Below are 57,671 nucleotides of genomic sequence, written 5' to 3' on the forward strand. Positions count from 1 at the left end.
GTTGATATTCCTGTACCACCTATACATCGTTTGAACGATGGGGGACGCAGAAGGATAGGGTAAGCGCGCTGTTGGATATGCGCGTCCAAGCAGTTAGGCCGGAAACGAGGCAAATCCCGTTTCCATTAAGGCGGAGCTGTGATGGCGAGGGAAATATAGTACCGAAGTTCCTGATTCCACGCTGCCAAGAAAAGCCTCTAGTGAGATGTAAGGTGCCCGTACCGCAAACCGACACAGGTAGGCGAGGAGAGAATCCTAAGGTGTGCGAGAGAACTCTCGTTAAGGAACTCGGCAAAATGACCCCGTAACTTCGGGAGAAGGGGTGCTTTTTAGGGTGAATAGCCCAGAAAAGCCGCAGTGAATAGGCCCAGGCGACTGTTTAGCAAAAACACAGGTCTCTGCGAAGCCGCAAGGCGAAGTATAGGGGCTGACACCTGCCCGGTGCTGGAAGGTTAAGGGGAGAGGTTAGCGCAAGCGAAGCTTTGAACCGAAGCCCCAGTAAACGGCGGCCGTAACTATAACGGTCCTAAGGTAGCGAAATTCCTTGTCGGGTAAGTTCCGACCCGCACGAAAGGTGTAACGATCTGGGCACTGTCTCAACGAGAGACTCGGTGAAATTATAGTACCTGTGAAGATGCAGGTTACCCGCGACAGGACGGAAAGACCCCGTGGAGCTTTACTGCAGCCTGATATTGAATTTTGGTACAGCTTGTACAGGATAGGTAGGAGCCTGGGAAGCCGGAGCGCTAGCTTCGGTGGAGGCGTTGGTGGGATACTACCCTGGCTGTATTGAAATTCTAACCCGCGCCCCTTATCGGGGTGGGAGACAGTGTCAGGTGGGCAGTTTGACTGGGGCGGTCGCCTCCTAAAGAGTAACGGAGGCGCCCAAAGGTTCCCTCAGAATGGTTGGAAATCATTCGTAGAGTGTAAAGGCACAAGGGAGCTTGACTGCGAGACCTACAAGTCGAGCAGGGACGAAAGTCGGGCTTAGTGATCCGGTGGTTCCGCATGGAAGGGCCATCGCTCAACGGATAAAAGCTACCCCGGGGATAACAGGCTTATCTCCCCCAAGAGTCCACATCGACGGGGAGGTTTGGCACCTCGATGTCGGCTCATCGCATCCTGGGGCTGTAGTCGGTCCCAAGGGTTGGGCTGTTCGCCCATTAAAGCGGTACGCGAGCTGGGTTCAGAACGTCGTGAGACAGTTCGGTCCCTATCCGTCGCGGGCGCAGGAAATTTGAGAGGAGCTGTCCTTAGTACGAGAGGACCGGGATGGACGCACCGCTGGTGTACCAGTTGTCTTGCCAAAGGCATAGCTGGGTAGCTACGTGCGGACGGGATAAGTGCTGAAAGCATCTAAGCATGAAGCCCCCCTCAAGATGAGATTTCCCATGGCGCAAGCTAGTAAGATCCCTGAAAGATGATCAGGTTGATAGGTCAGAGGTGGAAGCGTGGCGACATGTGGAGCTGACTGATACTAATAGATCGAGGACTTAACCAACGCTTTAAAAAAAATGAAATACCTTCTTATTATCTAGTTTTGAAGGAACAACGTTCCTTACATGTTTGGTGGCGATAGCGAAGAGGTCACACCCGTTCCCATTCCGAACACGGCAGTTAAGCTCTTCAGCGCCGATGGTAGTTGGGGGTTTCCCCCTGTGAGAGTAGGACGCCGCCAAGCCATTTCAAAGATCAGCCATCCGGCTGGTCTTTTTTTGTATAGATAAACTTTCAGCTATCAGGGAGAAGTGAGGTGGTTTAACATCTAGTTCAACCTGTAGAGTAATTTAAACGGCCTGAAACGAGAAATGGTTAAACCCGCAGACTATTAATTTCGACCTATCGTAAACACTTGAATTGAAATAATTCATGAGAGCAAGTTACGAATATGTACCGATCATGGAGCAATGGTTAATTTCATGAATCAGGCTATAGTAATTCAGAGGGAGAGAAGGGTAGGATAAATAAAGGGGATGCATAATTTATAAGCGGAGGACTTTAACGGAAGACAGAGATATCATAATCTGAGGCAATAGTGGATTTCTATTATGATGAAATCGGTTTTATTGAGATGTATTCTTGTCTTTATTTGTTCCTTTCATTATACTAGGAAGAATTTATTGTTGATGAAGAACTTACTTAATATTGATAATAATGCAAGTTGATTGCTAAGGAAGAAAACAGACAAAATAGAATTATGGAAGGGGTCGGTATTGTGAGTAAAAAGGGTAAGGAAAGGTTTGAAGTCATCGAGGGCGAGTCGATCGATGCATGTTTAGATCGGATTAAAGCGGCAGGATACTTTCCTGTAAGGCGAACGGAGGAGCCAATCTTTGCCGAGAGAATTGAAAATGGCAAAGTCCAATATGTGCCAGTTGATCGGAAAATTGTATTCGAAGCAAAATTAATTGAGTAAAACACGAACGATTAATTAATATGATGTGAAAATATTCGATTTTAACTTGACATTAAAATGACCGGAAGGTAATATGAAGTTACATTAATACATCTCATATAATCATGGGGATATGGCCCAAAAGTTTCTACCTGATGACCGTAAATCATCGGACTATGAGAAAAGCATCTGACTATTTCGGAAACTAGCCAAGTCTTTTTGCACTTTTTCAAAAAGGCTTTCTTTTCCGGACAGGTTGCTTTCTCGATGAGGAAGCAACCTGTCCGTTTTTTTATTTACATGTTATAGATAATGATAAGCGTCCGTCTACATACTCGGGACGCCATAATATGAGTGTTGGAGGGAAAGATGATATGAAACCGCAAGTTGGGGTTATTATGGGAAGTGTCTCGGATTGGGAAACGATGAAATACGCTTGTGAATCATTGGAACAGCTTGAGATTCCCTATGAAAAAAGAGTCGTTTCCGCCCACCGGACGCCGGATTTACTATTTGAATATGCAGAGAGTGCAAAAGAGAGAGATATTAAAGTGATTATTGCCGGTGCAGGCGGGGCTGCACATCTTCCAGGTATGACCGCCGCTAAAACGATTGTCCCTGTGATAGGCGTTCCAATACAGTCGAAGGCATTAAATGGGATGGATTCGTTATTATCGATTGTTCAAATGCCTGGTGGCGTACCGGTTGCAACGGTCGCGATCGGAAAAGCGGGCGCAGTCAATGCCGGTTTGTTTGCGGCTCAAATATTAGCAGCTTTTGATTCTGACATTGCTGATAGGTTAGAGGCTTTACGAAACGAAACCAGAGAAAAGGTGTTACAGAGCAGTGAACAACTTAAATAATACAGTCATTTTACCGGGACAGACCATTGGAATAATTGGCGGTGGGCAATTGGGCAGGATGATGGCCCTATCGGCTAAGGCATCGGGCTTTAAAATTGCGGTCCTTGAGCCGACTGCAGAAGGTCCATGTGCTCAAGTGGCGGATATAGAAATCACTGGTGCTTATGATGATATCGAAGCATTGAAAAGATTAGCTGAGGTCAGTGATGTCATAACTTACGAGTTTGAAAATATCAGTTCAGCAGCCTTGGATTGGTTAAAGCAACATGCATATCTTCCACAGGGCTCAGAATTATTAAAGCTGACACAGGATAGATTGACGGAAAAAAAATCCATATCTGATGCAGGTGCTTCCGTTGCTCCATATCAGGAAATACAGGAAATTTCAGAAATTTACCTTCATATAGAGAAAATAGGGTACCCTAGTGTGTTAAAAACGACGCGGGGCGGTTATGATGGAAAAGGGCAGTTGGTCATTAAGGAAGAAGCCGATATCAAAAAGGCTGAATCCCTGCTCAAAACAGGTAAATGTGTGCTGGAAGCCTGGATTCCTTTCGTAAAGGAAATCTCCATTATCGTGACGCGCAAGGCAAATGGCGAGGTAAGTCATTTTCCGATTGCGGAAAACATTCATATTGAAAACATTCTTCATAAAAGTATTGTTCCCGCCCGTATTAGTCAACAAGCTGAACGGAAAGCTATTAATGAAGCTTTGCAGCTTGCAGAGAAACTTGATTTGGTGGGGACATTGGCAGTCGAGATGTTTTTAACCGCTCAGGATGAGATCATCATTAATGAATTAGCTCCAAGACCTCATAACTCAGGCCATTATACAATGGAAGCATGTGAGACTTCACAGTTCGAGCAGCATATTAGGGCTGTCTGCAATTGGCCGCTCGGAAATACGGAGTTATTGAAGCCTGTGGTAATGATAAACATCCTTGGTGAGCATATCGGGCCCTTAATGGATGAAATTCCGACGCTTTCAGATTGGAAGGTCCACCTATACGGTAAGAAAGAAGCCAAGCTTAAGCGGAAAATGGGTCATGTGAATATTTTACGTCCAACGATCGAGGAAGCTCTTTTGGAAAGTGATCGAAGCAAAATATGGAATCAACAGGTTGAAACGGAGGAAGTAAAATGATTGAACGTTATACCCGCCCAGAGATGGGAAACATTTGGACAGAAAAGAACCGCTTTAATGCGTGGTTGGAAGTTGAAATCTTAGCTTGTGAAGCATGGTCTGAGCTAGGTGCCATTCCAAAAGAAGATGTGAAGCTTCTTCGTGAAAAGGCCACATTCGATGTGGACCGTATCAATGAAATCGAAAAAGATACACGCCATGATGTTGTTGCTTTTACACGTGCGGTTTCTGAAACGTTGGGTGAAGAACGGAAATGGGTCCATTACGGACTGACTTCCACTGATGTGGTGGATACAGCTCTTTCATATGTGATTAAGCAAGCGAATGAGATCCTTGCCAAGGATTTAAATAACTTCGTGGAGATCCTGAAAAATAAAGCGAAGGAACATAAATACACGGTTCAAATGGGACGTACACATGGAGTTCATGCTGAGCCGACCACTTTTGGGTTGAAATTGGCTCTTTGGTATCAAGAAATGAAACGTAATGTCGAACGTTTTGAAGAAGCAAGAAAGAACATAGAGGTTGGGAAAATCTCTGGAGCTGTCGGAACTTACGCAAACATCGACCCGTTCGTTGAAAAATTTGTTTGTGAAAAGCTTGGTCTTGAAGCAGCGCCAATTTCAACACAAACATTGCAGCGCGATCGCCACGCACATTATATGAGCACATTGGCTTTAATAGCGACATCAATTGAAAAGTTCGCAGTGGAAATTCGCGGCTTGCAAAAAAGTGAAACACGCGAAGTGGAAGAATTCTTTGCAAAAGGACAAAAAGGTTCTTCAGCAATGCCCCATAAACGGAATCCAATCGGTTCTGAAAATATGACGGGCATGGCACGTGTAATCCGCGGTTACATGATGACAGCATATGAGAATGTGCCATTATGGCATGAACGTGACATTTCACATTCTTCTGCTGAGCGCATCATCTTGCCGGATGCAACGATCGCATTAAACTACATGCTGAACCGTTTCAGCAACATAGTGAAGAACTTGACCGTATATCCAGAAAATATGAAACGCAATATGGACCGTACGCTTGGATTGATTTTCTCACAACGTGTACTGCTTTCCCTTATCGATAAAGGACTTGTCCGCGAAGAAGCTTATGATACGGTTCAGCCGAAAGCGATGGAGGCATGGGAGCTTCAAGTTCCATTCCGAAGCTTGATCGAAAAGGATGATAAAATCACAAGCTTGCTTACGAAAGAAGAACTTGATGATTGTTTCGATCCTACACATCACCTGAAAAATGTTGATGTAATCTTTGATCGTTTAGGTTTATAAAAAGTGAAGGCGGCAAACATGGCACCTCCAAACGGTGATATGTTTGCCAAGCCTGACCAATGGCAGGAAAATTCATAATATTCACAATGTGGGGGTCTGGACAGATGGAAAAACGAGAATTGTTGTATGAAGGAAAAGCGAAACAGATTTTTGCAACGGACAACAGTGAAATAGTATGGGTGGAATACAAGGATTCGGCAACAGCGTTCAATGGTGAGAAGAAGTCGGAGATTGCCGGAAAAGGTAAGTTGAATAATCAAATTACTAGCTTACTATTTTCAAAGCTTGCCCAAGAAAATATCCCGTCCCATTTTATTGAAATGCTTTCCGACCGGGAGCAGCTAGTAAAGAGGGTATCCATCATTCCGCTTGAAGTCGTTGTCAGAAATACGGCTGCCGGCAGTTTTTCTAAAAGGACTGGCATTGAAGAAGGCAAGCCGCTAAAGAAAACGCTGATTGAGTTTTACTATAAAGATGACGAACTCGGCGATCCTCTGTTAACGGAAGACCATATTGAAGAATTGGAACTTGCAAGCAAGGAAGATGTAGCGATTTTAAAAGAAAAAGCACAAGAAATCAGTATTGTCTTAACTTCCTTCTTTAAAGAGTTGGACATTAAATTGATTGATTTTAAATTAGAGTTCGGTAAAACCCCGAATGGAGACATTTTGCTGGCAGACGAAATTTCACCTGATACTTGCCGATTATGGGATATTAATACGAACGAAAAGTTAGACAAAGATGTATTCCGCCGTGATTTAGGAAGTTTAACAGATGCTTACGAAAAAATACTAGCAAAGTTGGAGGGCACTCAACATGTATAAGGTTAAGGTATATATCACACTACGCGAAAGTGTACTAGATCCACAGGGAGCAGCAGTGCAACAATCACTTCATAGTTTGACTTATAACGAAGTTAGCGATGTTCGAGTGGGGAAATACATTGAACTTACAATTAAAGATACGGATCGTGATTTAGATCAACTTGTGAAGGAAATGTGTGAAAAACTATTGGCCAATACGGTAATTGAAGCTTACCGTTATGATGTTGAGGAGGTTATCACCCAATGAAATTTGCTGTCATAGTTTTCCCTGGTTCCAATTGTGATGTCGATATGTACCATGCGATAAAGGATGCACTGGGGGAAGAAGTGGAGTATGTTTGGCACTCTACAGACAATCTAGATCAGTATGATGGGATTCTCCTTCCAGGAGGTTTCTCTTATGGAGACTATTTACGCTCTGGAGCTATTGCACGATTTTCGAATGTAATGGCCGAAGTCGTAAAAGCGGCACAAGCAGGAAAGCCTGTCTTGGGTGTCTGCAATGGTTTTCAGATTTTACTTGAAGTAGGACTTTTACCTGGAGCGATGCGCCGTAATGAAGGCTTGAAATTCATTTGCCGCAATGTAGGACTGAAGGTTGAAAATAATCAATCGATGTTCACGACAGGATATGAATTAAATGAAACGATTACGATCCCGGTTGCCCATGGTGAAGGGAATTACTACTGCGATAATGAGACATTGGCTGAATTAAAACGAAATAACCGCATCTTGTTCACGTATGATGGTGAAAATCCAAACGGAAGCTTGGAACAGATAGCGGGGATTACAAATGAACAAGGAAATGTCCTCGGAATGATGCCTCATCCCGAACGTGCTGTTGATTCGCTGCTTGGCAGTAAAGACGGCTTAAAGATTTTTCAATCCATCGTAAAAAACTGGAGGGAATCACATGTTATTACAGCTTGAACCAAGTCCGGAAAAAATTAAATCGGATCGTTTGTACGCAACTATGGGACTATCCGATGATGAATTTGCAATGGTGGAGAAAATCTTAGGCAGACTGCCGAATTATACGGAAACTGGATTGTTTTCGGTAATGTGGTCAGAGCATTGTTCCTACAAAAATTCGAAACCCATCTTAAGGAAGTTCCCGATTACAGGGGAGAAAGTGCTGCAAGGTCCTGGTGAAGGAGCAGGTATCGTTGATATCGGTGACGATCAGGCTGTCGTTTTTAAAATTGAAAGTCATAACCACCCTTCGGCAATAGAACCTTATCAAGGTGCTGCTACTGGTGTCGGCGGAATTATCCGTGATGTCTTCTCCATGGGTGCCCGTCCAATTGCGATGCTGAACTCGCTTCGCTTTGGTGAGTTAGATAATGATCGCGTGAAATATTTATTTAAAGAAGTGGTTGCCGGGATTGCGGGATACGGGAATTGTATCGGAATTCCAACTGTCGGCGGAGAAATTCAATTTGATCCATCGTATGAAGGGAATCCTCTAGTCAATGCCATGTGTGTAGGTTTGATCGATCATAAGGACATTAAAAAGGGCCAAGCGCATGGAGTGGGCAACACGGTGATGTATGTGGGTGCCAAAACTGGACGTGATGGAATCCATGGAGCAACTTTTGCATCTGAAGAGCTTTCAGAGTCTTCAGAAGAAAAACGGCCTGCCGTACAAGTAGGCGATCCATTCATGGAGAAACTGCTTTTGGAAGCATGCCTTGAATTGATTCAAAATGATGCCCTTGTCGGTATTCAGGATATGGGAGCAGCGGGTCTTACAAGCTCATCTGCCGAGATGGCGAGTAAAGCTGGATCAGGAATAAAAATGAATCTTGATTTGGTACCGCAGCGTGAGACGGGAATGACAGCATATGAAATGATGCTTTCTGAATCACAAGAGCGGATGCTGATCGTTGTAACTAAAGGACGCGAACAGGAAATAGTTGACTTGTTTACAAAGTATGACCTAGAAGCTGTTGCTGTTGGAGAAGTAACGGATGACAAAAATCTAACACTTTCCCATCAAGGTGAAATCGTTGCTGAGGTTCCGGTTGATGCATTGGCTGAAGAAGCTCCAATCTATCACAAGCCATCTGCAGAACCGCAATATTTCCGTGACTTCCAAAGCATGAAGGCTGAAGTTCCAGCAATTGGAGATTACAAAGAAACATTGGTTTCACTATTGAAACAACCGACAATTTCGAGTAAGGAATGGGTCTACGACCAATATGATTACATGGTCCGCACGAATACAGTCGTCTCACCTGGATCGGATGCGGCCGTAGTGCGTGTACGGGGTACGAATAAGGCCCTTGCCATGACGACGGATTGCAACTCCCGCTTTATTTATTTAGATCCTGAAACAGGTGGCAAAATCGCAGTGGCTGAAGCTGCCCGTAACATCATTTGCTCGGGTGCAGAGCCTTTGGCGATTACGGATTGCTTGAATTTTGGAAATCCAGAAAAACCTGAGATATTTTGGCAATTGGAAAAAGCGGCAGACGGTATGAGTGAGGCTTGCAGAAGCTTAAGTACTCCTGTAATTGGCGGAAATGTCTCCCTTTACAATGAAACGAATGGTGAAGCGATTTATCCGACACCTGTAGTTGGGATGGTTGGTCTTGTTAGTGATCTTCAGCACATCACTACACAAACATTTAAAAATGAATCCGATTTAATTTATGTGGTCGGCGAAGCGAAGGTTGAATTTGGAGGCAGTGAATTACAGAAAATGCTTGAGGGTAAAATCTTTGGGCGCGCTCCAGAACTTGATTTGGCCATTGAACAAAAACGTCAGCAGCAAATTCTAACTGCAATCCAAAAAGGACTTGTTGCATCAGCCCATGACCTTTCGGAAGGTGGTTTGGCAGTGGCTTTAGCTGAATCTTTATTCGGGGCTAGCAAACTTGGGGCAAAAGTGAATATATCCGGCGAACCGGTATCCGAATTATTCAGTGAAACGCAATCACGATTCTTACTGTCCATCAAACCTGAAAACCAAGCGGCATTTGAAGAACTTGTTGAAGATGCGATATGCATAGGTTCAGTAACGGCTGATAATAAATTAGTCGTGGAGACATGCAGTGATAGCAAAGTATTGGAAGCGGACGTTGAAGATTTACAAACAGCTTGGAAGGGAGCCATACCATGCTTGCTGAAATAAGAAGCCTAAACGAAGAGTGTGGTGTTGTAGGAGTCTGGGGACATCCCGATGCTGCACAGCTTGCTTACTACGGTTTGCATAGCTTGCAACATCGTGGTCAAGAGGGAGCAGGCATCGTCGTGACGGATGGTGAGCAGATGTCCATCTCTAAGGGCGAAGGACTTGTCACAGAGATATTCACTGCTGAAAAAATGCAGGCACTTTCCGGTACCGGAAAAGCGGCAATCGGCCATGTCCGTTATACTACGGCAGGCGGCGGCGGGTATCAAAATGTTCAGCCTTTCCTGTTCAATTCGCATACAGGAGGGCTGGCACTTGCCCATAATGGGAATATCGTCAATGCCCATCAGTTAAAAGCACAGCTTGAAGGACAGGGAAGCATTTTTCAAACGACATCCGATACGGAAGTTCTGGCACATCTGATTAAACGCTCCGGCTACTCGGATGTAAGAGATTCCGTGAAGAACAGCTTAAGCATGCTGAAGGGGGCCTATGCCTTTGTCATCATGACCGAAAACCAAATGATCATGGCAAGAGATCCGCATGGCTTCCGTCCACTTTCCTTGGGTAAAATAGGCGATGCATATTTCGCTGCATCAGAAACATGTGCACTCGATATTGTAGGTGCAGAATTCATCCGCGATATTGAGCCGGGTGAACTTGTTGTCATTAATGATGAGGGAATCACATCCGAGTACTTTTCGCTTTCCAGTCAACAGGCAATGTGCACGATGGAGTACGTGTATTTTTCCCGTCCGGATAGCAATATTGATGGGATCAATGTCCATACGGCACGAAAAAACCTTGGCAAGCAAATGGCACTGGAAACCAAAATTGAAGCAGATGTAGTTACAGGTGTACCTGATTCCAGCATTTCGGCAGCGATTGGCTATGCTGAAGCTGCAGGCATTCCCTATGAAATGGGTTTAATAAAAAATCGGTATGTTGGACGGACGTTCATTCAGCCATCACAAAGTCTGCGTGAACAAGGCGTGAAGATGAAACTATCACCTGTAAGAGGGGTAGTGGAAGGTAAGCGGGTCATAATGGTTGATGATTCAATCGTCCGTGGAACAACGAGCAGAAGGATTGTCCGCATGTTAAAAGATGCCGGGGCGAAAGAAGTGCATGTAGTAATCAGCTCACCACCGATCAAGAATCCATGTTTTTATGGCATAGACACGTCTAAAAAGGAAGAACTGATTGCGAGCTCTAAATCGGTGGAGGAAATAAGGGAAATCATCGGTGCCGATTCCTTAACTTTTTTAAGTGTCGAAGGTATGGTCGAAGCAATTGGAAGACCGTTTCCTGGAGAAACGCGCGGTTCATGCCTAGCTTGTTTCACCGGAAATTATCCGACTGAAATTTTTGAATACGAACGAGAAAAAACAAAATGTTAATCAAGTCGGCAATGATGATTGATTTTCGGAGGAGGATTTCAAATGGCTAATGCATATAAACAGGCTGGTGTGGATATTGAGGCTGGTTATGAAGCGGTAAATCGAATGAAAAAACATGTAAAGCGCACATTTCGTCCAGAAGTAATGAATGGTCTGGGCGGTTTCGGCGGCATGTTTGATTTATCTTCCTTGAACCTTAAAGAACCTGTGCTCATTTCAGGTACGGATGGAGTGGGTACAAAACTTTTGTTGGCGTTCATGATGGATAAACACGATACAATTGGAGTGGATTGTGTAGCTATGTGCGTCAATGATGTTGTCGTTCAAGGTGCTGCACCTTTATACTTTTTAGATTATATTGCCTGCGGTAAAGCAGATCCCGAACGAATTGAAATGATCGTCAAAGGAATTGCAGATGGCTGTGAGCAGGCGGGCTGTGCTTTAATCGGCGGAGAAACGGCTGAAATGCCTGGCATGTACGAGACGGAAGAATACGATGTTGCAGGTTTCACTGTTGGTGCCGTTGAAAAATCACGTCTAATTACTGGTGAAGCAATCTCGGCGGGTGACGTCGTTATTGGACTCGCTTCAAGCGGCATCCACAGTAATGGATATTCCCTTGTTCGTAAAATTCTTCTTGAAGACTCAGGTATGGGGCTTCATGACTTCGTACCGGAACTGGATTGCAAGTTGGGAGAGGAATTATTAAAACCGACAAAAATCTATGTGAAGTCCGTCTTATCGACGTTGGAAAAATTTGAGGTCAATGGTCTTGCCCATATCACTGGTGGGGGATTCATCGAGAATATTCCGCGTATTCTTCCTGAAGGATGCGGTGTTGAAATCGAGCTCGGAAGCTGGGAAATTCCAACTATATTTTCAATCCTTGAAGAAAAAGGGAACCTTGTAAAAGAGGAAATGTTCAATATCTTCAATATGGGAATCGGAATGACGGCCGTCGTGAAAAAAGAAGTGGCATCCGATGTGCTGGCCCACCTAAAGTCTTGCGGTGAAGAAGCCTCAGTTATTGGAACGATCGTGGATGGAAATGGAGTGTCGTTCAAATAATGAAACGCCTTGCTGTCTTTGCATCAGGTAACGGTAGTAATTTTCAATCAATAGCTGAAGCAATAAAAAGTGGAAAGTTGGAGGCGGAAATCTGTCTTGTCGTTTGCGATCGTGAAGACGCCTATGTGCTTGAGAGAGCAAAGCTTGAGAATATTGACACTTTCTCCTTTTCAGCAAAGAATTACTCCAACAAGACTGAATATGAAATGGAAATCCTTGAAAAACTTCGTCAGTATGAGATAGAATTCATCATTCTGGCTGGTTATATGCGTTTGATCGGTCCAACTTTATTACAAAAGTATTCACAGAGAATTGTGAACATCCACCCTTCACTTCTGCCTAGTTTTCCAGGCAAGGATGCAATTGGCCAGGCTTTTGATGCAAGAGTGAAGGAAACGGGGGTAACGGTTCATTATGTCGATGATGGAATGGACACAGGACCGGTCATTGCCCAAAAGGCAGTGCCAATTCTTGAGGGGGATACGAAAGATATCCTTCAAAAAAGGATTCAGGAGATGGAGCATGACTTGTATCCGTCAGTTTTGCGGGAGCTATGCCACAAGAAACTTACTTAATGGAGGGACCAACATAACATGAAGAAACGTGCATTAATTAGTGTATCGGATAAAACAGGTATCGTAGAATTTGCTCAAGGTTTAATTGAAGCAGGTTTTGAAGTCATTTCTACAGGCGGTACCAAAAAAACGCTGCAGGATAATGGTATTGAGGTAATTGGAATCAGTGACGTCACCGGTTTCCCGGAAATATTGGATGGACGTGTTAAAACACTTCACCCGAATGTCCATGGAGCAGTGTTGGCAAAACATGATGACAAAAATCACGCAGCACAGCTTGCAGAGCATAATATTGAACCCATTCAACTAGTCTGTGTGAACCTATATCCATTCCAAGCGACTATTTCCAAACCGGAAGTCACTGTGGAAGATGCTATTGAAAACATCGATATCGGTGGACCGACAATGCTTCGTTCTTCTGCTAAAAACCACGAATATGTGACTGTTATCGTTGATTCCAATGATTATCCTAACGTATTGGCTGAGCTGAAACAAAATGGCGGAGTATCAAAAACCACGAATCGCCGCCTGGCTGCAAAAGTTTTCCGCCATACAGCAGCATATGATGCCGTTATTTCAGAGTATATGACAGAGCTTGCCGATGAAGAAAATCCTGAATCATTGACTGTTACCTTTGAATTGAAACAGTTGCTTCGTTATGGGGAAAATCCACATCAAAAAGCCGCATTCTATAAAAAACCGCTTGGTTCTGTTTTCTCAATTGCAGAAGCGAATCAACTACATGGAAAAGAACTTTCATACAACAACATTAATGATGCTGATGCAGCACTTCAAATCGTTAAAGAATTCAATGAGCCGGCTGCAGTTGCAGTCAAACATATGAATCCTTGCGGCGTCGGTGTCGGTGCGACCATTTTGGAAGCATTTGAAAAAGCTTATGAGGCAGATGCCACTTCCATTTTCGGTGGGATCATCGCATTGAACCGTGAAGTTGACAAGGCGACTGCTGAAAAACTTCATGAAATTTTCCTTGAAATCATCATTGCCCCTGGGTTTACACACGAGGCAGTGGAAGTATTGACAAGCAAGAAAAACCTTCGTTTATTAACGATCGATTTCGATGCGGTTAAAAAGCCTGAGCGTAAATTGACATCCATTGAAGGCGGATTACTTATTCAAGATCGGGATGCACATAGCTTAAAGGATGCAGAGATAAAAGTGGCAACGAAACGTGAGCCTACCCCTGAAGAGTGGAAAGCCATGGAACTTGGCTGGAAAATCGTGAAACATGTCAAGTCGAATGCAATAGTGGTTTGTAACGATCAAATGACATTAGGTGTTGGTGCAGGTCAAATGAACCGTGTGGGAGCTGCAAAAATTGCCCTGGAACAAGCTGGGGAAAGAGCGACAGGAAGTGCATTGGCATCAGATGCTTTCTTCCCAATGGATGATACTGTAGAAGCGGCAGCGAAAGCGGGCGTCACGGCAATCATTCAGCCTGGTGGATCTGTTAAAGATGAGGATTCAATCAAGAAAGCTGATGAATATGGGATTACGATGGTGTTTACAGGAATTCGTCACTTTAAACATTAATCAAAAATGAGGTGCGATAATGAATGTACTAGTAATTGGCCGGGGCGGCAGGGAGCATGCCATAGCCCGCAAACTATTTGAAAGTAAACGGGTTGGGACAGTTTTTGCAGCACCGGGAAATCCAGGGATGACTGATGTAGCGACTCTTGTTCCGATTGATGAACACAATCACGGGGATTTGGTTGCCTTTGCCAAGCAGAATGCAGTTTCATTAACTGTGATCGGGCCCGAAACCCCATTGTTGAATGGACTTGCCGATGATTTTACGGAGGCAGGATTACAAGTATTTGGCCCTAATGGCCGTGCTGCAGTCATCGAGGGAAGTAAATCCTTTGCTAAAGATTTAATGAAGAACTACAGCATTCCGACAGCAGAATATGAAACATTTTCCGATTACGATTCAGCAAAGGCATATATCGAAAAAGTGGGTGCCCCCATCGTCATAAAAGCGGACGGTTTGGCTGCAGGAAAAGGTGTCGTAGTTGCCATGACGAAGGAAGAGGCGTTAGACGCCATCCATGATATGCTAGTCGGAGCAAAGTTCGGGGAAGCATCTGCTAAAGTCGTTATTGAAGAATTCCTTGATGGCGAGGAATTTTCATTGATGGCATTCGTTAATGGGGAAAAAGTGTATCCGATGGTCATTGCTCAAGATCATAAGCGGGTTTTTGATGGTGATCAGGGTCCGAACACAGGTGGAATGGGTGCATATTCACCTGTGCCGCAAATTTCCGATGAAATGATTCAGACCGCAGTCGAAACAATTCTTAAGCCCACGGTAAATGCGATGATTTCGGAGAATCGGAGTTTTACAGGAATATTATATGCCGGGTTGATTGCTACCGATAAAGGCACAAAAGTCATTGAGTTCAATGCCCGTTTTGGCGATCCGGAAACGCAAGTTGTTTTACCGCGCTTAAAAACAGATTTCGTAGATACGCTTGAAGCGGTTCTTTCTGGAGAGGATTTAGAACTTGAGTGGCATGAAGAAGCTGTTCTTGGGGTGGTCGTCGCAGCTGATGGATATCCAGGGGAATATAAAAAGGGTTCTATTATTAATGGCTTGGAAAAGATTGATCAGTATGCCCATGTTTATCATGCTGGAACGGCCCTCGATAGTGAGGGGAAATTCATTGCGAATGGCGGACGTGTACTTCTGGTTGCTGCAAAAGGGAAAGATTTGGCCTCTGCCCAAGCTGAAGTATATAAAGAGTTGGGACATATTGAGAAAGACGGCTTATTCTGGCGAATGGATATTGGCTACCGTGCAATAAAATACAATTTCTCATCATAATATAAAGAAGCTGACTCTAAGCGGAGTCAGCTTCTTCTTTAGAAAAAACTTAATAGTGATCAGATTGATTAGATTCATGTCCCTGTTTTGGTTCATTTGTCGTTAAGTTTTGTCTGTTTTCCATCGCATCGACGACAGGGCAATAGCGGAGTATGCCTTCGCCTATTTTCATGGCAGAAAGCATGACCACGAATATATAAGATTGGTTTTTCCATGGTTTTTTCACCATTTTAGCCATAGCCCATGTTAGCAATGTAATACCACAGGTAATTCGCATTAATGCATTTATTATACTGATATTTTGTTTAAACTTCACTTTAAGTCCATCCCTTCACAAAAATTTAACAATAATCTGGTTAACATTACTGTTCTAATGAGGCAAGTATGTTACTATGAAATAAAATTGGATTGAAAATGGTTTTTTCATACATCTGTTTCTATAAAATTATGGGGGAATGTTTATGCTTGAACAGCGCTATAGATGGAAAAATAAACATCTAAGAGAACATATAGATGTGCTGGATGGCAATAGGGCACCACACATTCTGCTTAAAAATACGACTTATTTAAATCAGGCTTTACGAAAATGGGTAAAAGCGAATATATGGATATATGATGACCGCATCGTATATGTTGGCGATAAGCTTCCTGATAATATAGACCGCTGTGAAATGGTAGACTGTACAAACCAGTACTTAGTCCCGGGTTATATTGAGCCGCATTCACATCCTTCTCAATTATATAATCCCCTATCTTTTTCACGTTATGCATCTCATTTCGGCACAACGACATTGATCAATGATAACTTGCCGTTTTTATTGCAGTTGGATAAAAAGAAAGCGTTTTCTCTTTTGAAAGAATTACGTAACATTCCTGTAACAATGTATTGGTGGAGCCGTTTTGACGGACAAACGGAATTGATCGATGAAGACATGGTTTTTTCTCATGGGGCCGTTAAATCATGGCTGGAGCATGATGCCGTATTACAGGGCGGGGAACTGACTGGATGGCCGAAGCTTCTGGATGGGGATGACATGATGTTGCACTGGATTCAGGAAGCCAAGCGAATGAGGAAGAAAATAGAAGGACACTTTCCAGGTGCTTCAGAGAAGACTTTAGCAAAAATGACCTTGTTCGGCGCCGATTGTGATCATGAGGCAATGACAGGAGATGAAGTCATGTCGCGTTTGCTGCAGGGCTATTATGTATCGTTAAGACATTCTTCGATCCGGCCGGATTTACCGAAGATGATACAGGAAATCCATGAGCTGGGCATCGATCAATATGACAAATTCTTTTATACGACAGATGGATCGCCGCCATCCTTTTATGAAGGTGGGTTCATAGACTGCTTGATTAAAATAGCAATAGAAAATGGCGTTCCGGTCATCGATGCATACAATATGGCAACTATCAACATCGCACGATATTATAACATTGAATACCTTCATGGTAATATTGCCACAGGAAGGGTAGCGAATATCAACTTCCTGACCGATGTAAAGGAACCCGCACCGGTTTCGGTAATGGCAAAAGGGAAATGGGTTAAAAGGGATGGTGAGATCATTCCGGATGAACAGGAAATCCAATGGAGTGATTTCGATTTTAAACCACTTGATCTTGATTGGGATCTTAGTTTAAAGGAAGATTTTGAGTTTTCCATGCCGTTTGGGATTGAATTGGTCAATAATGTAATTACGAAACCCTACTCCCTTGCCAATGATGTTGGGTATGAAGAACTGAACTTTGAGGATGATGAATGCTTTTTCATGCTTATCGATCGGGAAGGGAAATGGCGCATCAATACGATATTAAAAGGGTTTGCGGACAAATTGTGTGGTTTTGCTGGCTCTTATACAAATACAGGTGATATCATACTAATCGGTAAAAGGAAAAAGGATATGCATTTGGCATTTAACCGGCTGAAGGAAATCGGCGGTGGAATCATTTTAACGGAACAAGGCAAGGTGATCCATGAACTTCCTCTGAAATTAAAGGGAGTCATGTCCACCAAGGAGGTTCCTGAACTGATAGAAGAAGAAAATGAATTGAAACATTTGCTGCGGGAGAGAGGTTATCGCTTCGCCGATCCTGTGTACACCCTTTCATTCTTTTCGACAACCCATCTGCCATATATAAGGCTAACCCAGCGAGGAGTATATGACGTAATGAATAAAACTATACTCTTTCCCACTATAATGCGTTAAAATATAAGAGAAGAAATGGCTAATAAATCAGAGGAGTGGAAAGATGAATTTTAAGAGAGTTCTTTTCATGGTTATTGCTATTTTACTGCTGGCAGGCTGTTCTACGAAAGAAGATCCTGCATCGGATGACAGTAAGCCGAAAGACCAAGCTGTCATCAAAAATACAGATGTGAAAAATGAACCTTCCAATGAGTTTCCACTTACAGGTATAGTCACCGATACAGGCAGTGATCGAAGGGCTGCAGCAGTGATGATTAATAATCATCCGGAAGCACGCCCACAATCGGGCCTCTCAGAAGCCGATATGGTCTACGAAATGCTTGCAGAAGGTGACATAACCAGATTTTTAGCTATCTTCCAAAGTGAAATGCCAAGCCAAATCGGTCCAATTCGGAGTGCAAGGGACTATTATATCGAATTGGCTAAAGGCCTTGATTGCATCTATGTCTGTCATGGGAATAGCCCCGAGGCAAAAACCATGCTGGACAAAGGGTATATTGATAACTTGAACGGATTATATTATGATGGTACTTTGTTTCAACGTTCGGCAGATAGAAAAGCACCGCATAATTCCTACACCACCTTTGAGGATATCCAAAAAGGTGCGAAGGAAAAGGGATATGAGTTGAATGGTGCACCGGAGCCTTATGCCTTCCTTTCAAAGGAAGAGGCGGCTGGCCTTCAAGGGGAACCGGCATTGAAAACCGAGGTTTCCTACGGATCAGACGAGTATGATGTTCAGTATGAATACGAAGCCACGGAAGAGAAATATAAACGTTATTCGAATGGAGAGCAAACAGTCGAACATAAATCGAGTAAACCTATTTTACTGGATAATATATTGATCATTGAGGCTGCTCATCAAGTGATCGACGATAAAGGGCGTCGAAAAATCGACTTGAAAAGTGGCGGAAAAGGTTATTTACTTCAAAAAGGAAAAGCGAATGAAGTAGAATGGGTTAATAAGGATGGTCGGATTATACCAGTGAAAAACGATAAAGAGGTAGGGTTGATTCCAGGGAAAACTTGGGTCAATATTATTCCGGATGAACCTGGTTTAGTAGGAGACGTCTCATTTTGATACCCATGAAATTGAGGGGGAGTAACATGCAAATTGATAAGTTGAGAGGAAAAGAAACGGATCAGCTGTTTAAGTCGATCCTTTCCTTGCGTGATTTGGACGAATGCTATCGATTTTTTGATGATTTATGCACGGTTAATGAAATTTCATCACTGGCACAGCGTCTTGAAGTAGCCCGCATGCTTGAAGAAGGGAAAACCTATCATAAAATTGAAACGGAAACGGGTGCAAGTACGGCTACGATTTCCAGGGTCAAACGCTGCTTGAATTACGGAAATGACGCTTATTCCATGGCTCTTAACCGTATTAAGGATAACGTCGAGGAAACAACTGAATCTTAATTCTTTCGATTATAATAAAAAGCCGGGAAATTCATTTCCCGGCTTTTTACTTTGAGTCCAGCACTTTCTTTGCCGGCTGTCTTTCAGCCATATCCATGTTATATTGGATTTTAGATTCAGAGGTTCCATTTGGTAATAACATTTTATCGATACTTCTCTTTTTTAATGAAAAATCTTAATGCTATAATGGTGTAATGGGAAGTGTGAATGGAGGATTATAATGTACGATTTTCGCGAGTGGAAACATGTTTTCAAACTCGATCCAAATAAAGAAATAAGTGATGAAGCCCTTGAAAAAGTTTGTGAATCCGGTACCGATGCAATAATGGTCGGGGGAACGGATGGAATCACGCTTGAGAATGTGCTTCATTTAATGGCACGTGTCAGAAGATATACCGTCCCATGTGTGATGGAAATTTCTTCTGTAGAAACGGTGACGCCAGGTTTTGATTTATATTTCATTCCGAGTGTCCTGAATAGCACCAACCCTGATTGGATGATGAAATTGCATCAGCAAGCAGTCAAGGAATACGGATACCTTTTGAATTGGGATGAAATTTTCGTTGAAGGGTACTGTATCCTGAATCCTGAGTGCAAGGCGGCCGAATTGACGAAAGCCAATACCGATTTGGATATGGATGATGTGGGTGCATACGCGATGATGGCGGAAAAAATGTTCAACCTGCCGATTTTTTATTTGGAATACAGTGGTGATTACGGCGATGTCCAGATGGTGGAAGCGGCCAAAGAGAGTTTGGAGGATACGATACTATTCTATGGCGGTGGGATAAAATCGGTTGAACAAGCCAAAGAGATGTCTAAGATTGCGGATGTCATCGTTGTCGGCAATGTGATTTATGAAGATTTAAAAGTGGCACTTGCAACAGTTTCGGCAGTTAAATGAAAACATGTAATAAATATAGTATACTAAAACAGAAACGAATGTTCGTATAGGTGGTGTGATAATGCAATATTTAGCGGAAAAATTACTAATAGGTTTGAATGAACAGCAACAAAAAGCAGTGAAATCAACTGATGGCCCACTTTTAATCATGGCTGGGGCAGGAAGTGGAAAGACGCGTGTGCTGACTCACCGAATAGCTTACTTGATGGTCGAGAAGGAAATAGCGCCTTGGAACATCCTTGCAATCACGTTCACCAACAAGGCGGCACGTGAGATGAAGGAGAGGATACGTGCCATACTAGGCGGTGCATCCGAAGATATCTGGATTTCGACTTTCCACTCGATGTGTGTCCGAATTTTACGAAGAGATATTGACCGTATCGGATTTAATAGGAACTTCTCGATATTGGATACAACGGATCAGCAATCGGTCATAAAACAAATCATGAAAGATCGTAATATGGATACAAAGAAATATGATTACCGTGCCATTTTGGGTAGCATCAGTTCAGCGAAAAATGAATTGGTCGGGCCGGAAGAGTACCTGAAGACGGCATCTGATTACTTCACTAAAGTAACTGCCGATGTATATATGGAATATCAAAAACGGCTGCGTAAAAATTCAGCGCTCGATTTCGATGATTTGATCATGATGACGATTCAATTGTTCCAGCTCGTACCTGAGGTGCTTGAATATTATCAGCGTAAATTTCAATACATTCATGTTGACGAGTACCAAGATACGAACAGGGCTCAATACATGCTTGTTAAACTATTGGCTTCACGCTTCCGTAATCTCTGTGTTGTCGGGGATTCCGATCAATCGATCTATCGTTGGCGCGGTGCGGATATTGCGAATATCCTTTCATTTGAAAAAGATTACCCGAATGCCAACATGATTTTCCTTGAACAGAATTACCGCTCGACGAAAAAGATTCTTGAAGCGGCGAATAAGGTCATCGATAACAATCAAAACCGGAAGCCGAAAAATCTTTGGACCGAGAATGCTGATGGCAATAAGATATTCTATTACCGTGCGGACAATGAACAAGGGGAAGCGCAATTTGTAGCCGGTAAGATAAATGAGTTAGTGCAGGCCGGAAGCAGGAAATATTCAGATATAGCAATACTTTACAGGACAAATGCACAATCACGTGTCATGGAGGAAGTTCTGCTTAAATCCAATATAAATTATGCAATAGTCGGGGGCACCAAGTTCTATGACCGTAAAGAGATTAAGGATTTACTTGCCTATCTTCGCCTTATTGCGAATCCTGATGATGACATCAGTCTCCGCCGTGTAATCAATGTACCAAAACGCGGAATTGGTGCAACTTCAATGGACAAAGTGGCAGATTATGCAGATCAATATGATGTTTCCATCTATAAAGCACTCGAATCCGTTGAAATGGTAGGGATAAGCGGGAAGGCTACCAAAGCGGCAAGGGAATTCCATACGCTGATCACTAACTATACAAATCAGCAGGAATATTTATCCGTGACGGAACTTGTGGAGGAAGTCATTAAGAAAACCGGTTACCGTGAGATGCTGCAGGCAGAAAAAACGATTGAATCACAAAGCCGGCTTGAAAATATAGATGAGTTTTTATCTGTTACGAAAGCATTCGAAGATAACAGCGAGGACAAATCATTGGTGGGCTTTTTGACTGACCTGGCGTTGGTTGCCGATATAGACCAACTTGATGAGAATTCCGAAGAAGCTACAAATACGGTAACGTTGATGACACTGCATTCAGCGAAGGGACTTGAATATCCGGTGGTCTTTCTATTGGGCCTTGAAGAAGGGGTTTTCCCTCACAGCCGCTCGCTTATGGATGAAGAGGAGATGGAAGAAGAACGCCGTCTGGCTTATGTGGGAATTACAAGGGCTGAAAATGAGCTATTCATAAGCAATGCCCAAATGCGGACATTGTATGGACGGACTAGCATGAATCCTGTTTCACGTTTCATTAATGAAATACCAGAGGAACTACTTGAAGATTTAAAACCGAAACCGGCTCCTAGAGCAAGGCAAACACCTTTCAGTTCTTCAAGAACCGGATCTCCTTCAACAGCTTCAACAAGAAAAGTGCCTGCCTTTGGAAGAGCTGTTTCTGCACCATCCGCAACGGGCGGAGAAGAAATCGGCTGGGCTGTCGGCGACCGTGCATCCCATAAAAAATGGGGTATAGGAACCGTGGTGAGCGTAAAAGGGGAAGGCGAAGGCAAGGAACTGGATATAGCCTTCCCAAGTCCAATTGGCATCAAACGCCTATTGGCGAAATTTGCACCAGTTGAAAAAGCATAAGCTATTAATATGCTTCTACTGGTAAAGAATAGGGATATCTGACTTTAGACACCGCTCTTCTAAAAGAAGTGCGGTGGAGTCTTCTTTAGAAAGGATTGAACGTATGGACTTACAAGCTGCAGAGAAGAAAGTTCTAGAACTGCAAACGTTATTGAACCAATACAGCTATGAATATTATGTACTGGACCAGCCATCAGTACCTGATGCTGAATATGATCGGCTACTCCGTGAACTGATTGAGTATGAGGAGAAATTTCCGGAACTGCAAACGGCGGACTCACCGACACAACGGGTCGGTGGCGCCATTTTGGATATGTTTGAAAAAGTAGAGCATACCACACCGATGCTTAGTTTAGGCAATGCCTTCAATGAAGGTGACTTACGGGATTTTGACAGAAAGGTCAGACAATCCGTAGGTGACGATTTTTCCTATGTATGTGAATTGAAAATTGATGGACTTGCCGTCACTCTTCAATATGAGAATGGATTTTTCGTAAGAGGGGCAACTCGTGGAGATGGAACGATCGGTGAAGATATTACCGCTAATTTGAAAACGATCAAGTCGATTCCATTGAAGTTGCGGGAGCCGGTTGCCATAGAAGTGCGCGGTGAGGCCTTCATGCCAAAAAAATCATTCGAATCATTGAACAAGGCAAAAAATGAACGTGGTGAGGAACCATTTGCAAACCCACGAAATGCGGCTGCCGGTTCGTTAAGGCAGCTTGACCCAAAACTCGCTGCAAAACGGAACTTGGATATTTTCCTTTATGCGATTGCCAATTTTGGGGAAACAGGAGTCCGTTCCCACAGTGAGGGTCTGGATTTATTGGATCGCCTCGGGTTTAAGACGAATCGGGAAAGAAAAACATGCTCCAATATAGAGGAAGTAATAGCTTATATAGTAGAATGGACGGAGCAACGTCCAAACTTAGCCTATGATATTGATGGAATTGTCGTTAAGGTGGATTCCCTTGAACAGCAGGATGAATTAGGTTTTACTGCAAAAAGTCCGCGATGGGCCATTGCGTATAAATTCCCAGCTGAAGAAGTCATTACAACCCTAAGGGATATCGAGCTGAATGTGGGCCGTACGGGTGTATTGACTCCGACCGCCGTTTTGGATCCCGTTCGGGTAGCAGGTACGACTGTGCAGCGAGCTTCACTTCATAACGAAGACTTAATCCGTGAAAAGGACATCAGAATCGGAGATCAAGTGGTTGTGAAAAAAGCGGGTGATATCATTCCAGAGGTGGTCAATGTACTGGCAGAGCGCCGTACAGGGGAAGAAGTCGAGTTTAAGATGCCGGCTGAGTGCCCGGAATGCAGCAGTGAACTTGTCCGGCTTGAGGGAGAGGTTGCTTTACGCTGCATCAACCCGAAGTGTCCTGCACAAATAAGGGAAGGCTTGATTCACTTTGTTTCCCGTACAGCAATGAATATAGACAGTCTTGGTGAAAAAGTGATTAGCTTGTTGTTTAAAGAACAACTCATACAAGATGTGGCTGATATTTATAAGCTTACATACGATCAACTGATTGCTTTGGAAAGGATGGGGGATAAATCCGTCAATAAGCTCCTTCAAGCAATCGAGGCTTCGAAAACCAATTCGTTGGAAAAATTACTATTCGGACTGGGCATTCGCCATGTTGGTTCAAAAGCGGCCAAGACACTAGCACGTGAGTTCGGGACGATGGAAGCCTTGAGCAAGGCGAGCCGTGAAGACCTAACGGCCATTAATGAAATAGGTGATAAGATGGCCGATTCCATCGTAGCCTATTTTGAATTGGAAGAAGTCCATGCGTTACTCAATGAATTGGAAGCAGCCGGTGTGAACCTTACATTTAAAGGCCCAAGAGCTGTTGCCATTGAAGAAATCGATTCCTTTTTTGCCGGTAAAACAGTCGTTTTAACGGGGAAATTGTATCAGTTAACGCGTAACGAAGCAAAAGAGAAATTAGAGGCGCTAGGAGCCAACGTTGCTGGAAGTGTCAGCAAGAAAACCGATTTGGTCATAGCTGGCGAAGATGCCGGTTCCAAACTGGAAAAAGCGGAAAGCCTAGGCGTCATGGTATGGGATGAAGAGAGACTGATTGAGGAACTAAATAATTAAGAGGTGTAGCTATGAGGAAACACTCTATTTTGGGGATGATTCTTATACTGCTTCTTGCTGGATGTGCGCCTAGTTTTGAGGATAAGCAAGAGGTAGTTCAAGACTCCAAAGACAAAAAAGAAACGGCAATTATTCCGAAGTATAAAATTTCGGAAGAATACTATCAAACAATCCTACCGTTTGAACCATCAAAAGCACGCGGTTTGGTCGTATCCAATCTAAATACCCGATATGACATTGAAGAATTCGAAAATGGATTGATGCGGTTGGCCCAAACCCAATTCGACCCGGAAGATTACCTGTTTCAAGAAGGGCAAATGCTGGATAGTTCCACGATATCTTCCTGGCTGAACAGAAAATATACCGATAGTCAGTTGAAAGAAAAGAAGATGAAGGCCTCAGAGAACCTTGGCCTGAATCCGGTTGATCCAGGTAAAGGAGACATTGATAAGCGGAATGAAGAAAACCCGATTTATCTTGCTCATATTTTAGAACATAATTACTTGGTCAAAACAAAGGATAATTCAGTGAGCCTTGGCGGGGTTGTCATAGGTCTTGCTTTGAATTCAGTGCATTACTATCAAAAAGAGGCATTCGGTGCCACCTATGAAAATAAAATAGATAGTAAAAAGCTGAAGCAAGAAGGGGAGAAAATTGCTGCAGAAGTCTTAAAAAGGCTGCGTAAAATGGACAAGCTGAAAAATGTTCCGATTACGATTGCCTTATTCGAGCAAAATGAAAAATCCTCGGTAGTTCCTGGGAATTTCATTTCCTATACAAATATTGATAAAGGCTCTGACAATATTGGAAAATGGACGAACTTGAATGAAGAGTATTTCCTATTTCCTTCTGCTAGTGCTGAAAAAAAATACCGTGATGACGTCAATACCTTCACGAACTTTAAAGAAGATGTCGAAGAGTACTTCCCTAACTTTAACGGAGTCATCGGCAGGGCGTTCTATATGGATGATCAATTGCAAAGTTTGAACATCGATATCCCGATTCAATTTTATGGGAACTCGGAAGCGATCGGCTTTACCCAATATGTTGCCGGGCTTGTAATGGAACGGTTCCCGAACTACATTGCCATACAGGTATCCATTACCTCTGTAAATGGACCTGAAGCGCTCATAGTCCGTGAAGCAAATCAAGACGAACCAACCGTGCATATATACGAATGAAAAAAGATGAAGCTTAACAGCTTCATCTTTTTTGCAACCCGCTTAAAATTCGGATCTGTTTTTTGTGAATTTCAAAATAACCTCTAACCAGGAATGAAAATATATATAGGAAGTAAACCCTTCCATCTCAGGGAACAAATGCACTTTAGAGGGAACATTTGTCGAATTTTACAGGCCTAATTGTCATTTCCCCGGAAATTCCGGCAACTTTCCCATATTTCCCGGAAAATATCTCTTTTTCCTTATGAAATAATTGATTTTCGACATTGTATCTCTTGTTGCTTTACTGTGCAATAGTTTGATATGATTTAAACGATGATTATATGGAGAAAAGCGGCGAAATTCAGTCGATTTGGATATTTTTTCGGAGGTGAAGAGAATGTCACGTATTTCTATGGAACAAGTTAAACACGTTGCCCATTTGGCTCGTTTGGCCATTACGGAAGAAGAAGCACAACAGTTTCAGCATCAGCTTGACCAAATGATTTCATTCGCGGAGCAGTTGAATGAGCTTGATACGGATCAAGTAAACCCGACTTCTCACGTTTTGGATATGAAGAATGTTATGCGCGAAGATGTCGCAAAACCGGGATTGCCAGTAGAAGAAGTAGTTAAAAATGCACCGGATAGCAAAGAAGGATATATCCGTGTACCATCTATAATTGAATAAGGAGGGACAATGATGTCGTTGTTCGAACAAAAAGTTTCTGAGCTTCATGAACGCTTACATAAGAAAGAGATAAGTGTCACTGATCTTGTTAACGAATCGTATAAGCGGATCGGACAGGTAGAGGACAAGGTGAAGGCATTTTTGACACTAGATGAAGAAAACGCCCGCAGTCAAGCAAAACGATTGGATGATCAATTGGTAAAAGGCGAGAACGAAGGCCCTTTATTTGGTATGCCAATCGGAGTGAAGGATAATATTGTCACTAAAAATTTGCGTACGACTTGTGCGAGCAAAATTTTGGAGAACTTTGATCCAATCTATGATGCAACCGTCGTTCAAAAACTACAAAAGGCAGAAACGGTTACGATCGGAAAATTGAATATGGATGAGTTTGCGATGGGTTCCTCTAATGAGAACTCCGCATTTCAAGCTACACGCAACCCATGGAACACGGAATATGTCCCAGGAGGTTCTTCGGGTGGTTCAGCTGCATCTGTCGCTTCCGGTGAAGTCCTATTCTCTTTAGGTTCCGATACGGGTGGTTCGATCCGCCAACCAGCTGCATATTGTGGAGTTGTCGGCTTAAAACCTACATATGGACGGGTTTCCCGATTCGGACTTGTAGCTTTTGCGTCTTCATTGGACCAAATTGGACCTGTCACAAGAACGGTTGAAGATAACGCTTATTTGCTTGAAGCGATTTCAGGTGTAGATCCAATGGATTCGACCTCTGCTAATGTTGACGTGCCGAGTTTTGTGAATTCATTAACAGGCGATGTTAGAGGATTGAAAATAGCCGTACCTAAAGAATATCTTGGTGAAGGCGTTGGCGAAGAAGCACGTAATTCCGTAATTGAAGCGTTAAAAGTATTAGAGGGGCTTGGAGCTGAGTGGGAAGAGGTATCCTTGCCGCATTCCAAATATGCCTTAGCTGCCTATTATTTGCTTTCTTCATCTGAAGCTTCGGCTAACCTTTCACGTTTTGACGGAGTGCGTTTCGGGCATCGTACCGATAATGCAGAAACTCTTATAGAAATGTATAAGCAAACCCGTGCAGAAGGATTCGGTGACGAAGTGAAGCGCCGTATCATGCTTGGAACGTTCTCCTTAAGTTCCGGTTATTATGATGCTTATTATAAAAAGGCTCAAAAAGTACGTACGTTAATCAAAAAAGACTTTGAAGATGTCTTTGAAAAATACGATGTCATCGTTGGGCCGACTACACCTACGCCTGCATTTAAAATTGGTGAGAAGGTCGACGATCCATTAACGATGTATGCCAATGATATCTTGACGATTCCAGTCAATCTTGCTGGTGTACCGGGTATATCCGTGCCGTGTGGATTCGCAGCGAATGGCCTTCCGCTTGGACTGCAAATGATTGGAAAGCATTTTGATGAAAGCACGATTTACCGAGCGGCTCACGCATTTGAGCAAGCAACAGATTTTCATAAACAATTTCCTAAGCTGTAAGGGGTGAAAAAAATGGACTTTGAAACGGTGATTGGTCTAGAAGTACACGTAGAATTAAAAACGGATTCTAAAATTTTCTCGGCGAGCCCAAACCATTTTGGTGCGGCTCCAAATAGTAACACGACTGTAATCGACCTAGGCTACCCAGGTGTATTGCCTGTCGTCAATAAAAAGGCTGTTGATTTTGCAATGAAGGCTGCAATTGCCTTGAATTGCGAAGTGGCGGAAATTACGAAATTCGACCGGAAAAACTATTTTTACCCGGACAATCCTAAAGCATACCAAATTTCACAGTTCGATCAGCCGATCGGTGAGCATGGCTGGATTGAGATCGAAGTGGGCGGCAAGAAAAAGAAAATTGGCATTACCCGGATTCATATGGAAGAGGATGCTGGAAAGCTGACACATAAAGGGAACTATTCACTTTGTGATTATAACCGCCAAGGTACGCCACTTGTTGAAATCGTATCTGAACCGGATATCACTTCCCCGGAAGAAGCTTATGCTTATCTGGAAAAGTTGAAATCGATCATTCAATACACAGGAGTTTCCGATTGTAAAATGGAAGAAGGCTCACTTCGCTGTGATGCAAACATTTCCTTGAAACCTATCGGGCAAAAGGAATTCGGTACGAAAACCGAATTGAAAAACTTGAACTCATTCAACTTTGTCCGCAAAGGATTGGAGCATGAAGAAATCCGCCAAGCGGAAATCTTGAATGAAGGCGGCATAATCGAACAGGAAACACGCCGGTTCGATGAAGCTACAGGCAGAACGGTACTAATGCGAATTAAGGAAGGCTCCGATGATTATCGTTACTTCCCGGAACCGGACTTATTGACAATCCATATCGATGAAGAATGGAAAGCACGTATTGCTGCCGAGATTCCGGAACTTCCGGATGCCCGAAAAAAACGCTATGTCGAAGAATTCGGCTTACCTGAATATGATGCAGCCGTTTTGACGGTAACGAAAGAAAGTGCCGATTTCTTTGAAGCGACAGTTGCTTCAGGCGCGGATGCGAAACTAGCATCAAACTGGATCATGGGTGAGGTTTCTGCTTTCTTGAATGCAGAAGGAAAAGAGCTGCATGATGTCAAATTGACTGCCGAATCGTTGGCTGGAATGATCAAGCTGATTGAAGATGGCACGATTTCTTCTAAAATCGCGAAAAAAGTTTTCAAAGAATTGATTGAAAACGGCGGGGATGCTGAAACGATCGTCAAGGAGAAGGGACTAGTCCAAATTTCCGATGAAGGCGCATTGCTTACAGCCGTTGAAGAAGCTTTGAATAATAACCCGCAATCAATTGAAGATTTTAAGGCCGGTAAACAAAAAGCAATCGGCTTCCTTGTCGGACAGATCATGAAAGCGACAAAAGGACAGGCCAATCCACAGCTTGTTAATAAAATTTTGGTGGAAGAAATCAATAAACGTTAATATTGACCGTATCACTTTTAAAGTGGTACGGTTTTCTCTTGATTAAGAAAAGAGTTACCGTGAAAAGGCGGAAAAATATTTTTGATTTTTTTTTGAGTTATCTGTAGGGGTAACTCCTTTTTGTGCGTCTATTACATGAATGATTAAAGGAAAGGAGGAAGAGAAGTGACGGATGAGTTAGTTGAAAAGGTAAGGGCTGGGAATGAGCATGCATTCCGAATGTTGATTGAAACATATAAACAGACGATTTATAGGACTGTCTATTCCGTCTTGCGGAATCAAAAGGATGCAGAAGATGTTACCCAGGAAGTCTTTATCAAAATCTACACCTCTCTTCCTCAATATAAGAACCAAGGCTTCAAAACCTGGATTACCCGAATTGCGGTCAATCATGCTATCGATCTAAAGAGAAAGAGGGAACGTCAAAAGGAAGATTTGCAGGAAGAACATTCATCGGAAGCTAATTTGGGCTTAACGGATGATGCCGAGGCCGTATTCTTTCGGAATGAAAGGCGAAAGCAAGTATTACGGAAGCTGAATGACATTCCAGAGGGATATCGGGATGTTGTATATAGCTATTACATAAAGGAAAAGACATTCAAGCAAATTGCAGAGGAACAGCAGATTCAAGTGAAATCTGTGGAGGTAAAGCTATATCGGGCAAGAAATTGGATGAGAAAACATTGGAAAGAGGAGGATTTTTCATGAATCATGTTCCTGAAGCAGAATGGGTTGCATATTTGGCAGATGAAATACCAGAGGCTCTAAAAATTGAATATGAAAATCATCTATACTCCTGTGACAAGTGTTTGTCCGCCTATATGGAAGCGATGGAAATAGAAGAAATCAGTCAGGGCATTGAAGGATTTGATATTGATATTGCAGGTCCTGTCATGGACTCGATTAGCCGATTGAAAGTTGGCTCTGTTGAAGGGGAAAAGCAACACCGAAAAGAGAAATCACTTCGGACGATAACAAGACATTACCTGATTGCTGCCGGGTTTACGATCTTATTGATGGCAGGCGGAGTATTTCAATCATTGACAGAATACATGGATTCTGTGGAATCAAGCAGTGAAAAGGAAACGCAGTCCTTAACCGAGGGACTTATTGATAAAACATTTAATTGGATGGAAACTATCGAAAAGAAAAATAAGGAGGGGTTTAGAAATGAATAAAAGTCCGGTTTTAGCTTTTTTATTATCTTTTCTGCCAGGTTTCGGACATTTTTACCTAGGAAAGAAATATAAAGGGTTATTTTATTTTCTTGCCACGGCTGGATTGGGGCTTGGTGGTCTTCTTCTTTCGTTGATCAGTCAATCGGATGCGTTTCTGGCTTTTTCCATTATTGGAATGGTGTTTTATTTCATCAGTATATTTGATCTGGTGGTCACCTCACTGAGGAACCCTAAAAGTGAAGAGGATGTAGGGGGAATGGCAGATCAGCCGGAAACGGAAAGATTTTATGTAATCATCCTATCATTCGTTCCTGGATTAGGGCATTTTCAGCTGGGCCTCATGAATCGTGGACTTATTTTTCTCATAGGCTTTTTAGGCCTTGGCATCATGGTGATATTTATCAGTGTGATGACACAAATGGAAGGTCTGTTAATTTTCATGGCACTATTGCCTGTTATCTGGATTTACAGCTTTTTTGATTCTGTTCAACAGCTGAATAAAAAGCAAAGGGGTGAGGAGCTTATCGATCGGACCGTTTTGGAAGATTTCGAGGAGAGGCGGGAATCCGGGAAGAAGAGTAAATCGGTCGCGACTTTATTCGCTATTTTCCCTGGTGCAGGTCACTTATATTTGGGGCTGCAAAAACGTGGGATACAATTGATGGCCGGCTTTTTATTCGCCATTTATATACTGGATTTACTCCGGTTAGGCTTCTTCTTTTTCCTTATTCCGATTATCTGGTTTTATAGTTTTTTTGATGGATTGCAAAAAGCCTCAAAAATGGAAGAGGGTCCAGTAGAAGATACGCCCATCATTTCTGGAATGGTCAATCATCAAAAATGGGTAGGATTGGGGTTGGTGGGACTTGGAATCTACTTCTTGGCCAGTAATATAATCGTCCCGGCCATTGCCCCTCATTTAGATGAATGGATTGGAAGCAACTTGGAATACTGGTTTAGAGATTATTTTCAAAAAGGGCTTGTATGTATCCTTCTTATAGGCGGGGGAATCAAATTGCTGTCGGGAAGTAAAAAAGGGAGAGCCAAGGAGGAGACAAAATGAGAACATGGAGAGTCGGAACGATTTCAATGGGGATCTCCCTGGTTGGTTTGGGTTTGGTTTTACTGGTTTCTCAAATTGCGGATATGAATTTGACGACGATTCTGCTATCATGGTGGCCGTTGCTGTTCATTATCTTGGGTGGAGAGATTCTACTCTATATTTATTTTTCGAGAAAAGAAAGTTCTTTTGTAAAGTATGATATTCTTAGCATTCTTTTCGTGGGATTGCTTGGAACGACGGGAATAGTTTTAATTCTGCTAACATCAAGCGGATTGATGGATCAAGTCAGGGCTGCCGTGAATAGTGAAGAGAAAACGGTCAATTTGCCTGGTTTCAATCAAAACGCAGGGAAAGGCATACAGAGAGTTGTCCTGGACTCTGGTACATACCCATTGACTATTGAAAGTGGAAATGACGGAAAAGTTTCCGTTTTTGGAACATATGGTGAGCGGGTAATGAAAGATGCTGATACGTTGTTGAAGAAGGCGGAAGATTATTTACTCGTTGAGAGAAGTGGTGATACGCTTTATATTAGCTTCAAGGATTTGCCGAGTCAAAATGGACTTTTGGACAGTGGTGCAAAGAATCTTAAGGCAACTCTTATAATCCCTGCTGAGTTGGCAGTGGAGATAGACGGACAAAGTACCGATCTTGTCTTGAAGCCTAGAAAACTCTTGAATGACTGGAGTGTGAAGGATAGCGGAAATCTAAGTGTATTCCTTCAGGATAATAGTGATATCAAGATAGATGCTAGAGGGGTCGAGGAATTTGAGGGTCCAAAGAATGGCTGGAAGATGACTGAAGTGAAAGAAGAAACAAGTGAAGAAGGCATTGTAAAGAAGAATGGGTTATTCAATATGGGTAAAGGGAAACATACTTTAACGGTTACCGATACATTTAATGTGAATGTTCAATATCCATGAAATCATTTACTAGAATAAAATTGTAAAAAGCATTATAATTTCCCTGATACGATTTCTGGTAAAATGCAAAAGATACGGACCGAAATACGGTCCTCTTTTTTTCGAATATTGCTTTTCATGTAACGAAGGATTAAGATGTAAATTATGGAATCAATATGTATAAGGATGATGGGAAATGAAAAGAGCAAGGTTGATTTACAACCCGACTTCGGGCCGGGAAGCCATTAAGAGAAGCCTGCCAGGTGTGCTAGCAAAACTTGAAGAAGCTGGTTATGAAGCTTCTGCACATGCGACGACCGGCGCTGGGGATGCGACGAAAGCGGCTAAGATAGCGATTGAACGCGGCTATGATATAGTTATTGCAGCAGGGGGCGACGGTACGATTTATGAGGTTGTTAATGGACTGGCCACTGCAGAGAAACGTCCGAAACTAGGAATCATTCCGACGGGAACGACTAATGATTTCGCGCGGGCGCTGCATTTACCGAAGACGATCGAAGGGGCGGCGGAAATTATTGCCGGTGGGCATACGATGCCAGTCGATATTGGAAAAATGAATGATAAGTATTTCATCAATATTGCTGGCGGAGGCAGATTGACCGAATTGACCTACGACGTGCCGATCAAGCTGAAAACCATGCTTGGTCAGCTAGCCTACTATATTAAAGGAATTGAAATGCTTCCTTCAATTAAGCCGACGGAAGTTTCTATTGAATATGATGGAAAGATTTTTGAAGGAGAGATCATGCTTTTCTTGGTGGCTAACACAAATTCGGTAGGCGGCTTCGAGAAACTGGCTCCTGACGCCTCTTTGAATGATGGGATGTTCACGTTGCTTATTTTGAAAAAGGCAAACCTCGCAGATATTGTCCGTGTCGCTACATTGGCAATGCGCGGTGAGCATATCCATGATAAGAATGTCATTTATGAAAAAGCCAACCGAATTAAAGTACATGCCAAAAAGGACATGATGCTTAATTTGGATGGGGAATTTGGCGGGATGGCCCCAGCTGAATTCGTAAATCAGTACCGCCATTTTGATGTATTCATCCCGCAAGGAATACTGCCGGACGATCCGGCAAATAAATAGGGTGAAAGGGCCGCTGAATCTGGTGGCCTTTTCAGTTTAATAAAGCAAGGAGAATTGCAAACATGTATATCAGGAAAGCGACACCGGAAGATGCGGACAAGGCAGCCGTATTGACCCGGTTAGCGATTAAGGAAATTGCAGAAGTTTTGACAGGCGAAACGGAAGAAGAAAGAATACTTTCCGTTCTTGCTGATTTGTTCAGGAAAAGCGGGAATCGGATCAGTTATGAAAATACCCTTGTCAGTGAACATGATGGACAAGTATCTGGATTGATCATTGCTTACCATGGCAAGGATGCCGAAAGTTTGGATGAACCGATAGTGAAACAATTAAGGATGAAAATGAAAGACCCTAGCGTTACGCTCGATAAGGAAGCGGAAATGAGGGACTTTTATTTGGATACTGTGTCCGTTGACCCGAATTTTCAAGGAAAAGGAATTGGTAGTGCACTGATTCAATATGTAGAGGGGTACGCTAAACAGAAGGGATATCCAAGAATTTCTTTAGTCGTTGAAAATGAAAATGAAGCGGCGAATCGTCTCTATAGCAGATTAGGATATAGGGAAATGAAGACCATTTCGATTAGCTCCCATGAATTTCGCTATATGGTGAAGAAAATAGAAGAACCCCCTGTTTAACAGGGGGTCCTTTTTAGTCATTTGAAATTTGGCACTGAATGCGATTACATTTGCTGCCCGTTCATGGCTGCCCAATCAGAGTAAACTCCGGTGCCATTACAGCCGGGACAGTCGTGTATATCGGAAAAATGATATTCCGTAGGTACGAAGGAGCTGTATCCACGTCCGTAACAATCTGGACAGAGGCCTTTTTCCTCCATACTTGCTCGGTGTTTTTCTAACCTTGTAGCATTCCAGGCTGATATAGAGTTAAATAAACCCATTTCCTCACCTCATCTGTTTTTCCTTATTTTTCATTTTTTAATGAACTTTTATACATGGAACTATGAAAAATCCGTAATTCCTTCCACTATATTTTTATGAAAACAAGAGTAAATTGGTGAGTGGTTTTGTGGCAAGGCCTCTATTGTGGTAAAATACAGGCTAGCATAAAAAAGAAAAGAGAAGATGATATGAAAAAAACAGCACCGGTTGCTAAAAATGATATTATAGAGGTTTTATTTGAAGATTTAACACATGAAGGAGCTGGCGTCGCTAAAGTCGATGGCTACCCGATCTTTGTTCAGAGCGCCCTTCCAGGTGAAAAAGCAAAAATTAAAGTGATGAAGGCCAATAAAGGTTATGGCTTCGGACGCTTGATGGAGATTATCGAAAACAGTCCTTACCGGGTTGAGGTCACGACTGAAGATTACCATAAATACGGTGGTTGTCAGCTGCAGCATATGAGCTATGAAGGACAGTTGGAATTCAAGGAAAGGCAAGTGCGTGAAGTGATGACACGCATTGGGAAACTTGAGGATGTGAAGGTTCACCCGATCATCGGGATGGAGAACCCGACCCATTATCGTAATAAGGCGCAAGTCCCTGTTGGTGAAAAGGATGGCAAGCTAATAGCAGGGTTCTTCAAACCGCGGACACATGAAATTGTTGAAACGAAAGAAAGCATTATCCAAAATGAAGTGGTCAATGAAGCCGTTCAAGTTGTTAAAGAAATTTTCAGTAAGCTTGGTATCCCTGCTTACAATGAAGAGGCACATAAAGGTGTATTGCGGCACATCATGGCCCGTTATGGCAAGCAAACAGGTGAATTAATGATCGTTCTCGTTACAAGAACGAAAAGTATTCCTTTCATCGAAACAATCGTGAAGGAAATCGTTGAACGTCTTCCTCAAGTGAAATCCATCGTTCAAAACGTGAATTCCAAGAAAACGAATGTTATCTTAGGCGATAAAATGACTGTACTATGGGGCGACGAAGTTATTCATGATATGATCGGTGATGTGAAATTTGCGATATCAGCAAAATCATTCTATCAAATCAATCCGGACCAAACGAAAGTCCTTTATGATAAAGCTCTTGACTATGCAGGGCTGACTGGTGAAGAAACGGTGATTGATGCCTATTGCGGCATTGGAACCATCTCTTTATTTTTAGCTAAAAAAGCGAAAAAAGTAATCGGTGTCGAAGTGGTCGAAGAAGCGATAGATGACGCACGCCGCAACGCTGAATTGAATGATATCTCAAATGCTGAATTCATGGTTGGCGATGCAGGTAACGTTATTGCTGAATGGTATCAAAAGGGCAACACTGCAGATGTCATCGTTGTGGATCCTCCTCGCAAAGGTTGTGAAGAGTCCCTACTGAATACGATCATCGAGATGAAGCCAAATAAAGTCGTATACGTATCATGCAACCCAGGCACTCTGGCGCGTGATCTTCATATCTTGGAAGAGGGTGGATATAAAGCAGTTGATATCCAGCCTGTCGATATGTTCCCAATGACGACACATGTTGAAAATGTAGTGTTATTAGAATTGAAATGATGGAATGGGGCCCGGTCTAAATGACCGGGCCCTACAGTTTTTTTGGCTTGTACAATTTGAACATTGATTTCCGCTCCAGGCACTCGCTTTCCGCGGGCAATCAGGGAGCCTCCTCGGCCTGCGCTTGCGGGGGGGGGCTCCCCCAGACGCGCTTTTTTAAGCAGAAGTCTCTCATACCCGCTCCAATCCACTTTGTTATAACATTTATAGATAGAAACCATACCCTGAGAAGTTGAAGGTGTTGCTTTGGGGCAGATGGTTCGGGAACATCATGTGATGAAAGATATGTGGTCCGAACTCCTTTTACCTATAAATTGTGGGTCTCGGTCAATGACCGGACCCTTTTTCGATTGAAGTGAAAGGAGGGGGATTTTTTTTTGAATGGATATTCTTGACGCTCTGACTTGGACATATAGTAAGGATATATATAATGTGAGGCAGGTGATTTTATTAATTTTCAAAAAGCGTTTGCTGTAATTGTTGGTAGCTTTTTGGTGGGTATAGGAATCAATGGCTTTTTAGTTCCGCACCATTTAATAGATGGCGGCGTTATCGGGATTGCACTCATCCTTCATTATTTCTTTGGGTTTCAAACAGGGCTATCCATGTTGATCCTCAGTATTCCCATATTTTTATATGCCTGGTACTATGAACGGTTTTTTTTCTATAGCAGTGTTCACGGATTGCTTCTGACATCCCTTTTTATGGATTGGCTTAATCCATTGAAAAAAGTCTTTTCCATGTCGATACTAACAAGTTCTTTGATTGGCGGTGCCATCATAGGGATGGGGATAGGTCTCATGCTTCGATATGAGACAAGCAGCGGGGGAACGGATATGTTAGCCAAAATTATCTCGAAGTCTACTTCCATGGATATTGCATTGGCGATTATCGTCATAGATACACTAATCATTTCAGCTGCAGCATTCACCTTAGGTATCGAAATTTTTCTTTTTTCATGTGTGACGATCGTCATCATTGGACTGGTCACTTCGCTTATGAAAGTGAGGAAATGAATATACTATCAGTTCCTTAAGATATAGGCCACTTCATCTATTGCCCTTTGCAGCTTTTCGCTATTTTTGTTAAACATCTCTTTAGCTTCCTTTGATTCAGTTCCAAGTGCAAACAACTCTAAGTCCGCTTGGCATTTTTTCAAGGTCGCGAGCAAAAGAGGTTTTTCTTGGGGAGAAGGAACTTTAAGTTTATCATCAAAAAGGTCCACGGTTAATTCCCCGTTGGAATTAGCTTGACCAAGAAACACATTATCAAGGATTACACCCAACTTATCCAGTTCAGTATGAAGCCAATTTCGGTTCAGTCCAATCGTGGAAAGCGGTTCATCAAGTATGTTGCCATCCATAATGATGGTTTGTGGCTCCTTTACTGCAGCCACTGACAGGTTAAGGTCCTTAGGTGTTATAGGTAGATTTTGCTTCTTTAACATTACGGAAAAATCCCCGTTGGCTTCCAATAAGGCAAACTCAACTTCAGAAACATCGAAGACATCTTTTTTCCGGAGCAATGCCAATAATTCATCGATGGTGTATTTCTCTTTTTTTAAATTATCTTCCATGACTTTTCCATCTTTGATGAAAACCGATGCCTTTCCTTCCACAAGATCACGGAATGTTTTACTTTTTAGGGATATTGATCCCGCAATGAAGGGTGCTATGGCAAAAACAAGAATGGACAGTACACCATGTATAACATTGCCCTCAACTTTCGTAGCTAATTCTGCCCCAACATTACCAATGGTTATACCCGTTACATATTCAAAAAAGGAGAGCTGGGACAATTGTTTTTTTCCTAGCACTTTTGTGATCACAAAAAGAACAATTAAAAAGAATAATGAACGTAAAACAATTTCTATCCAATCCGGCATTACCAAACACCTCCTGCTTGATCATTGTATTTAAAAACCTTTATATTGTGGTTCTTCCCGTTCTAACTCTCCCACGCGCTTCTGTACATCCTCCATAACTTCATTCACCACCAGCATCGTTTCATGTAAGATGCGTTTAGATTCATCATCTTCAGTCCGGAGTGCTAAGCTGGATAAGCCTGCTTCAACTCCTTTAAGGCTAGAGACACATTGTTTTACATTAGAAGCTATTGTCATACAGCATCCTCCTCGTCCTTTGGCTCTTAATATAATGGCTTGTAACACTCCGAGGTTGTTTTTCCCGGCACAGGTTACTTCAATCGTGCCAGTGACAACAACCGATCAATCCATGCTTTTCCGCATCCGCTAACGCTCCTGAAAACAATGTCTTCAGCCGCGAATCCTCATTCCGATGAGCAGGCACTTCAAACCATATATGACCCGATTACACAAGTGAATCATGGTTGTCACTCATTCATATTCAATCGAAACGGCATGGGCTATGCATGGGATCGTCTCACTTTGTTGAAAAGATAGGGGAGATAATAAGGCGCCGGTAGCCACGACGAGCAATCGTTTTATTTCTCCCTTTTTCATGCGATTCAATAAATGACCATAAACGACGGTTGCTGAACATCCAGGGCCACTTGCCCCGGACAAGACCGGTTGACCATCCCTGTATATCATTAAACCGCAATCTTTATATTGCTCTTCTTTAATCGGCGTACCATGTTTTTCAAATAATGCCAGAGAAACTTCATGTCCAATCTTCCCTAAATCCCCGGTCACTATTAAATCATAATAGGATGGGTCGAGGTTTCGTTCTCTTAAATGAGCTTCAATCGTATCTACAGCAGCTGGTGCCATGGCACCGCCCATATTGAAAGGATCAGTCAATCCCATGTCGATGACACGGCCTATCGTAGCTGAAGTGACCCTAGGGCCTTCCCCGGCACTACCTAATAAAGCTACCCCTGCCCCCGTAACGGTCCATTGGGCTGTTGGAGGTTTTTGCCCTCCGTATTCAGTCGGATAGCGAAATTGCTTTTCTACTGCGGCGTTATGACTTGATGCTCCTGTCAATAAGTACTCTGCCCCTTTGGTATTGACAAGGTATGCACCAAGAGCCAGTCCCTCCATGGAGGTGGAGCAAGCACCGAATAAGCCGAGATAAGGTGTTCCCAGTGTACGACAGGCAAAACTCGTAGGGGTTATTTGATTGATAAGGTCGCCACCAAGGAAAAAGTGAATCTGTTCCTTCTGAAGACCCGCCTTTTCTATTGCTTTTGTACTCGCTTCTTCCAATAAGACTTTATGTGCCTTTTCATAGGTATCTTGATTTATCCATAAATCGGAATGGAGTAGATCGAAATCATCCGCAAGCAAACCTTCTGCTTCAAATGGACCGCCAACGGTTCCTGTGGAGATGATGACAGGCTTTTGATCAAACACCCATGTGCGATGCCCCGTAAGCATTATAAACCCCTCCATTGTAGAGTATTGTCAGTGCTAAGATTAAACCTTGGAATAAACATAGATCCTTGAGTCAATTCCTTTTGAAATCCTTTTATTAAGGTCTTACGAAAATTTGTAAGCGTATGAATTAATAGCTTCAGCGACTTCGTCCTGTTTCATTAGCTTTAGGCTTGATTGCCTGCAATTCGGTCAATTGGATTGCTTCTATGTAACCCTAGGTATATTCAAGCCCTGTCCTTTATTAAAGAAAAAGAATGGAAGGCTTCATTCTCCTTATGGATTAAAGATATAAAAAAGGCTGGTTGCTTTAACCAACCTTTTTTATATGAATGATTATTGTTTATATTGAGGTTCCTCGCTTTGAATCTCTTCAATGCGAGGTGTGATGCTGTCCACGATTGTTTGTGTTTGTTGGGCAGCTTGTTGGTATAGCTGTTTGGCTTGCTCATTATCTGTGGATAGAGCGAAGGTTTCAAAGCTCGCTTGAGCGCTTTTTAGCCCTGCTATAGTTGTCTTAACATCGCTTATTACTGTCATGTTGTATGAACCTCCCTTTTTTGTAACTGCCTTATTAGAGTACGGAAAAAATGATTATCTATACTTTCCAAATTTCTCTAGGAATTGAGTTAATCAAACGTTTGATTAATGGAAAGGAGTGTAGTTAATCTCTCTCCATTTGATACGCAAATCGTTTCATTGTTTAATTATTGACTGAATTCAGAATTATTAATATAATTACAGAAAACATAACGTGATTACGTGAGGTGATATAACATTTATATTCGGGACGATTTGAATAGTAGAGTTGTTTTTGAAATTTCATCTGATGAAGTGTTAAAAGGCTTGCTATTTTATAAAAGCAAACAGGAGTCGGAAATTGAATCGATCAAAGGTAAAATACATAAATATGAGCAAAAACGAAGGGCTGAGGAAGCTTGGTATCAATCCCTATCACCATTTAAACGTTTTTTTACAGGGCGTGCCCCAAGTCATCACCAGGCCGTTGAGCATTTGGTGAATGTTAAGGATCGATATAAAAAAATTGAGATAATAAAACAGAAGGTTGCTTTTTTAAATCAGGTGATCGGTTTACTCGAAGCTGAAACGGAAAAACGGGAAATGAATTTACCATCAGACATCATTAAAGAAATAATGGACTGGCAGAAAGCGGAGGGAACGCCAAGATGACTCTAGAAACGTTAAACACGGGATTGGATACGGTTTGGGTGGTTCTGACAGCAGCCATGATTCTATTAATGGAGGGCGGGTTTGCTTTATTGGAGGCGGGGTTCGTCCGTACGAAGAATAATGTGAATATCATCATGAAGGTTTTTGCTGATATTACGATCGGCACGCTTTGCTATTTCGTCGTTGGTTTTGGCTTAATGTATGGAACCGATGTATTTGGAACCATTGGGGCAAGTGGCTTTCTTCTGAAAGGCGATTTGTCGCACATCGACCTTACGATTTCCATGGATGCATTTTGGTTATTTCAAGGGGCATTCGTCATCGCCGTTATTTCAATAGTTTCGGGAGCGGTTGCGGAAAGGATTAACTTTCGGGCGTATCTTATTTTTGTTGTAATGATGACGGCATTCATCTATCCGATTGCCGGTCACTGGGTATGGGGGGGTGGCTGGTTAAGCGGGTTGGGCATGCAGGACTTCGCAGGGTCTGCGGTCATTCATGCACTAGGTGGTTTTTCTGCACTTGCGGCTGCCAGTGTAATCGGTCCGAGAGCAGGTAAATTCACTTCACGGGGGACTAGCTCCATTTCACTGCCGAGTAATCTTCCACTGGCATCTGTCGGGGCATTCCTTTTATGGTTTGGCTGGTTTGGATTCAATGCAGGAAGTACCTTGCAGGCTACAGATGGACGCATTGGCCATATTGCCATTGTCACGATGCTCTCAGCAGCATCAGGGGGAGCGGTGACCTTGCTTTATACACTATTTAGATATAGACGCTCGGATGCTCCTTCCGTCATCAATGGCTCACTTGCAGGTCTTGTCGGGATTACAGCTGGATGTGCATTCGTTAGTGATCTGGCAGCATTACTGATTGGATCGGTTTCTGGAATGTTGATGTTGGCTGCGACAAATTGGTTGGAAGCCCGAAAAATCGATGATCCTGTTGGTGCCTTTCCCGTTCATGCGGCATCAGGAATGTGGGGTGCTATAGCGGTAGGGCTTTTTTCCACTGAAAACGGATTGTTTGCAGGTGGGGGATGGCATTTGCTCGGAGTTCAAACGTTAGGATTAGTGGTGTTATGCATCTGGGGCTTTTCAGTGACATGGCTCGTTTTTAAAGTGATAAATGTTTGGCTGCCTATTAGATCCACTGAAGAAGAAGAAGAACTTGGGTTGGATATCAGTTATCATGGCATCATGGCCACACATACCTCACCGGAGTTCATCAAGGTAGAGGACTACTATAATCAAGATGAAGAATTGACAAGGTAATGTCCATAATACGATGGTAGAATCAAGTAAGAGGTGAATTTTAAATGGGTGCATGTAATCTTAATCATTCGCAACAAGATGTCAGGCTGAAATTTGAGAGTCAAAAGGCATTTTTACCAACCGAATTGAGTCGAACATTAGATCGATATCTTGAAAAAGGGAATTCGCAAGAAACATTGAATGAACTTTTTCATCTATTGAAAAAGTATGACTTGTCTACCCAGGAGGAACAGGAATCTAGAAACGAAAAGTTGAAACAGATCATGCTGTAAAAGAGAAAGAACGAGAGTGCAAGTATACTCTCGTTCTTTTTTTGTTTTTTTATTATGGAATCTTCTGTTAAATGTTTAAAGGATTCCGCGGGAATGTGGCTGACTCCTATTTTCTTTTAAACCAGAGCATCAGTAATTATAACTACTTATTTGATTAATCATTTTAATTTAAAGTTTTAATCAATCGTTTGATTAAAACTCATGTACTGGCTGACTAACAGAGCCTTTGATAAAAGCAAGGAGAAAGTAAAAAGGCGGGAGCCCATAAGGCGCTCCTGCTATTTCTTTAAAAACCATCATCTGTTGCGGTGAAGGGGATGTTAAGGTTTCGTTCAACGGCACGAAGTCTTTGATTTAGTCGATTCAGCCTATTCATTTGACGTTGATCATTTTGACTCAGTCTGGTTATTTCCTGGTTTACACGGTTCACTTCTCGATTTATTCTTGTAATTTCTTGGTTCTGCCGAGTGAGTTCCCTTGATTGACGCTCGTTTTGACGCTCAAGTTCCCGGACTCTTCTTTCAAGTTGTTGAGGCTGCCTTTCAACGTCGAATTGGTCGGGTGCCTGACTATATGGATTTTCTTGTACCTGCTGAAGGTTCCAATCTTGCTGTGGCATGTAATCAAATCGTTCAGGCTGTTGGAAATATGGGTTATAATTAGGCTCAAAGTACTGGTGATTTCCATTTTGTTGTGGAAAAGGGTAAAATCCGTATGAATTCATCGTCAACTCTCCTTTTTAAAATTCGGGATGGATACTTTATAACTTATGTAAGTTCCGATGAAGTGACTAGGCGTTAGCCCATACTCGGGAGAAGAGTTAATTCACAGAAAAAATTTCAATAAATTTGCAGAAACCATCCGGTTCCTATATCGTTTAGGATAGGGGAAATTCTTTTAACTCCATCTTGAAACCAATCCATGGGATAATCCGTATATATATATAAAAGAGTGTAAGTCAGGAGTGTAATGATTATGAATCGATTTCTTGCTGATATTGTTCCGATATTGATTGCATTTCCAATAGTTTTGCCGATTTGGATGATTAGCTATTTTGCATTGAACCAACCGTTTGCCTTATCCGTTGTCATTTCTTTAGCAGGAGGGGCGCTTGCATACTGGCTAAGTTCCGTATATTTTTCATCAAGATACCTCAAAAAACATGAATTGACGAGAAAAGAATATCAATATATTAAGAAAAATTTATTTGAAGCAAAATCAAAGATATGGCGGGTTCAAAAAGCATTAATCTCGGTCAGGCATATCTCTTCTTTTAAACAGAGGAAGGATATGATTAAAATGATCAGAAAAATATATAGTCTGACAAAGAAAGAACCGAAGCGATTTTACCAAGCGGAACAATTTTATTACTCGCATCTGGATTCCGCCATGGAGCTTGCGGAGAAATATGTTTTTTTAGCACAGCAGCCAAAAAAGAATAGGGAACTCGAACTTTCCTTAACAGAGACTCGCAAAACTTTAAAGGAACTCACTAATACGATAGAAAAGGATTTATATAAAGTTATTGCCGATGATATTGATCACCTTAACTTCGAATTGGATGTTGCTAAGCAATCCATTGAAACTAGAAAAGAGTCACAAGTAATTGATGAAAGCAGGAGGTTAAAATGAATAACAATGATCCAAACCTGTTGAATAAAACGAATAATGCCAGTTTGATCGATGATCTTTTAGCCAATCCATTTGATGGGGTGCAGGAGCTGGAGAAAGTATCTTCCCAGGAAGCGAAACCGGTTAAACTGATTGATGTCATTCCTGAAGAGAACAGGGCAAAGGCATATCAGCTTGCCGAACAAATCGACCCAACCAATCATCAGGCGATGATATCCTATGGTACACCCGCCCAATCAAAGCTTCTGACCTTTTCTAATTCCATGCTTGAGCATGTCCAGAAAAAAGATGTGGGTGAAGTGGGCAACATTATCAGTGATTTAATGAAAAAGTTAAACGAGCTGAGCCCGGATGAGCTAAAACCGGATAAGCCCTCTTTCTTTGCGCGTATGTTCGGGAAGCTCTCGGGATCTGTACAGGAAGTGCTATCCAAATATCAAAAAACTGGTGCCCAAATTGATCGAATCAGTGTGAAACTCGAGCGGAGCAAGAATATCCTGCTATCGGATATCGTAATCCTTGAAAAGCTATATGAAACGAATAAGGATTATTTCCAGGCATTGAATGTCTATATTGCAGCCGGGGAAATTAAACTCGAAGAAATCCATGGGAAAACGATTCCGGAGTTAAGGAAGTCCGCTGAATCGAGCAATGATCAAATGAAGTTCCAGGAAGTCAATGATATGCTGCAATTTGCTGAACGGTTGGATAAAAGGCTTCATGATTTGAAATTGAGTCGCGAAATTACGATTCAAAGCGCACCGCAAATCAGGCTGATCCAAAACACGAATCAGGCGCTGGTCGAGAAAATACAATCTTCGATCATGACAGCCATCCCCCTTTGGAAAAATCAAGTTGCGATAGCATTGACCTTAATCAGGCAAAGGCATGCAGTAGAAGCACAAAAGCAGGTTTCCAAAACTACAAATGACTTGTTATTGAAGAACTCTGAGATGCTGAAAACGAATACCATTGAAACGGCAAAAGAAAATGAGCGCGGACTTGTCGATATCGAAACATTAAAGAATACCCAAGCCAATTTGATTTCCACGCTTGAGGAAACCATGCGGATTCAAGAAGAAGGAAGGCATAAACGCCGACAAGCCGAACGGGAATTGGCTACAATGGAAAATGAACTGAAACAGAAACTATTGGAGATAAAGGGATAAGGGGAGATAACATGGAAACCATCGAGGCTATAAAAACGAGAAGAAGCATTGGAATCGTCAAGCAAGATCCGGTACCTAAGGAAATGATCGAGCAAATCATTGAAGCTGGAACGTATGCCCCTAATCACCATCGAACGGAGCCTTGGCGCTTTTTTGTAATGACAGGAGAAGGAAGAAATAAACTTGGAGAGGTATTCGAAGAAATCACAAGAATTGAAAATGCTGATGATACTCCTGAAAGTTTAATCAGCAAGCTTGAAAGGCAAAAAAAGAATCCATTAAGGGCTCCAGTCATCATCGCAGTGGGCATAGAGCCTAGTGATAAGAATAATGTCCTCGTGGCAGAAGAATATGCAGCAGTGAACAGTGCCATTCAGAACATGCTTCTTGCAGCACATTCCCTAGGTCTGGGAGCGGTATGGAGAACGGGAAAAATAACTTATCATGAAAAGGTCCGTGAATTTTTTAATTTATCCTCAAAAGGAGAAGTATTGGCTTTCATATACTTGGGTTATCCTGATATGGAGCCGAAACCTGCCAAAAAAACACCGTTTGATGAATTGACCACGTGGATTGGATGAAGGGTTGAGGGGCAGCTGCATCAGTGGATACACACTGATGCAGCTTTTTTTTGCCTTCGATAAGGATGCCTTAAATCTGATTTTGATGAAAGGGATTTGGATTTGACAGGCTTCGTTTCAAGTGACGATTGGTGAATTAGGTTGTACAATACAGAGGAAGAATAAATTTTGATGAATTAGGATGTGTCTATAGATGAGAACGATTGATCCATTTGAGATACTTGATGGAAAAGCGATAAAATATTTGGATGTTTTTGGCGTGGAGGATGGAATTGCTTTAAAGAGTAAGTACGAAGATAAAACGTATTGGATATATGATTATTATTGTATGCACCAGACTTGTGATTGCCAGGAAGTATACCTTGAATTCGTTGAGGAGCTTAAAGGAAATAAACAGGCAGGACAGCATTTTGGAGTGAGGGTTTCTTTCGGGGATAATCAATTTGTCCTTGAGGATTATAATATTTCCAAGCAAAAGGCGATGGATATTGCGGAAGATACGTTAAAATACAGTAAAGATGTTATGGAGTTATTTAAACAGCGGTATCAGCAAATGAAGGAAAAAGGCACGCAAATCATCATGGAAAGTGCAAAGGCAGCTAAAATGCCGCATGTTCATGCAGAGCCGGTCATTGGCAGAAACGAACCATGCCCCTGTGGAAGCGGGAAAAAATTCAAAAAATGCTGCGGCGCAGCTTAACATCTCATGGAAGCTGACTCGATTTGGGGTCGCTTCTTTTTTATTTGGGAAAAAATTGAGTAATGAATAAAAAAATATGGCATTTCGCGAACGTTTGTTCTATAATGAGAGTACCAGATAATAACACAAAAAGAAATAAAAAGTAGTTATTTAGACGGAATTTTCCAAAAACTTCTTTTTTATTTTCATAAATCTGGTATATATAAGAGAGAAGAGTTTTTTGATCTCATCTCTTTCAACGGTAGACGGCAACCAGACGGGATGAATATCCCCACACTGATGGCAGTTTAACTTATTGAACGAAGGAAGGGGTAATCAAATGACAAGAGAAAAAAGATTAATACCTTACAAAGTTCTTGAAGTAATGGAAACGGTGAAAGAGAAGATTCCTGAGGGTGTCGAGCTTGTGAAGGCCCCGGCAATTTGGGAGAAAAGCAATTATGGTGAGGGAGTGATAGTTGCCGTCATCGATACAGGTATTGACAAGGGACATCCAGACCTCAAAGAAAGAATTATTGGTGGGAAGGATTTTACCAATACCGGGGATTATCAAGATGATAATGGACATGGGACACATGTTAGCGGTACGATTGTGGCTGCCGTCAATAATACTGGTGTAGTGGGAATGGCCCCGAAAGCGAGCATATTAGCGTTAAAGGCCTTAAATGGTCAAGGGCAAGGTGATATAGCCTGGATTAATGGAGCTCTAGAGTATGCAATCAATTGGCGGGGACCTAATGAAGAAAAGGTTTCGGTTATTTCACTTTCACTTGGTGGTCCTCCGGATGAGGCTGAACACAAACTCATTCAAAAAGCCCTTCAGAATGATATCCTTGTTGTTTGCGCAGCTGGAAATAGTGGTGATGGGCGTCATGAAACGGATGAATTGGATTATCCAGGAGCATATCCCGAGGTAGTGGAAGTCGGAGCTGTGGATTTAAGCAGAAATTTAGCGGATTTTTCGAATACAAATGATGAAATTGACTTGGTGGCGCCAGGTGTCGATATTCTTTCTACGTATCCAGGAAATAAATTTGCCCGGTTGAGCGGAACGTCAATGGCTACGCCTCATGTAAGCGGTGCAGCAGCCCTCTTGAAAGTGATTGCTGAAAAGGAATTTGACCGCAATTTAACTGAAGCGGAATTATATGCACAGCTGGTGAAAAGTACGGAAGATCTGGGAATAAGCAAAAAAGCACAGGGAAATGGATTGCTTAACCTAACGATAGCGGACCAAAGAGCTGAAAAATCGATTAAGATTACCATAGAATCAGAAAACCTTAAGTTACCGAGTAAATCGGTGGTCATGGAATAGTAGAAGGGAAAAAAGGTGCCTCAAGAATTCTTGGGGCACCTTCCATAATGATTATTTTTTAGTTTTCCTTAGAGCTGCAAAAAGTGCTACAATCGACAGGATTAGTGAAATGACAGCCAGAGTGATGATCAGCGTTTGATTGCCATCGCCTTCTGTTGTTGCCGAATCCTTTGAATTGTCAGTTGCCGTGGAATCTTTAGTTTCAGCCTCATCTTTGTGACCATGGTCCGCTGGCTCTGCATCAGCCTTGGGCGCAACTGTAATCTCCGTTACAGAATGCGGTAAGTCTGAGCCTTCATCACCGCTCCATTCAACAATTTCACCATCTTCGTAATATTGAAATGCATCCCAGGCAACTTTCGTTTCTTCTTTTGGATTTTGTGCTACGAAAGAGAATTGCTGGAATTGTCCAGCAGCTATTCCTTCATCAGTTGCTGTCCATGTTACCGTTTTTACATGCCCATCTTTGTCACCTTCTGTTGTTACTTTCCACCCCGGTACAGGTTGATAGCTTTCAAAAGTAACCCCTTCAGGTACTTTTAAAGTTACCTTTGTAGTGGCAGTTTCTTTCTCTACTGGTACTTTGAGTGTATAAGTTTCCCACGCCTCAGGTGCAGATGAACTAGGCTTGACTGTAACGTGAGCATATGCTGAACCGGAAAAAATGAATAATGCAGCAAATGTGAAAATAAGTAGTTTTGAAATGTTTTTCATTAATATAAACCTCCTGTTATGAATTCCCTATGAAAATTATAAAATCAGCATCAATTGAATCCAGGCCTTCAGTTAATCCGTGAACATGGATATTCCACTTTCCTGGCATGGTTAATAAAGACTTGGATGTAAATGTACCTGTGTTTTTCTCCTTCATTTGCAGTGTTATTTCACCGCGTGGCGTATCTAATGGCTGCATAGTGATTGTAAGCTGCTCTATTTCAGCAATGGGTTTGCCTTCATTGGATAAGTTTACTTGAATCACGTTATCCCCGACTTCATTGGGAGTCACCATTAATGTAACCTCATTATTTTCTTCAGTCCGTAACGTCTTTTCAATGGGCCCGGGAGAAGACATGGCAGTTTGGACATTTGTCAGTAGAGCTGCAATGAGAAGTATGACGATTCCTAAACCAAACTCCATTCCTACACTATAACCAAGTTTTCTCGTTTGCTTTTTCCCTCTGAGAAAATGGAAGCCTCCTAAAACGATCATGACTAACATGAGAATGATTTTCGCCAGTAACAATTGTCCATATGTTGTGTAGAACAATGAATGGATAGTCGGAACATGCTGTAAACTGCTATATATCCCGCTAACAATCAGTATGATTACAAACAGAAATGCCCATCTGGAAAACCTTTGAATGATTGACCAGTAAAATATTTTCTTATCTTCTTGGACTGCCTGCCGATCAGCAAGCCCAGGTAAAATCACTAATATGGCCATAAGGCCGCCGAGCCATAAAGCCATGGACAACAGATGAAGGAAATCCATCAAAACGGCCAGAACCTGATTAGGAACAGCAGCTGTATGTCCAGTTAAAGCCTTACAAATCATCAAGCTGGCCATTATGATGAAAGAAAAGAAAGGCAATGATTTATTCAGGGAGTTCTCGAGCATTAAATAAATCACTAAAAATAGAAGAAGCAATATTAGTACTTCAATGATCCAGACCGCTCCAAAGTTTGTAGCATTCAATACTTCTTTTATATAACTCAATTTAAATGCATCCGTCCAACCTACGCCGGCGTCAATCGTAACTTTTAAAGGTAGATTTAAGAAGATGGAAAAGGCTAAACCTGCATATGAAAGCCAAAGGTATAGTCGTGTTCTTCTGCTTGCTTCAAAAAGTCGAGGATCCTTCATTAACGATAATCTGAAAAAAAGGATTCCAGTAAGTGCAGCGAAGCATATGTATTGAAGACTTTGAAGGATAACATTGATGGAATTCGGAAAACTTGCATTCACTTCGGGATTTTCTTGGTCTGAAAGGCCCGCTGAATCTCCGAATTGAAAGGGAATTGTTCCTTCAATGGGATGTCCATCACTTGAAACCACTCTCCATTTAATGTAATAAATCCCTTCGTCGATAGTGCCCTTCCACTTAGCTTCCAGTATTTTTTCACTTTGTTCCGAGATTGTACTGTCATGAATTTTAACTTTGTCCCCGCCTTGGCTGAATACCTCAAGTGAATGGAAAGATGGTTGAATATTCTCGCTGAATTGAATGCTGATCTTTTCAGGAAGGGTATCCATCGCTTCATTCGGGCTAGGATTAGAGCTTATTACCGTAGCATGACCAAAAGCCATTGCCGGGTATAAAAGCAAACTGAATAGGCTGACTACGAGCCATAAATATTTTTTCATCTTGGTGTGCCATCATCCTTTCATCAGATCATGTAAGCTCATTATAAAAGGAAAATGTGAAAAAACAGTGAAAATAAATTAGTTATCTAAAGGCGGTTTGAAAGGTTCGCTAGAAAAGTGATAACAATAAGTTTAGATTTGCCTTCCTTCCTCCATTATAGCCATAAATATTGGTTTGGAATTCCTTTTTGCAAAACATTAATAGGCATCCTCTTCCGTCATTCAAAAAGAGGAACAAACGGTAAATAGCCTTTCAAAGCTGGAAATAGAGGATATAGCACTGGATCAAAAATTTTCAGAAGATGTACACGAATAAAGTTCGGCAGTGGGGAATGATGTGGGAAAGATCAACTTACTTGCAGCAAGTCCTAATGAGAATGCAGCCATATACGTGAATGGTGTCAAAATGACAGAGGGGAAGGTGAGGGACTTACAGCTTCAAACTGGCATGAACACGTTTGAAATCACCGTCAGCGATGGGCAAAATAAAACGGTTGCCTATACGCTCAAGGTCGAAAGACTTGAAAGTGATGATAACCTTTTAACATCAATTGGATTATCAGAAGGCTTAATAACATTCGATTCTAAGGGGCAGCTTATAACGCTTCTGTCGAAAATGAAGTCCAGTCCATTACGGTAACTCCGACATTGAATGACAGTACCGCAATTGTAAAGGTGAATAGAAAGGATGCAACCAATGCAGGTGTAAAGGTTACCCTTCCAATCGGTAAGACAAAGGTGAAGATTATCGTTACAGCAGAAAATGGAGATGAAAAAACCTATACGCTTACGATTACACGGGCGGCAGCCAAGGAAAAAGAAGCATCGAATACTGTACCTAAAGCGGGTGAAGTTCAACAGGAGCCCTCAACAGGAACGGGTAAAACTCAACCTTCCTCCGATAAGGGAAATAAATCATCTGTAACACCAACGGAATCCTCCAATAATCTAAAACCAAGCAGTGGTGTCAGCCAAGCACAGCAACTTGAAAGCATTTCAACAGAAAGAGAGAAAACGGATTCTATAGAGAAGGTAACGTCAGCAGATTCCTTAGGTGATGAGGGCAATAATGCACCAGTGTTAAACAATCTGACTGTATCATCAGGAGTATGGAACAAAGCTTTTGAATCTAATGAGCATACCTATCATATCGAGGTCGATCATGATATTTCTTCAGTCGAAATGAATGCAACGACAAATGCTGGCGGAACAACGATTGAATATGATGGTGAGAGCAGTAAAAAAGTGAAGATCAAGGATAAACCGAAAACGGCCATTTCCGTTATCGTTTCAAAGGATGAGGAGCGTCGTACTTACGTCCTTGTTTTCGAAAAGGATATGGATGTGGAAATGGATGAGGAAGAAACCGTGGATGATGTCATAACAAAAGAGGTGGGAGTTGGGGCAACGCAGATGAGTACAGCCGGCAAGTCGGAGGGAGATACATACAATAATACTGGAGGCCAAATTGATCGCAAACAACCTGTTGGGACCGGGTCATTCTTTGGGAATATAAAGGATTTCTTCACCTCCTTGATTAAATAGGGAGGTGCAGAAATCCTGCAAAAAAAGGACAAGGTTTATGCTTGTCCTCGGATTTATATTTTTATGGGCAAAATGATTTGGACCTCGGTTCCATGGTTTAGTTCGCTGTTAAAGCGGACCTTTCCCCGATGCGCCTCAATGATTCGGCAACTGACTGTCAGTCCTAATCCGGTTCCTTTTTCTTTAGAAGAATAGAAAGGTTCGCCAAGATGCTTTATCCGTTTTTTTTCAATTCCGCTTCCATTATCTTTGATGGTAATGGAAAGGTTATTGTCGATGCGTTCAAAATCAATCCAAATGTGATCGGCGGATGCCTCCATTGAATTCTTGAGCATGTTTATGAATACTTGTTTTAATTGGTTTCCCTCACATAATAGAAGCGGTATTTCGTTTTTAACAGAAATTGATATTTGGGTGGGGTACGAGTCCGCCTCTGGTTTCAACAAGGTTTTGACATCATTCATCAGGTCGATGATTTGATGTTTGCTGAATGGAAGTTCCTGTGGTTTTGCCAGAACGAGTAACTCGCTTACAATAAGATTGATCCGGTCCAATTCACTTAACATGATCGTGTAGTATTGTTCATAGGGTTGGTCGCTCTTTTTAAGCAACTGGACGAAACCTTTTAAAGAAGTCAGCGGGTTTCGTACCTCGTGGGCCACACTTGCGGCAAGTTCGCCGACTATCGATAATTTTTCAGTTCTTCTTAAGCGTGCTTCGGTTTCCCGAATTTGAGTGACTTCTTTAGCATAAGTAATGATTCCTACTAAATCCTCTCCAACCATCATCGGGACAAACGAACAAGAAAGTAAGATGGACTTCCCGTACTTCGTCAGGAATTCTATATCTTTCCCTTTTTTTATCCCCTTTTGGTTTTCCAGGACATATTGGCAAGATGTACGGATCAATTCCGCGTCTTCTGCTGAGAAGTTCAAATTAATGAATGAGGCTCCATGTATTTCTTCCTGTTGAAAGCCTGTTACCGTTTCAAACCTTGGATTAACGGTCGTGATCATTCCGTTTAAATCAAGCATCAGCATCGGATAAGGGTTGTGTTCAAACAATGATTTATAGCGTTGTTCACTATCGAATAATTGATTCTCCGCGACTACTCTTTCAGAAATATCCCTGCCGATGACGACTAGGCCTTTTCGTGAACCATCCTCATTGAACAGCGGAACTTTGATTGTATCAAAGGTCTTGTGATTGCCATCGGGAAGAGGGACGATTTCCTCACACCTTGTGATTTCCCCTTTTACCCAAGTTTCTTCATCGGATACTTCACAGTAGATCAACGACTCTTTATAAAATTCTGAGTATTCCGCGAGCTCACTGTCTCTTTTTCCCTTATAGTCTACATGCTCCAATTGAAATAATTGCAGGCCGAAGGTATTGGATTCAAGCCAACGGCCATCACCATCCTTGAAGTTAACGAAATCCACCATTGAATTGATGAGTGTACGCCGACGTTGCTCCGCTTCTTTTAATTGCTTGAATTCTTCCCTTTTAGCTAAATAAAGATATAAAACCAAGCCTATTGATAAAAGGAAAACAAATCCTTCCGCTCTTTGAAGTTGAATGAAGACCTCTTTGTTTTGGATATTTGTAGTTAAAAAATAGTCGAACACGACTAGTGTAAGAATCCCGGATAGGATATATATTGCTAAGATGGAGCGTTTGGACATGGAGATTCTCCCTGATTTTAAGACATTTCTAAGGTAAAATTACATACACATTTTAACAAACTATCGGAAAAAAATATATGCAGAATCCTAAATAAAAAAACAGGGGCCAAAGTGGTCACCTGCTTTTTCTGAAAAAGGTTTGTTTCTTTTTCTTTTTTGCACGCTTATAGATAATGAAAAATAGTAAGAGGACGAGTGCAAGTGCTGCTAGTGTATATTGGTTCATTTCAACAGATAACAGTCCATATGGAATGAGTGAAAGGAAGAAAAAGTAAATAAGGTTACCAAGTGCCGTCGCTAATAAAAAATCCTTGAAAGTGACGGTGCTGACACCAGCTACCAAGTTAATTAAGCTTGTTGGGATCAGAGGGAAAATCCTGCCTGTAAAAACGTACATGAAGCCATGCTCGACAACAGTTTCTTGCCATTTTTCGCTAATTTTCTGTATGAGAAGCTCCTGAAACCAGTTTCTTGCTGCATAAAAAATGAAACCTGAGGCAACAACGCTTGTAAACCAACTCCATAGATATCCATATATGAATCCGAATATCGTGACATTGATGGTCAGGAGCAAAATTAAGGGGATGATTGTAAAAGAATTTTGTACAAACATCAATACGAATGTCACAATAAATGTAAGCAAAAGGTTTTCCTTCAAAATGCCAATAACAGAATCCAGATCACTTTTCCAAACCAAAGTGAATAACTCTGCATTATAGAAAATAAATATTGCGATTACCAATAGACCGATCATGGTCAGGATTTTTTTCAAAGGGCCACCACCATTCTTACTAGTAGTTTATCATTTTCGAGTTCATTAGTGAAAAAAAGAGCTGCCGCATCATTGCAGACAGCTCTTTCCATTATAGTGGGTTCACGACACGAAGATTCCATTAAAGCCACTTTTCAAACTGAATTCTTTTGTTCATTCCATAAATGATTGGCGCTCCAATCAAGAGGACAACGAATTCACCGACAGCCGTGGTCATCCAGCTTAACCAGAATGGGAAGCCCAGGGCAAGATTCAGCTCAATTGCAATTAAAAACATTGTGAACGTGAAAAAGATAATCGTGGCGATCATCCGTCCTTTAATGCCTTTTATGAACCGAGAAACAAAAATGACAAGCAATAAGGCGAGCAGAGATTGCCCCACCCCGAAAATCAAGTCATATGGGACCATCGGCGAAAAGAGCAGATTCGATATGAAGACTCCGCCGACGATACCGTAGATATACTTTTTATTGAATACAATCAGATGATTCAATATTTCCGGTACACGAAATTGGAACATCTGAAATGATATTGGTTGGAACACCAATGAGACCGCCACATACAAGGCAGCCAATAACCCGCTTATTACGAGTGTACGAACATTCATTTTACTCTCTCCCTAGTTTTTTATCGTGGGATGGTTACGAACCACGTTTAGGCGTTTGCCCGATGTTTAATAGTATCCCATGTAAGCTTGTTTCGTCAATTTGTAAAGAATGGTTTTAATTTATAAGTTTCCAAGCAGGGGGAGTAGCTCAATTGGATTTTGATTTATTGCAATGATGGATGATATTATTTCAATATGTACTTCAAAGGAGTGAATATAGGATGTCGATCGAGAGTGTCAAAAGCCATTTTAAACAATGGGATCGGGAAGGCGATGTAATGGAGTTCGAAACATCGAGTGCTACGGTGATTGAAGCAGCGGAAACCATCGGTGTTATCCCAGCGCGGATTGCTAAGACTCTTTCTTTTAAGGGAGAAGGTGAAAATGCCATTTTGGTTGTTGCCGCAGGGGACGCGAAAGTGGATAATAAGAAATTTCGTCAGACGTTCGGTTTCAAGGCACGTATGCTTTCACCTGAAGAAGTGCTTGCACAGACCGGCCATGCCATCGGAGGAGTTTGCCCGTTTGGTCTGGCAAATGATCTAGCTGTTTTTCTTGATGTATCGATGAAACGCTTTGATACATTGTTCCCGGCTTGCGGCAGTGCGAACTCTGCAATAGAACTTACACTCGCTGAATTATTTGAATATTCAGGTGCGAAGGATTGGGTGGATGTATGCAAAGGTTGGGAAGAGAAGGGGAATGAGGAAACGGCAGTAGGCAATGCAGTTAATGGCCATTGATGGTTTCAAAAAATCCACATGAATGGTATTGAGTCCACTACGGTGGACTTTATTTTAGTAGCGGCTGCATACATTTTCTATGATTAAAGCCGAAAACGGGCAGAAAGTGTTCCTAAGCGGAGGTTGAAAGATGTTAAATGGAAGCGAAAGAAAAAGCAATAGTAGCTATCTTAGTCTTAAAACTCTTTATGAAGAAAATATAACGGTTAAGAGCATTGCCCAGGAGCTTGAGTTTTGCCATAAAAATGATCTGGCACTGGATATTCAGAAAGCATTGGAAAAAAAGAATTTTGATATATTGGCAGTCCAAGATCAAGGGGAAATCATCGGTTATATCGAAAGGCAAGAACTAGATGAAGGAACCATTTCCGAATATTTGAGAAACTTTTCGCCAAGGGAAATGGTTTCGGATTCAACCCCTTTGATCCAGCTTCTCCAGATTTTTAAGAATAAAACAAGGGTGTTCGTATTAGAGAATAATTCGATTAAAAAGTTGATTACCCATGCTGACCTTCAAAAGCCTCCGATCAGGATGCTGATATTCGGATACATTACTTTATTGGAAATGAGGATGAGCGATATCATCCAGGATAGATTCGGCGATGGAAGCTGGTATCCAATGATCAGCGAAGACCGTTTAGAAAAGGCAACCGAATTATATAGAAGGAGAATCGATAAAAATGAGGATATCAATATAATAGAGTGCCTGCAAATCAGTGATAAATTCGATATCATACATAAAGATAAAGATTTGATGCGCTTCTTCCAAATCCCTTCGAAAAGTAAAGGGAAGAAGGATGCAAATGGCATACGGAAATTACGGGATAAGATTTCCCATGCTAATGAATTGGGTCTGGACATGTCATGGATGGAAATCATCGAGGTTGTCGAGTCCTGTGGCCGACTGCTCGAAATCTCTGAATCCTATCAGTATGAAACATAAGGATCCAGCTAATCATGCTGGTTCTTTTTTAGCGCATCCAAATAGAAAAAACTGCCCATATCAGGCAGTCTTCCCCTTAAAACTCCGGCAGTTGATCCAGATTATTTTCTTTTATCCCATCAGGTTCACTTCGCAATATGTCACGTCCATATTTATGAAAGACGTCAACATTGGCCAGGTTGCCTGCTTTGGCTTCCGAAAGGGCTGTGGGGTAGTCGAGTTCGCGACCGGAGTTCGTCTTGATGGCGATAATATTGTCCTCTTCATTTTTCCTTACAGCGATGATTTCTTCTTTTCCTGCTGAATCAGCTTGGTTTGCTTGCGGTGTTCCCTGCTGTTTATATGATTCATAGGCTTTTTCAAATTGGTCCATGTTTTAGACACCTCCTATTTATAGGGTGAGCCATTTTTTCTGCAATATACAAACCGGATTTCGTCCAACTTAAGCCGTTAATTCGTCCAAATGGGCCGATTTTTCGGCACTTTATTAAAGTGAATGCTGTCTTTTTTGCCTTTTTGCAGTGGCATGGCACTTGCATCTTGTGTAAGTAGCAGGTGTAAGTAGTAGCAAGAAATAATATCCACTGGATTAAGGGAGGAAAATGAATCATGAATGTAAAACAAGGGGCAAGCACTGTAAATGAAAAACAAAAGGTCAAGACAATGAAAGCGGCGGTCGTCAATGAATTTAACCAAAAACTTGAGATTAAAGAAGTTCCCATCCCCGAGTTGGAATATGGTGAGATATTAGTGAAAATTAAAGCCTGTGGCGTATGTCATACCGATTTGCATGCCGTACATGGTGATTGGCCGGTAAAACCTAAGCTTCCGCTTATCCCCGGACATGAGGGTGTGGGCATTATAGAAAAGGTGGCAGAAGGCGTAACTTCCTTGAAAGTAGGTGACCGTGTTGGGATCCCATGGCTTTATTCGGCCTGTGGCGATTGTGAATATTGTCTGACTGGAAGGGAAACGCTTTGCTTGGATCAATTGAATGCAGGCTATTCCGTGGACGGAGGGTATGCGGAATATTGTAAAGCACCCGCCAAATATGTGGTGAAGGTTCCTGAAGGGCTTGACTTTGCGGAGATTTCACCAATTTTCTGTGCAGGTGTAACGACTTATAAAGCGCTAAAGGTGTCAGAAGCAAAACCAGGCGATTGGGTAGCGGTTTATGGAATTGGCGGATTGGGACATGTTGCCCTGCAATACGCAAAAGCGATGGGCTTTAATGTAATTGCTGTCGATATTCAAGATGATAAGCTGGATCTGGCAACTGAACTTGGGGCGGATTATACGGTTAATGGGCTTAAGACCGATCCTGTTCAGGCTATAAAGGATAAAGTTGGCGGTGTGCAGGCATCCATTTCTGTAGCGGTTACGAAAAAAGCTTTCGAACAGGCTTACAGTTCAGTCAAGAGGGGAGGGACACTTGTCGTAGTCGGATTGCCGAATGATGAACTCCCAATCCCGATTTTTGATACAGTGCTAAATGGTGTAACTGTAAAAGGGTCAATCGTCGGCACGAGAAAAGATTTACAGGAAGC

Annotated in this window: 57 protein-coding genes, 2 rRNA genes and 2 riboswitches (2 of these 61 cut by a window edge); of the genes, 46 read left to right on the forward strand and 13 right to left on the reverse strand. The window is 42.1% G+C overall.

All coding sequences use genetic code 11. The features are described from left to right. From JNUCC41_RS11085 to purD, 15 genes are all read left to right on the forward strand, one after another. Window positions 1–1,501 (forward strand): 23S ribosomal RNA (locus JNUCC41_RS11085); it begins 1,431 nt to the left of the window's first position. A gap of 64 nt (window positions 1,502–1,565) precedes the next feature. After that, window positions 1,566–1,681 (forward strand): 5S ribosomal RNA (rrf, locus tag JNUCC41_RS11090). 534 nt (window positions 1,682–2,215) lie between these two features. Continuing rightward, a complete protein-coding gene (locus tag JNUCC41_RS11095; protein WP_192207621.1) occupies window positions 2,216–2,416 on the forward strand; it encodes an NETI motif-containing protein in 201 nt (66 codons plus the stop codon). Between the two features lie 74 nt (window positions 2,417–2,490). Continuing rightward, window positions 2,491–2,592: riboswitch (purine riboswitch) on the forward strand. Between the two features lie 177 nt (window positions 2,593–2,769). After that, window positions 2,770–3,258 carry a 5-(carboxyamino)imidazole ribonucleotide mutase gene (purE, locus tag JNUCC41_RS11100; protein WP_098370632.1) on the forward strand — a complete coding sequence of 163 codons (489 nt, stop codon included), beginning with the start codon at window positions 2,770–2,772 and terminating at the stop codon, window positions 3,256–3,258. Beyond that, window positions 3,242–4,402, forward strand: coding sequence for a 5-(carboxyamino)imidazole ribonucleotide synthase (gene purK / locus JNUCC41_RS11105; RefSeq protein ID WP_192207622.1), 1,161 nt, complete (start codon window positions 3,242–3,244; stop codon window positions 4,400–4,402). Before purE ends, purK begins: the two co-directional genes overlap by 17 nt. Then, a complete protein-coding gene (gene purB, locus JNUCC41_RS11110; protein ID WP_192207623.1) occupies window positions 4,399–5,691 on the forward strand; it encodes an adenylosuccinate lyase in 1,293 nt (430 codons plus the stop codon). Before purK ends, purB begins: the two co-directional genes overlap by 4 nt. Window positions 5,692–5,795: 104 nt before the next feature. Then, entirely contained in the window at window positions 5,796–6,515 is a 720-nt protein-coding gene (gene purC, locus JNUCC41_RS11115; RefSeq protein ID WP_192207624.1) for a phosphoribosylaminoimidazolesuccinocarboxamide synthase, read from the forward strand. After that, entirely contained in the window at window positions 6,508–6,762 is a 255-nt protein-coding gene (gene purS / locus JNUCC41_RS11120) for a phosphoribosylformylglycinamidine synthase subunit PurS (RefSeq protein WP_034306118.1), read from the forward strand. Before purC ends, purS begins: the two co-directional genes overlap by 8 nt. Continuing rightward, the gene (gene purQ / locus JNUCC41_RS11125) at window positions 6,759–7,445 is read left to right on the forward strand and encodes a phosphoribosylformylglycinamidine synthase subunit PurQ (protein WP_192207625.1); all 687 of its coding nucleotides are present in this window, start codon (window positions 6,759–6,761) and stop codon (window positions 7,443–7,445) included. The genes purS and purQ overlap by 4 nt, the downstream gene beginning before the upstream one ends. Further along, window positions 7,429–9,651 (forward strand): phosphoribosylformylglycinamidine synthase subunit PurL, encoded by a 2,223-nt coding sequence (purL, locus tag JNUCC41_RS11130; RefSeq protein ID WP_192207626.1) that lies wholly within the window; start codon window positions 7,429–7,431, stop codon window positions 9,649–9,651. The genes purQ and purL overlap by 17 nt, the downstream gene beginning before the upstream one ends. Then, on the forward strand, window positions 9,636–11,051 hold the full coding sequence (gene purF, locus JNUCC41_RS11135) for an amidophosphoribosyltransferase (protein WP_192207627.1): 1,416 nt from the start codon (window positions 9,636–9,638) through the stop codon (window positions 11,049–11,051). The genes purL and purF overlap by 16 nt, the downstream gene beginning before the upstream one ends. Before the next feature lie 42 nt (window positions 11,052–11,093). Next, window positions 11,094–12,119, forward strand: a complete 1,026-nt coding sequence (gene purM / locus JNUCC41_RS11140) for a phosphoribosylformylglycinamidine cyclo-ligase (protein ID WP_192207628.1) — start codon at window positions 11,094–11,096, stop codon at window positions 12,117–12,119. Then, window positions 12,119–12,694, forward strand: a complete 576-nt coding sequence (gene purN / locus JNUCC41_RS11145) for a phosphoribosylglycinamide formyltransferase (protein ID WP_192207629.1) — start codon at window positions 12,119–12,121, stop codon at window positions 12,692–12,694. The genes purM and purN overlap by 1 nt, the downstream gene beginning before the upstream one ends. Before the next feature lie 18 nt (window positions 12,695–12,712). After that, entirely contained in the window at window positions 12,713–14,248 is a 1,536-nt protein-coding gene (gene purH / locus JNUCC41_RS11150; RefSeq protein ID WP_192207630.1) for a bifunctional phosphoribosylaminoimidazolecarboxamide formyltransferase/IMP cyclohydrolase, read from the forward strand. A gap of 19 nt (window positions 14,249–14,267) precedes the next feature. Continuing rightward, window positions 14,268–15,542, forward strand: a complete 1,275-nt coding sequence (purD, locus tag JNUCC41_RS11155) for a phosphoribosylamine--glycine ligase (protein ID WP_192207631.1) — start codon at window positions 14,268–14,270, stop codon at window positions 15,540–15,542. Window positions 15,543–15,591: 49 nt separating this feature from the next. Here purD and JNUCC41_RS11160 read toward each other — a convergent pair whose 3' ends face one another. Next, window positions 15,592–15,858, reverse strand: a complete 267-nt coding sequence (locus JNUCC41_RS11160) for a YgaP-like transmembrane domain (protein WP_192207632.1) — start codon at window positions 15,856–15,858, stop codon at window positions 15,592–15,594. Between the two features lie 145 nt (window positions 15,859–16,003). On the opposite strand from JNUCC41_RS11160, the gene JNUCC41_RS11165 reads away from it, so the two are divergent. The 16 genes from JNUCC41_RS11165 (at window position 16,004) to JNUCC41_RS11240 (ending at window position 34,149) form a co-directional block, all read left to right on the forward strand. Then, window positions 16,004–17,749, forward strand: a complete 1,746-nt coding sequence (locus JNUCC41_RS11165; protein ID WP_192207633.1) for an adenine deaminase C-terminal domain-containing protein — start codon at window positions 16,004–16,006, stop codon at window positions 17,747–17,749. Between the two features lie 43 nt (window positions 17,750–17,792). Then, entirely contained in the window at window positions 17,793–18,830 is a 1,038-nt protein-coding gene (locus JNUCC41_RS11170; RefSeq protein WP_192207634.1) for a DUF3048 domain-containing protein, read from the forward strand. A gap of 26 nt (window positions 18,831–18,856) precedes the next feature. Then, window positions 18,857–19,171 carry a YerC/YecD family TrpR-related protein gene (locus JNUCC41_RS11175; RefSeq protein ID WP_034306094.1) on the forward strand — a complete coding sequence of 105 codons (315 nt, stop codon included), beginning with the start codon at window positions 18,857–18,859 and terminating at the stop codon, window positions 19,169–19,171. Window positions 19,172–19,391: 220 nt separating this feature from the next. After that, a complete protein-coding gene (locus JNUCC41_RS11180; RefSeq protein WP_192207635.1) occupies window positions 19,392–20,075 on the forward strand; it encodes a heptaprenylglyceryl phosphate synthase in 684 nt (227 codons plus the stop codon). A 61-nt stretch (window positions 20,076–20,136) separates the two neighbouring features. After that, on the forward strand, window positions 20,137–22,383 hold the full coding sequence (gene pcrA / locus JNUCC41_RS11185; RefSeq protein ID WP_192207636.1) for a DNA helicase PcrA: 2,247 nt from the start codon (window positions 20,137–20,139) through the stop codon (window positions 22,381–22,383). A gap of 103 nt (window positions 22,384–22,486) precedes the next feature. After that, window positions 22,487–24,493, forward strand: coding sequence for an NAD-dependent DNA ligase LigA (gene ligA / locus JNUCC41_RS11190; protein ID WP_192207637.1), 2,007 nt, complete (start codon window positions 22,487–22,489; stop codon window positions 24,491–24,493). A gap of 11 nt (window positions 24,494–24,504) precedes the next feature. Continuing rightward, window positions 24,505–25,674, forward strand: coding sequence for a CamS family sex pheromone protein (locus JNUCC41_RS11195; RefSeq protein WP_192207638.1), 1,170 nt, complete (start codon window positions 24,505–24,507; stop codon window positions 25,672–25,674). Between the two features lie 379 nt (window positions 25,675–26,053). Further along, entirely contained in the window at window positions 26,054–26,344 is a 291-nt protein-coding gene (gatC, locus tag JNUCC41_RS11200) for an Asp-tRNA(Asn)/Glu-tRNA(Gln) amidotransferase subunit GatC (protein WP_076372748.1), read from the forward strand. A 12-nt stretch (window positions 26,345–26,356) separates the two neighbouring features. Beyond that, window positions 26,357–27,817, forward strand: a complete 1,461-nt coding sequence (gatA, locus tag JNUCC41_RS11205) for an Asp-tRNA(Asn)/Glu-tRNA(Gln) amidotransferase subunit GatA (protein WP_192207639.1) — start codon at window positions 26,357–26,359, stop codon at window positions 27,815–27,817. A gap of 12 nt (window positions 27,818–27,829) precedes the next feature. Continuing rightward, the gene (gene gatB, locus JNUCC41_RS11210) at window positions 27,830–29,257 is read left to right on the forward strand and encodes an Asp-tRNA(Asn)/Glu-tRNA(Gln) amidotransferase subunit GatB (protein WP_192207640.1); all 1,428 of its coding nucleotides are present in this window, start codon (window positions 27,830–27,832) and stop codon (window positions 29,255–29,257) included. A gap of 165 nt (window positions 29,258–29,422) precedes the next feature. Next, the gene (locus tag JNUCC41_RS11215; protein WP_228467597.1) at window positions 29,423–29,965 is read left to right on the forward strand and encodes an RNA polymerase sigma factor; all 543 of its coding nucleotides are present in this window, start codon (window positions 29,423–29,425) and stop codon (window positions 29,963–29,965) included. Next, complete coding sequence (locus JNUCC41_RS11220) at window positions 29,962–30,435, forward strand: hypothetical protein (protein WP_192207641.1); 474 nt, start codon at window positions 29,962–29,964, stop codon at window positions 30,433–30,435. Before JNUCC41_RS11215 ends, JNUCC41_RS11220 begins: the two co-directional genes overlap by 4 nt. Further along, a complete protein-coding gene (locus tag JNUCC41_RS11225; RefSeq protein WP_192207642.1) occupies window positions 30,428–31,498 on the forward strand; it encodes a hypothetical protein in 1,071 nt (356 codons plus the stop codon). Before JNUCC41_RS11220 ends, JNUCC41_RS11225 begins: the two co-directional genes overlap by 8 nt. Further along, window positions 31,495–32,421 carry a hypothetical protein gene (locus JNUCC41_RS11230; RefSeq protein WP_192207643.1) on the forward strand — a complete coding sequence of 309 codons (927 nt, stop codon included), beginning with the start codon at window positions 31,495–31,497 and terminating at the stop codon, window positions 32,419–32,421. Before JNUCC41_RS11225 ends, JNUCC41_RS11230 begins: the two co-directional genes overlap by 4 nt. A gap of 175 nt (window positions 32,422–32,596) precedes the next feature. Then, on the forward strand, window positions 32,597–33,511 hold the full coding sequence (locus tag JNUCC41_RS11235; RefSeq protein WP_192207644.1) for a diacylglycerol kinase: 915 nt from the start codon (window positions 32,597–32,599) through the stop codon (window positions 33,509–33,511). A 62-nt stretch (window positions 33,512–33,573) separates the two neighbouring features. After that, the gene (locus tag JNUCC41_RS11240) at window positions 33,574–34,149 is read left to right on the forward strand and encodes a GNAT family N-acetyltransferase (RefSeq protein WP_192207645.1); all 576 of its coding nucleotides are present in this window, start codon (window positions 33,574–33,576) and stop codon (window positions 34,147–34,149) included. Window positions 34,150–34,193: 44 nt separating this feature from the next. On the opposite strand, the gene JNUCC41_RS11245 is transcribed toward JNUCC41_RS11240, so the two are convergent. Beyond that, window positions 34,194–34,412: a hypothetical protein gene (locus JNUCC41_RS11245; RefSeq protein ID WP_076372766.1), complete on the reverse strand. Its 219-nt coding sequence runs from the start codon at window positions 34,410–34,412 to the stop codon at window positions 34,194–34,196. A 189-nt stretch (window positions 34,413–34,601) separates the two neighbouring features. Between JNUCC41_RS11245 and rlmD the strand changes: the two genes are divergently transcribed. Together rlmD and JNUCC41_RS11255 are read left to right on the forward strand one after the other, a co-directional pair. Continuing rightward, complete coding sequence (gene rlmD / locus JNUCC41_RS11250; RefSeq protein WP_192207646.1) at window positions 34,602–35,972, forward strand: 23S rRNA (uracil(1939)-C(5))-methyltransferase RlmD; 1,371 nt, start codon at window positions 34,602–34,604, stop codon at window positions 35,970–35,972. Between the two features lie 494 nt (window positions 35,973–36,466). Continuing rightward, window positions 36,467–36,988 (forward strand): YitT family protein, encoded by a 522-nt coding sequence (locus JNUCC41_RS11255; protein WP_370662509.1) that lies wholly within the window; start codon window positions 36,467–36,469, stop codon window positions 36,986–36,988. 8 nt (window positions 36,989–36,996) lie between these two features. Here JNUCC41_RS11255 and JNUCC41_RS11260 read toward each other — a convergent pair whose 3' ends face one another. The 4 genes from JNUCC41_RS11260 to JNUCC41_RS11275 all read right to left on the reverse strand — a co-directional run bounded on the left by JNUCC41_RS11260 (window position 36,997) and on the right by JNUCC41_RS11275 (window position 39,870). Next, window positions 36,997–37,857, reverse strand: a complete 861-nt coding sequence (locus tag JNUCC41_RS11260; RefSeq protein ID WP_192207647.1) for a DUF421 domain-containing protein — start codon at window positions 37,855–37,857, stop codon at window positions 36,997–36,999. A gap of 30 nt (window positions 37,858–37,887) precedes the next feature. Beyond that, complete coding sequence (locus JNUCC41_RS11265; RefSeq protein WP_192207648.1) at window positions 37,888–38,094, reverse strand: DUF1657 domain-containing protein; 207 nt, start codon at window positions 38,092–38,094, stop codon at window positions 37,888–37,890. 234 nt (window positions 38,095–38,328) lie between these two features. After that, window positions 38,329–39,333 (reverse strand): stage V sporulation protein AD, encoded by a 1,005-nt coding sequence (gene spoVAD, locus JNUCC41_RS11270; RefSeq protein ID WP_192207649.1) that lies wholly within the window; start codon window positions 39,331–39,333, stop codon window positions 38,329–38,331. 333 nt (window positions 39,334–39,666) lie between these two features. After that, complete coding sequence (locus JNUCC41_RS11275) at window positions 39,667–39,870, reverse strand: DUF1657 domain-containing protein (RefSeq protein WP_192207650.1); 204 nt, start codon at window positions 39,868–39,870, stop codon at window positions 39,667–39,669. A gap of 255 nt (window positions 39,871–40,125) precedes the next feature. On the opposite strand from JNUCC41_RS11275, the gene JNUCC41_RS11280 reads away from it, so the two are divergent. Genes JNUCC41_RS11280 through JNUCC41_RS11290 form a run of 3 tightly spaced genes read left to right on the forward strand, consistent with a single transcriptional unit; the run spans window position 40,126 to window position 42,067 of the window. Then, entirely contained in the window at window positions 40,126–40,521 is a 396-nt protein-coding gene (locus JNUCC41_RS11280; protein WP_228467598.1) for a hypothetical protein, read from the forward strand. After that, window positions 40,518–41,795: an ammonium transporter gene (locus tag JNUCC41_RS11285; protein WP_192207651.1), complete on the forward strand. Its 1,278-nt coding sequence runs from the start codon at window positions 40,518–40,520 to the stop codon at window positions 41,793–41,795. Before JNUCC41_RS11280 ends, JNUCC41_RS11285 begins: the two co-directional genes overlap by 4 nt. 44 nt (window positions 41,796–41,839) lie before the next feature. Beyond that, on the forward strand, window positions 41,840–42,067 hold the full coding sequence (locus tag JNUCC41_RS11290) for a group-specific protein (protein WP_192207652.1): 228 nt from the start codon (window positions 41,840–41,842) through the stop codon (window positions 42,065–42,067). A 286-nt stretch (window positions 42,068–42,353) separates the two neighbouring features. Here JNUCC41_RS11290 and JNUCC41_RS11295 read toward each other — a convergent pair whose 3' ends face one another. Further along, a complete protein-coding gene (locus JNUCC41_RS11295; protein WP_370662573.1) occupies window positions 42,354–42,686 on the reverse strand; it encodes a hypothetical protein in 333 nt (110 codons plus the stop codon). A 356-nt stretch (window positions 42,687–43,042) separates the two neighbouring features. Here JNUCC41_RS11295 and JNUCC41_RS11300 point away from each other — a divergent pair, with 356 nt between their 5' ends. From JNUCC41_RS11300 to JNUCC41_RS11320, 5 genes are all read left to right on the forward strand, one after another. Continuing rightward, window positions 43,043–43,699 (forward strand): 5-bromo-4-chloroindolyl phosphate hydrolysis family protein, encoded by a 657-nt coding sequence (locus tag JNUCC41_RS11300; RefSeq protein ID WP_192207654.1) that lies wholly within the window; start codon window positions 43,043–43,045, stop codon window positions 43,697–43,699. Then, the gene (locus JNUCC41_RS11305; protein WP_192207655.1) at window positions 43,696–44,868 is read left to right on the forward strand and encodes a toxic anion resistance protein; all 1,173 of its coding nucleotides are present in this window, start codon (window positions 43,696–43,698) and stop codon (window positions 44,866–44,868) included. Before JNUCC41_RS11300 ends, JNUCC41_RS11305 begins: the two co-directional genes overlap by 4 nt. 11 nt (window positions 44,869–44,879) lie before the next feature. Next, on the forward strand, window positions 44,880–45,449 hold the full coding sequence (locus tag JNUCC41_RS11310; protein ID WP_192207656.1) for a nitroreductase family protein: 570 nt from the start codon (window positions 44,880–44,882) through the stop codon (window positions 45,447–45,449). Between the two features lie 193 nt (window positions 45,450–45,642). Further along, window positions 45,643–46,149: an SEC-C metal-binding domain-containing protein gene (locus JNUCC41_RS26735; RefSeq protein WP_228467599.1), complete on the forward strand. Its 507-nt coding sequence runs from the start codon at window positions 45,643–45,645 to the stop codon at window positions 46,147–46,149. A 319-nt stretch (window positions 46,150–46,468) separates the two neighbouring features. Next, window positions 46,469–47,464, forward strand: coding sequence for a S8 family peptidase (locus tag JNUCC41_RS11320; protein ID WP_192207657.1), 996 nt, complete (start codon window positions 46,469–46,471; stop codon window positions 47,462–47,464). 51 nt (window positions 47,465–47,515) lie between these two features. On the opposite strand, the gene JNUCC41_RS11325 is transcribed toward JNUCC41_RS11320, so the two are convergent. Both JNUCC41_RS11325 and JNUCC41_RS11330 read right to left on the reverse strand, forming a co-directional pair. Continuing rightward, a complete protein-coding gene (locus JNUCC41_RS11325) occupies window positions 47,516–48,178 on the reverse strand; it encodes a YcnI family copper-binding membrane protein (RefSeq protein WP_192207658.1) in 663 nt (220 codons plus the stop codon). Between the two features lie 16 nt (window positions 48,179–48,194). After that, window positions 48,195–49,829 carry a copper resistance protein CopC gene (locus JNUCC41_RS11330; protein WP_192207659.1) on the reverse strand — a complete coding sequence of 545 codons (1,635 nt, stop codon included), beginning with the start codon at window positions 49,827–49,829 and terminating at the stop codon, window positions 48,195–48,197. Window positions 49,830–50,154: 325 nt separating this feature from the next. Here JNUCC41_RS11330 and JNUCC41_RS11335 point away from each other — a divergent pair, with 325 nt between their 5' ends. Both JNUCC41_RS11335 and JNUCC41_RS11340 read left to right on the forward strand, forming a co-directional pair. Beyond that, window positions 50,155–50,469, forward strand: coding sequence for a cadherin-like beta sandwich domain-containing protein (locus JNUCC41_RS11335; protein WP_342614967.1), 315 nt, complete (start codon window positions 50,155–50,157; stop codon window positions 50,467–50,469). Window positions 50,470–50,477: 8 nt separating this feature from the next. Continuing rightward, the gene (locus JNUCC41_RS11340) at window positions 50,478–51,374 is read left to right on the forward strand and encodes a cadherin-like beta sandwich domain-containing protein (RefSeq protein ID WP_192207661.1); all 897 of its coding nucleotides are present in this window, start codon (window positions 50,478–50,480) and stop codon (window positions 51,372–51,374) included. Between the two features lie 53 nt (window positions 51,375–51,427). Here JNUCC41_RS11340 and JNUCC41_RS11345 read toward each other — a convergent pair whose 3' ends face one another. The 3 genes from JNUCC41_RS11345 to JNUCC41_RS11355 form a co-directional block, all read right to left on the reverse strand. Continuing rightward, window positions 51,428–53,059 (reverse strand): PAS domain-containing sensor histidine kinase, encoded by a 1,632-nt coding sequence (locus tag JNUCC41_RS11345; RefSeq protein ID WP_192207662.1) that lies wholly within the window; start codon window positions 53,057–53,059, stop codon window positions 51,428–51,430. Between the two features lie 115 nt (window positions 53,060–53,174). After that, complete coding sequence (locus JNUCC41_RS11350; RefSeq protein WP_192207663.1) at window positions 53,175–53,831, reverse strand: TVP38/TMEM64 family protein; 657 nt, start codon at window positions 53,829–53,831, stop codon at window positions 53,175–53,177. 121 nt (window positions 53,832–53,952) lie between these two features. Next, on the reverse strand, window positions 53,953–54,438 hold the full coding sequence (locus JNUCC41_RS11355) for a QueT transporter family protein (RefSeq protein WP_076372803.1): 486 nt from the start codon (window positions 54,436–54,438) through the stop codon (window positions 53,953–53,955). A 6-nt stretch (window positions 54,439–54,444) separates the two neighbouring features. After that, window positions 54,445–54,489, reverse strand: a riboswitch (PreQ1 riboswitch). A gap of 170 nt (window positions 54,490–54,659) precedes the next feature. Between JNUCC41_RS11355 and JNUCC41_RS11360 the strand changes: the two genes are divergently transcribed. After that, the gene (locus JNUCC41_RS11360) at window positions 54,660–55,181 is read left to right on the forward strand and encodes a YbaK/EbsC family protein (protein WP_192207664.1); all 522 of its coding nucleotides are present in this window, start codon (window positions 54,660–54,662) and stop codon (window positions 55,179–55,181) included. Between the two features lie 130 nt (window positions 55,182–55,311). Then, on the forward strand, window positions 55,312–56,124 hold the full coding sequence (locus tag JNUCC41_RS11365) for a hypothetical protein (RefSeq protein WP_192207665.1): 813 nt from the start codon (window positions 55,312–55,314) through the stop codon (window positions 56,122–56,124). A gap of 76 nt (window positions 56,125–56,200) precedes the next feature. On the opposite strand, the gene JNUCC41_RS11370 is transcribed toward JNUCC41_RS11365, so the two are convergent. Beyond that, complete coding sequence (locus tag JNUCC41_RS11370) at window positions 56,201–56,497, reverse strand: DUF3892 domain-containing protein (protein ID WP_076372809.1); 297 nt, start codon at window positions 56,495–56,497, stop codon at window positions 56,201–56,203. 290 nt (window positions 56,498–56,787) lie between these two features. Here JNUCC41_RS11370 and adhP point away from each other — a divergent pair, with 290 nt between their 5' ends. After that, window positions 56,788–57,671: the 5' portion of an alcohol dehydrogenase AdhP gene (gene adhP / locus JNUCC41_RS11375; protein WP_192208130.1), read on the forward strand. It continues 130 nt past the right edge of the window; 884 of the gene's 1,014 nt are visible here — the first part of the coding sequence; the start codon lies at window positions 56,788–56,790; its stop codon lies off the right edge, out of view.

Origin of the sequence: Brevibacillus sp. JNUCC-41 (assembly GCF_014844095.1) — a bacterium.
GTDB classification, from domain to species: domain Bacteria; phylum Bacillota; class Bacilli; order Bacillales; family DSM-1321; genus Peribacillus; species Peribacillus aracenensis.

What these genes read in the sequence shown, in the direction of transcription:
- purE (WP_098370632.1), top strand. Translation starts at nt 2,770, where the DNA reads ATGAAACCGCAAGTTGGGGTTATTATGGGAAGTGTCTCGGATTGGGAA.
- purB (WP_192207623.1), top strand. Translation starts at nt 4,399, where the DNA reads ATGATTGAACGTTATACCCGCCCAGAGATGGGAAACATTTGGACAGAA.
- purC (WP_192207624.1), top strand. Translation starts at nt 5,796, where the DNA reads ATGGAAAAACGAGAATTGTTGTATGAAGGAAAAGCGAAACAGATTTTT.
- purS (WP_034306118.1), top strand. Translation starts at nt 6,508, where the DNA reads ATGTATAAGGTTAAGGTATATATCACACTACGCGAAAGTGTACTAGAT.
- purQ (WP_192207625.1), top strand. Translation starts at nt 6,759, where the DNA reads ATGAAATTTGCTGTCATAGTTTTCCCTGGTTCCAATTGTGATGTCGAT.
- purL (WP_192207626.1), top strand. Translation starts at nt 7,429, where the DNA reads ATGTTATTACAGCTTGAACCAAGTCCGGAAAAAATTAAATCGGATCGT.
- purF (WP_192207627.1), top strand. Translation starts at nt 9,636, where the DNA reads ATGCTTGCTGAAATAAGAAGCCTAAACGAAGAGTGTGGTGTTGTAGGA.
- purM (WP_192207628.1), top strand. Translation starts at nt 11,094, where the DNA reads ATGGCTAATGCATATAAACAGGCTGGTGTGGATATTGAGGCTGGTTAT.
- purN (WP_192207629.1), top strand. Translation starts at nt 12,119, where the DNA reads ATGAAACGCCTTGCTGTCTTTGCATCAGGTAACGGTAGTAATTTTCAA.
- purH (WP_192207630.1), top strand. Translation starts at nt 12,713, where the DNA reads ATGAAGAAACGTGCATTAATTAGTGTATCGGATAAAACAGGTATCGTA.
- purD (WP_192207631.1), top strand. Translation starts at nt 14,268, where the DNA reads ATGAATGTACTAGTAATTGGCCGGGGCGGCAGGGAGCATGCCATAGCC.
- JNUCC41_RS11165 (WP_192207633.1), top strand. Translation starts at nt 16,004, where the DNA reads ATGCTTGAACAGCGCTATAGATGGAAAAATAAACATCTAAGAGAACAT.
- JNUCC41_RS11170 (WP_192207634.1), top strand. Translation starts at nt 17,793, where the DNA reads ATGAATTTTAAGAGAGTTCTTTTCATGGTTATTGCTATTTTACTGCTG.
- JNUCC41_RS11175 (WP_034306094.1), top strand. Translation starts at nt 18,857, where the DNA reads ATGCAAATTGATAAGTTGAGAGGAAAAGAAACGGATCAGCTGTTTAAG.
- JNUCC41_RS11180 (WP_192207635.1), top strand. Translation starts at nt 19,392, where the DNA reads ATGTACGATTTTCGCGAGTGGAAACATGTTTTCAAACTCGATCCAAAT.
- pcrA (WP_192207636.1), top strand. Translation starts at nt 20,137, where the DNA reads ATGCAATATTTAGCGGAAAAATTACTAATAGGTTTGAATGAACAGCAA.
- ligA (WP_192207637.1), top strand. Translation starts at nt 22,487, where the DNA reads ATGGACTTACAAGCTGCAGAGAAGAAAGTTCTAGAACTGCAAACGTTA.
- JNUCC41_RS11195 (WP_192207638.1), top strand. Translation starts at nt 24,505, where the DNA reads ATGAGGAAACACTCTATTTTGGGGATGATTCTTATACTGCTTCTTGCT.
- gatC (WP_076372748.1), top strand. Translation starts at nt 26,054, where the DNA reads ATGTCACGTATTTCTATGGAACAAGTTAAACACGTTGCCCATTTGGCT.
- gatA (WP_192207639.1), top strand. Translation starts at nt 26,357, where the DNA reads ATGTCGTTGTTCGAACAAAAAGTTTCTGAGCTTCATGAACGCTTACAT.
- gatB (WP_192207640.1), top strand. Translation starts at nt 27,830, where the DNA reads ATGGACTTTGAAACGGTGATTGGTCTAGAAGTACACGTAGAATTAAAA.
- JNUCC41_RS11220 (WP_192207641.1), top strand. Translation starts at nt 29,962, where the DNA reads ATGAATCATGTTCCTGAAGCAGAATGGGTTGCATATTTGGCAGATGAA.
- JNUCC41_RS11225 (WP_192207642.1), top strand. Translation starts at nt 30,428, where the DNA reads ATGAATAAAAGTCCGGTTTTAGCTTTTTTATTATCTTTTCTGCCAGGT.
- JNUCC41_RS11230 (WP_192207643.1), top strand. Translation starts at nt 31,495, where the DNA reads ATGAGAACATGGAGAGTCGGAACGATTTCAATGGGGATCTCCCTGGTT.
- JNUCC41_RS11235 (WP_192207644.1), top strand. Translation starts at nt 32,597, where the DNA reads ATGAAAAGAGCAAGGTTGATTTACAACCCGACTTCGGGCCGGGAAGCC.
- JNUCC41_RS11240 (WP_192207645.1), top strand. Translation starts at nt 33,574, where the DNA reads ATGTATATCAGGAAAGCGACACCGGAAGATGCGGACAAGGCAGCCGTA.
- JNUCC41_RS11245 (WP_076372766.1), bottom strand. Translation starts at nt 34,412, where the DNA reads ATGGGTTTATTTAACTCTATATCAGCCTGGAATGCTACAAGGTTAGAA.
- rlmD (WP_192207646.1), top strand. Translation starts at nt 34,602, where the DNA reads ATGAAAAAAACAGCACCGGTTGCTAAAAATGATATTATAGAGGTTTTA.
- JNUCC41_RS11260 (WP_192207647.1), bottom strand. Translation starts at nt 37,857, where the DNA reads ATGCCGGATTGGATAGAAATTGTTTTACGTTCATTATTCTTTTTAATT.
- JNUCC41_RS11265 (WP_192207648.1), bottom strand. Translation starts at nt 38,094, where the DNA reads ATGACAATAGCTTCTAATGTAAAACAATGTGTCTCTAGCCTTAAAGGA.
- spoVAD (WP_192207649.1), bottom strand. Translation starts at nt 39,333, where the DNA reads ATGCTTACGGGGCATCGCACATGGGTGTTTGATCAAAAGCCTGTCATC.
- JNUCC41_RS11275 (WP_192207650.1), bottom strand. Translation starts at nt 39,870, where the DNA reads ATGACAGTAATAAGCGATGTTAAGACAACTATAGCAGGGCTAAAAAGC.
- JNUCC41_RS11285 (WP_192207651.1), top strand. Translation starts at nt 40,518, where the DNA reads ATGACTCTAGAAACGTTAAACACGGGATTGGATACGGTTTGGGTGGTT.
- JNUCC41_RS11290 (WP_192207652.1), top strand. Translation starts at nt 41,840, where the DNA reads ATGGGTGCATGTAATCTTAATCATTCGCAACAAGATGTCAGGCTGAAA.
- JNUCC41_RS11295 (WP_370662573.1), bottom strand. Translation starts at nt 42,686, where the DNA reads ATGCCACAGCAAGATTGGAACCTTCAGCAGGTACAAGAAAATCCATAT.
- JNUCC41_RS11300 (WP_192207654.1), top strand. Translation starts at nt 43,043, where the DNA reads ATGAATCGATTTCTTGCTGATATTGTTCCGATATTGATTGCATTTCCA.
- JNUCC41_RS11305 (WP_192207655.1), top strand. Translation starts at nt 43,696, where the DNA reads ATGAATAACAATGATCCAAACCTGTTGAATAAAACGAATAATGCCAGT.
- JNUCC41_RS11310 (WP_192207656.1), top strand. Translation starts at nt 44,880, where the DNA reads ATGGAAACCATCGAGGCTATAAAAACGAGAAGAAGCATTGGAATCGTC.
- JNUCC41_RS26735 (WP_228467599.1), top strand. Translation starts at nt 45,643, where the DNA reads ATGAGAACGATTGATCCATTTGAGATACTTGATGGAAAAGCGATAAAA.
- JNUCC41_RS11320 (WP_192207657.1), top strand. Translation starts at nt 46,469, where the DNA reads ATGACAAGAGAAAAAAGATTAATACCTTACAAAGTTCTTGAAGTAATG.
- JNUCC41_RS11325 (WP_192207658.1), bottom strand. Translation starts at nt 48,178, where the DNA reads ATGAAAAACATTTCAAAACTACTTATTTTCACATTTGCTGCATTATTC.
- JNUCC41_RS11330 (WP_192207659.1), bottom strand. Translation starts at nt 49,829, where the DNA reads ATGAAAAAATATTTATGGCTCGTAGTCAGCCTATTCAGTTTGCTTTTA.
- JNUCC41_RS11345 (WP_192207662.1), bottom strand. Translation starts at nt 53,059, where the DNA reads ATGTCCAAACGCTCCATCTTAGCAATATATATCCTATCCGGGATTCTT.
- JNUCC41_RS11355 (WP_076372803.1), bottom strand. Translation starts at nt 54,438, where the DNA reads ATGAATGTTCGTACACTCGTAATAAGCGGGTTATTGGCTGCCTTGTAT.
- JNUCC41_RS11360 (WP_192207664.1), top strand. Translation starts at nt 54,660, where the DNA reads ATGTCGATCGAGAGTGTCAAAAGCCATTTTAAACAATGGGATCGGGAA.
- JNUCC41_RS11365 (WP_192207665.1), top strand. Translation starts at nt 55,312, where the DNA reads ATGTTAAATGGAAGCGAAAGAAAAAGCAATAGTAGCTATCTTAGTCTT.
- JNUCC41_RS11370 (WP_076372809.1), bottom strand. Translation starts at nt 56,497, where the DNA reads ATGGACCAATTTGAAAAAGCCTATGAATCATATAAACAGCAGGGAACA.